Annotated in this window: 56 protein-coding genes and 1 riboswitch (1 of these 57 running past the window's edge); of the genes, 53 read left to right on the top strand and 3 right to left on the bottom strand. The window is 47.4% G+C overall.

All coding sequences use genetic code 11. From position 1 onward, the window contains the following. Together D829_RS0123625 and rsmI are read left to right on the top strand one after the other, a co-directional pair. A protein-coding gene (locus tag D829_RS0123625; protein ID WP_017691385.1) for a tRNA1(Val) (adenine(37)-N6)-methyltransferase crosses the window boundary here: on the top strand, window positions 1-520 show its 3' portion. 260 nt of this gene lie to the left of the window's left edge; the window shows 520 of its 780 coding nt (coding positions 261-780); the start codon falls outside the window, past its left edge; it ends in the stop codon at window positions 518-520. Beyond that, complete coding sequence (gene rsmI / locus D829_RS0123620; RefSeq protein WP_017691384.1) at window positions 521-1408, top strand: 16S rRNA (cytidine(1402)-2'-O)-methyltransferase; 888 nt, start codon at window positions 521-523, stop codon at window positions 1406-1408. Window positions 1409-1684: 276 nt separating this feature from the next. Here rsmI and D829_RS0123615 read toward each other — a convergent pair whose 3' ends face one another. After that, entirely contained in the window at window positions 1685-1939 is a 255-nt protein-coding gene (locus D829_RS0123615) for an AbrB/MazE/SpoVT family DNA-binding domain-containing protein (RefSeq protein ID WP_017691383.1), read from the bottom strand. Between the two features lie 317 nt (window positions 1940-2256). Here D829_RS0123615 and D829_RS0123610 point away from each other — a divergent pair, with 317 nt between their 5' ends. The 13 genes from D829_RS0123610 (at window position 2257) to D829_RS0123550 (ending at window position 15209) form a co-directional block, all read left to right on the top strand. Further along, window positions 2257-3534: an HD domain-containing protein gene (locus tag D829_RS0123610; protein ID WP_017691382.1), complete on the top strand. Its 1278-nt coding sequence runs from the start codon at window positions 2257-2259 to the stop codon at window positions 3532-3534. A 333-nt stretch (window positions 3535-3867) separates the two neighbouring features. After that, window positions 3868-4638 (top strand): TatD family hydrolase, encoded by a 771-nt coding sequence (locus D829_RS0123605; protein ID WP_017691381.1) that lies wholly within the window; start codon window positions 3868-3870, stop codon window positions 4636-4638. A 240-nt stretch (window positions 4639-4878) separates the two neighbouring features. Next, a riboswitch (cyclic di-AMP (ydaO/yuaA leader) is annotated at window positions 4879-5132 on the top strand. A gap of 271 nt (window positions 5133-5403) precedes the next feature. Next, complete coding sequence (locus D829_RS0123600; RefSeq protein WP_017691380.1) at window positions 5404-6588, top strand: 3D domain-containing protein; 1185 nt, start codon at window positions 5404-5406, stop codon at window positions 6586-6588. A 155-nt stretch (window positions 6589-6743) separates the two neighbouring features. Next, a complete protein-coding gene (rnmV, locus tag D829_RS0123595) occupies window positions 6744-7289 on the top strand; it encodes a ribonuclease M5 (RefSeq protein ID WP_017691379.1) in 546 nt (181 codons plus the stop codon). A gap of 13 nt (window positions 7290-7302) precedes the next feature. Beyond that, window positions 7303-8196: a 16S rRNA (adenine(1518)-N(6)/adenine(1519)-N(6))-dimethyltransferase RsmA gene (gene rsmA / locus D829_RS0123590; protein ID WP_026081374.1), complete on the top strand. Its 894-nt coding sequence runs from the start codon at window positions 7303-7305 to the stop codon at window positions 8194-8196. Between the two features lie 59 nt (window positions 8197-8255). Beyond that, complete coding sequence (yabG, locus tag D829_RS0123585; RefSeq protein ID WP_017691377.1) at window positions 8256-9152, top strand: sporulation peptidase YabG; 897 nt, start codon at window positions 8256-8258, stop codon at window positions 9150-9152. 152 nt (window positions 9153-9304) lie between these two features. Then, a complete protein-coding gene (locus tag D829_RS0123580; protein WP_017691376.1) occupies window positions 9305-9580 on the top strand; it encodes a Veg family protein in 276 nt (91 codons plus the stop codon). Between the two features lie 250 nt (window positions 9581-9830). Further along, window positions 9831-10007 carry a small, acid-soluble spore protein, alpha/beta type gene (locus D829_RS0123575; protein WP_017691375.1) on the top strand — a complete coding sequence of 59 codons (177 nt, stop codon included), beginning with the start codon at window positions 9831-9833 and terminating at the stop codon, window positions 10005-10007. A 149-nt stretch (window positions 10008-10156) separates the two neighbouring features. Continuing rightward, complete coding sequence (gene ispE, locus D829_RS0123570) at window positions 10157-11011, top strand: 4-(cytidine 5'-diphospho)-2-C-methyl-D-erythritol kinase (protein ID WP_026081373.1); 855 nt, start codon at window positions 10157-10159, stop codon at window positions 11009-11011. 97 nt (window positions 11012-11108) lie between these two features. Next, entirely contained in the window at window positions 11109-11936 is an 828-nt protein-coding gene (purR, locus tag D829_RS0123565) for a pur operon repressor (RefSeq protein ID WP_017691373.1), read from the top strand. 188 nt (window positions 11937-12124) lie between these two features. Beyond that, window positions 12125-12409, top strand: coding sequence for a septation regulator SpoVG (gene spoVG, locus D829_RS0123560; protein ID WP_017691372.1), 285 nt, complete (start codon window positions 12125-12127; stop codon window positions 12407-12409). Window positions 12410-12754: 345 nt separating this feature from the next. After that, the gene (glmU, locus tag D829_RS0123555; RefSeq protein ID WP_017691371.1) at window positions 12755-14155 is read left to right on the top strand and encodes a bifunctional UDP-N-acetylglucosamine diphosphorylase/glucosamine-1-phosphate N-acetyltransferase GlmU; all 1401 of its coding nucleotides are present in this window, start codon (window positions 12755-12757) and stop codon (window positions 14153-14155) included. A 100-nt stretch (window positions 14156-14255) separates the two neighbouring features. After that, a complete protein-coding gene (locus tag D829_RS0123550) occupies window positions 14256-15209 on the top strand; it encodes a ribose-phosphate diphosphokinase (protein WP_017691370.1) in 954 nt (317 codons plus the stop codon). 105 nt (window positions 15210-15314) lie between these two features. Here the strand turns inward: D829_RS0123550 and D829_RS33065 are convergent, their stop codons facing one another. Next, a complete protein-coding gene (locus D829_RS33065; protein WP_076216763.1) occupies window positions 15315-15515 on the bottom strand; it encodes a hypothetical protein in 201 nt (66 codons plus the stop codon). 139 nt (window positions 15516-15654) lie between these two features. Between D829_RS33065 and pth the strand changes: the two genes are divergently transcribed. The 37 genes from pth to D829_RS0123365 all read left to right on the top strand — a co-directional run bounded on the left by pth (window position 15655) and on the right by D829_RS0123365 (window position 55980). After that, on the top strand, window positions 15655-16215 hold the full coding sequence (gene pth / locus D829_RS0123545; protein ID WP_017691369.1) for an aminoacyl-tRNA hydrolase: 561 nt from the start codon (window positions 15655-15657) through the stop codon (window positions 16213-16215). A gap of 99 nt (window positions 16216-16314) precedes the next feature. After that, complete coding sequence (locus D829_RS0123540) at window positions 16315-16545, top strand: anti-sigma-F factor Fin family protein (RefSeq protein ID WP_017691368.1); 231 nt, start codon at window positions 16315-16317, stop codon at window positions 16543-16545. A 272-nt stretch (window positions 16546-16817) separates the two neighbouring features. After that, window positions 16818-20345, top strand: coding sequence for a transcription-repair coupling factor (gene mfd / locus D829_RS0123535; RefSeq protein WP_017691367.1), 3528 nt, complete (start codon window positions 16818-16820; stop codon window positions 20343-20345). Then, window positions 20329-21477, top strand: a complete 1149-nt coding sequence (locus D829_RS0123530; RefSeq protein WP_017691366.1) for a peptidylprolyl isomerase — start codon at window positions 20329-20331, stop codon at window positions 21475-21477. Before mfd ends, D829_RS0123530 begins: the two co-directional genes overlap by 17 nt. Window positions 21478-21807: 330 nt before the next feature. Continuing rightward, window positions 21808-22350: a stage V sporulation protein T gene (gene spoVT, locus D829_RS0123525; protein ID WP_017691365.1), complete on the top strand. Its 543-nt coding sequence runs from the start codon at window positions 21808-21810 to the stop codon at window positions 22348-22350. A gap of 166 nt (window positions 22351-22516) precedes the next feature. Continuing rightward, the gene (locus tag D829_RS0123520) at window positions 22517-24265 is read left to right on the top strand and encodes a polysaccharide biosynthesis protein (RefSeq protein WP_017691364.1); all 1749 of its coding nucleotides are present in this window, start codon (window positions 22517-22519) and stop codon (window positions 24263-24265) included. 149 nt (window positions 24266-24414) lie between these two features. Then, a complete protein-coding gene (gene mazG / locus D829_RS0123515) occupies window positions 24415-25908 on the top strand; it encodes a nucleoside triphosphate pyrophosphohydrolase (RefSeq protein ID WP_017691363.1) in 1494 nt (497 codons plus the stop codon). Between the two features lie 307 nt (window positions 25909-26215). Continuing rightward, window positions 26216-26488 carry an HU family DNA-binding protein gene (locus tag D829_RS0123510; RefSeq protein WP_017691362.1) on the top strand — a complete coding sequence of 91 codons (273 nt, stop codon included), beginning with the start codon at window positions 26216-26218 and terminating at the stop codon, window positions 26486-26488. Further along, window positions 26488-26766: an RNA-binding S4 domain-containing protein gene (locus tag D829_RS0123505; RefSeq protein WP_017691361.1), complete on the top strand. Its 279-nt coding sequence runs from the start codon at window positions 26488-26490 to the stop codon at window positions 26764-26766. The genes D829_RS0123510 and D829_RS0123505 overlap by 1 nt, the downstream gene beginning before the upstream one ends. A 172-nt stretch (window positions 26767-26938) precedes the next feature. Continuing rightward, window positions 26939-27223, top strand: coding sequence for a sporulation protein YabP (gene yabP / locus D829_RS0123500; RefSeq protein WP_017691360.1), 285 nt, complete (start codon window positions 26939-26941; stop codon window positions 27221-27223). Further along, entirely contained in the window at window positions 27220-27789 is a 570-nt protein-coding gene (gene yabQ / locus D829_RS0123495) for a spore cortex biosynthesis protein YabQ (protein WP_017691359.1), read from the top strand. Before yabP ends, yabQ begins: the two co-directional genes overlap by 4 nt. 11 nt (window positions 27790-27800) lie before the next feature. Further along, complete coding sequence (locus D829_RS0123490) at window positions 27801-28136, top strand: septum formation initiator family protein (protein ID WP_017691358.1); 336 nt, start codon at window positions 27801-27803, stop codon at window positions 28134-28136. Window positions 28137-28334: 198 nt separating this feature from the next. Beyond that, window positions 28335-28865: a S1 domain-containing RNA-binding protein gene (locus tag D829_RS0123485; RefSeq protein ID WP_017691357.1), complete on the top strand. Its 531-nt coding sequence runs from the start codon at window positions 28335-28337 to the stop codon at window positions 28863-28865. A gap of 474 nt (window positions 28866-29339) precedes the next feature. After that, window positions 29340-31847 carry a stage II sporulation protein E gene (gene spoIIE, locus D829_RS0123480; RefSeq protein ID WP_017691356.1) on the top strand — a complete coding sequence of 836 codons (2508 nt, stop codon included), beginning with the start codon at window positions 29340-29342 and terminating at the stop codon, window positions 31845-31847. Between the two features lie 85 nt (window positions 31848-31932). Continuing rightward, complete coding sequence (locus tag D829_RS0123475; RefSeq protein ID WP_017691355.1) at window positions 31933-32685, top strand: VWA domain-containing protein; 753 nt, start codon at window positions 31933-31935, stop codon at window positions 32683-32685. Then, a complete protein-coding gene (locus D829_RS0123470; protein ID WP_017691354.1) occupies window positions 32669-33616 on the top strand; it encodes a protein kinase in 948 nt (315 codons plus the stop codon). The genes D829_RS0123475 and D829_RS0123470 overlap by 17 nt, the downstream gene beginning before the upstream one ends. Window positions 33617-33660: 44 nt before the next feature. Next, window positions 33661-35100 (top strand): tRNA lysidine(34) synthetase TilS, encoded by a 1440-nt coding sequence (tilS, locus tag D829_RS0123465; protein ID WP_017691353.1) that lies wholly within the window; start codon window positions 33661-33663, stop codon window positions 35098-35100. A gap of 52 nt (window positions 35101-35152) precedes the next feature. Then, the gene (gene hpt / locus D829_RS0123460) at window positions 35153-35692 is read left to right on the top strand and encodes a hypoxanthine phosphoribosyltransferase (RefSeq protein WP_017691352.1); all 540 of its coding nucleotides are present in this window, start codon (window positions 35153-35155) and stop codon (window positions 35690-35692) included. A 100-nt stretch (window positions 35693-35792) separates the two neighbouring features. Beyond that, window positions 35793-37838, top strand: coding sequence for an ATP-dependent zinc metalloprotease FtsH (gene ftsH / locus D829_RS0123455; RefSeq protein ID WP_017691351.1), 2046 nt, complete (start codon window positions 35793-35795; stop codon window positions 37836-37838). 299 nt (window positions 37839-38137) lie between these two features. Further along, entirely contained in the window at window positions 38138-39076 is a 939-nt protein-coding gene (gene nadA / locus D829_RS0123450; RefSeq protein ID WP_017691350.1) for a quinolinate synthase NadA, read from the top strand. A gap of 35 nt (window positions 39077-39111) precedes the next feature. Next, entirely contained in the window at window positions 39112-40752 is a 1641-nt protein-coding gene (nadB, locus tag D829_RS0123445; protein ID WP_017691349.1) for an L-aspartate oxidase, read from the top strand. Beyond that, complete coding sequence (nadC, locus tag D829_RS0123440) at window positions 40749-41615, top strand: carboxylating nicotinate-nucleotide diphosphorylase (protein ID WP_017691348.1); 867 nt, start codon at window positions 40749-40751, stop codon at window positions 41613-41615. The genes nadB and nadC overlap by 4 nt, the downstream gene beginning before the upstream one ends. Window positions 41616-41621: 6 nt before the next feature. Continuing rightward, window positions 41622-42392: a type III pantothenate kinase gene (locus D829_RS0123435; RefSeq protein WP_026081372.1), complete on the top strand. Its 771-nt coding sequence runs from the start codon at window positions 41622-41624 to the stop codon at window positions 42390-42392. 103 nt (window positions 42393-42495) lie between these two features. Beyond that, a complete protein-coding gene (gene hslO / locus D829_RS0123430) occupies window positions 42496-43386 on the top strand; it encodes an Hsp33 family molecular chaperone HslO (protein ID WP_017691346.1) in 891 nt (296 codons plus the stop codon). A gap of 23 nt (window positions 43387-43409) precedes the next feature. Beyond that, window positions 43410-44360, top strand: a complete 951-nt coding sequence (locus D829_RS0123425) for a peptidyl-prolyl cis-trans isomerase (RefSeq protein ID WP_017691345.1) — start codon at window positions 43410-43412, stop codon at window positions 44358-44360. Window positions 44361-44706: 346 nt separating this feature from the next. Beyond that, window positions 44707-45645 carry a cysteine synthase A gene (gene cysK, locus D829_RS0123420; RefSeq protein ID WP_017691344.1) on the top strand — a complete coding sequence of 313 codons (939 nt, stop codon included), beginning with the start codon at window positions 44707-44709 and terminating at the stop codon, window positions 45643-45645. Window positions 45646-45785: 140 nt separating this feature from the next. Further along, window positions 45786-47399, top strand: a complete 1614-nt coding sequence (locus D829_RS0123415) for an anthranilate synthase component I family protein (protein WP_017691343.1) — start codon at window positions 45786-45788, stop codon at window positions 47397-47399. A 50-nt stretch (window positions 47400-47449) separates the two neighbouring features. Next, window positions 47450-48025 carry an aminodeoxychorismate/anthranilate synthase component II gene (gene pabA, locus D829_RS0123410; RefSeq protein WP_017691342.1) on the top strand — a complete coding sequence of 192 codons (576 nt, stop codon included), beginning with the start codon at window positions 47450-47452 and terminating at the stop codon, window positions 48023-48025. 1 nt (window position 48026) lies between these two features. Then, entirely contained in the window at window positions 48027-48911 is an 885-nt protein-coding gene (locus tag D829_RS0123405) for an aminotransferase class IV (protein WP_017691341.1), read from the top strand. After that, window positions 48908-49771, top strand: a complete 864-nt coding sequence (gene folP, locus D829_RS0123400) for a dihydropteroate synthase (RefSeq protein ID WP_017691340.1) — start codon at window positions 48908-48910, stop codon at window positions 49769-49771. Before D829_RS0123405 ends, folP begins: the two co-directional genes overlap by 4 nt. 117 nt (window positions 49772-49888) lie before the next feature. Then, complete coding sequence (gene folB / locus D829_RS0123395; RefSeq protein WP_017691339.1) at window positions 49889-50251, top strand: dihydroneopterin aldolase; 363 nt, start codon at window positions 49889-49891, stop codon at window positions 50249-50251. Window positions 50252-50260: 9 nt separating this feature from the next. Continuing rightward, window positions 50261-50809: a 2-amino-4-hydroxy-6-hydroxymethyldihydropteridine diphosphokinase gene (gene folK, locus D829_RS0123390; protein WP_017691338.1), complete on the top strand. Its 549-nt coding sequence runs from the start codon at window positions 50261-50263 to the stop codon at window positions 50807-50809. Further along, the gene (locus D829_RS0123385) at window positions 50761-50964 is read left to right on the top strand and encodes a helix-turn-helix transcriptional regulator (protein WP_026081371.1); all 204 of its coding nucleotides are present in this window, start codon (window positions 50761-50763) and stop codon (window positions 50962-50964) included. The genes folK and D829_RS0123385 overlap by 49 nt, the downstream gene beginning before the upstream one ends. Window positions 50965-51059: 95 nt before the next feature. Continuing rightward, entirely contained in the window at window positions 51060-52079 is a 1020-nt protein-coding gene (dusB, locus tag D829_RS0123380; RefSeq protein ID WP_017691336.1) for a tRNA dihydrouridine synthase DusB, read from the top strand. Between the two features lie 251 nt (window positions 52080-52330). Then, complete coding sequence (gene greA / locus D829_RS0123375; RefSeq protein ID WP_017691335.1) at window positions 52331-52810, top strand: transcription elongation factor GreA; 480 nt, start codon at window positions 52331-52333, stop codon at window positions 52808-52810. Window positions 52811-52926: 116 nt separating this feature from the next. Then, a complete protein-coding gene (lysS, locus tag D829_RS0123370) occupies window positions 52927-54438 on the top strand; it encodes a lysine--tRNA ligase (protein WP_017691334.1) in 1512 nt (503 codons plus the stop codon). 204 nt (window positions 54439-54642) lie between these two features. Next, a complete protein-coding gene (locus D829_RS0123365) occupies window positions 54643-55980 on the top strand; it encodes a TrkH family potassium uptake protein (RefSeq protein ID WP_017691333.1) in 1338 nt (445 codons plus the stop codon). An 84-nt stretch (window positions 55981-56064) separates the two neighbouring features. Here D829_RS0123365 and D829_RS0123360 read toward each other — a convergent pair whose 3' ends face one another. Beyond that, window positions 56065-56655, bottom strand: a complete 591-nt coding sequence (locus tag D829_RS0123360; RefSeq protein ID WP_026081370.1) for a TetR/AcrR family transcriptional regulator — start codon at window positions 56653-56655, stop codon at window positions 56065-56067. A gap of 85 nt (window positions 56656-56740) precedes the next feature. Between D829_RS0123360 and D829_RS0123355 the strand changes: the two genes are divergently transcribed. After that, entirely contained in the window at window positions 56741-57292 is a 552-nt protein-coding gene (locus tag D829_RS0123355; RefSeq protein ID WP_017691331.1) for a hypothetical protein, read from the top strand. Window positions 57293-57671 lie beyond the last annotated feature (379 nt).

Below are 57671 nucleotides of genomic sequence, written 5' to 3'. Positions count from 1 at the left end.
GCGTCGCAGTGTGCAATTAAATGCGTTGGATGAGTCGATTATGATTCGTGAAGGTGATTTGCGAGAACTGGTGAAAGAAACAGGACATGCTGTATACGATGCAATAACGGTTAATCCCCCATACATGCCCCTGAATGGCAGTGATCTCAAGATGAACACACATCAGGCCATGGCACGTCATGAGATCGGATGTACCCTGGAAGAAGTGATACAAGCTTGCAGTCGACTTGTACGTAATGGCGGCAAAGTATCAATGGTTCATCGTCCACAGCGCCTTGCAGAGATTATCTCGCTCATGCGCGAATATAAGCTGGAACCAAAACGGATTCGGATGGTACATCCCCGTGCTCATCTGGAAGCCAACATGGTGTTAATTGAAGGAATGAAAGATGGTAAACCCGAAGTTAGGATGCTTCCTCCACTCATTGTCTACAATGAAGAGGGGAAATACTGCGAAGAGATTATGGATATTTACTATGGTCAGCAACATGCTGAGCGTACTACGAAAGGAGGGCTTTAGATGACTTTGCATATTCAGAAAAGCTATGCGGAGCAGCCTGAAGGATCAGGCAAGCTCTATCTGGTTGGAACACCCATTGGTAATCTCGAGGATATGACCTTCCGTGCCATCAAGACATTGCAGAGTTGTGACATCATTGCAGCAGAAGATACACGCCAGACCCGAAAGCTGCTTACCCATTTTGAAATTACACCTTCGATGCTGTTTAGTTATCATGAGCATAATAAGGGGGCGAGTGGACCTGAACTGATACGCTATATAATAGAAGGAAAAAATTTGGCACTCGTCAGCGATGCCGGTTTGCCAGCCATTTCGGACCCTGGTTCTGACCTTGTACAGCTTGCACTGGAAGCCGGAATAACGGTCATTCCCATCCCGGGGCCCAACGCTGCGTTGTCTGCTCTGATCGTGTCCGGATTACCGACGGAGCGTTTTACATTCGGCGGTTTTTTGCCGCGGGAGAAAAAGGACATGCGAAAAGTGCTGGAGGCTTTTGACGAATCCAACGGGACTTTGTTATTTTATGAATCGCCTCACCGTATCCGGAAAACATTAGTCCACCTTGAAGAAATTCTGGGTGATCGCTCGATTGTCCTGGCTCGTGAATTAACCAAGCGTCATGAGGAATTCGCAAGGGGCACTGTGAGGGAATGCATAGACTGGCTTGAAGAACATCCGCCTCTTGGCGAGTACTGCTTGTTGGTAGAAGGCATTAAGGCAGAGGAGCGTAAGGCTGAGCGCGAAGCATGGTGGCAGCTCATGTCACTCGCGGATCATGTCAGCCATTATGAGGGTGAAGGACATAACCGCAAAGATGCAATGAAAAAAACGGCTACCGATCGCGGTCTGACGAAGCGGGATGTATATAATGCGTTAATTGAGCAGTAATCTAACCAAATATTTTCTGAAATGGGGAACATAACCTGAAAAGAAGCTTATATTCAACCTTAGGGGAATATTAAAAAGAGCAGAGTGGCTCAAAAAGATTCCAAACAAAATTTATCGTTCTCTCCCCGCTTGCGTGTGACAGAATCATTTTGGGTAATGGAACCCATAACTAGGCAAAAAAATACCTTCCGCGGTGGGGTTCACACCGGGAAGGTCATTAAGGAATATTAAAAAGGTTAGAGATAACAATTTAGATAAGTCCAGTATACCTGTTTTTTATTTTGCTACAGGTGCAGGGATTTCGGAAATACATTCGTTACAAACAATTTTACCTTTGAAGTAAGTAACGTTCTCTGCATTACCACAGAAGATACAAGCAGGCTCGTATTTTTTCAACATGATGCGCTCGCCGTCAACATAGATTTCCAGAGCATCTTTTTCACCAATACCGAGCGTACGGCGCAATTCAATTGGAATAACTACCCGTCCCAGTTCGTCCACTTTTCTTACAATACCTGTTGATTTCATCATTATAATCAGTGCTCCTCTCAGCTAACTATCTTTGTCATTATTCGACATTATTTTATGTTTTATGATACTCATCATACCAACGATTCCCAAATCAGTCAACCTTAAAATTAGCTTAAAATTAAGGATGTTTTTCACAAGGTTAATGGTGGTAAGGGATTGGAAGCCGTTTTTCGCATTTAAACCTCAATGTCAGCTTTGTCGATTTGGAAAACGACAAAACTACTTCATTCGACAAAGTTCGTCATATGGTGTCGAATATTAGGTGAATCGCAGAGCTCAAAGCGTTAATATAAAAGAAATTAAAGGAGTGAGTCGACATGGAACAACGTTTAACGGAAGAGAAAGTATTCAAAGATCCGGTACATAATTATATCCACGTGCAAGATCCGGTTATATGGCAGTTAATTAACACCCCGGAATTTCAGCGTTTACGCCGGATTCGTCAACTAGGTACTTCTTACCTTACCTTTCACGGAGCAGAGCATAGTCGGTTCTCACATTCACTAGGTGTTTATGAGATTACACGCAAGATCATCTCTCAGTTTGAAAGAAGTCATTATTCGGATTGGCCGAAGGAAGAAAAGATTGTAGCTCTGTGCGCAGCTCTGCTTCATGATCTCGGGCATGGGCCATTCTCTCACTCCATCGAGGAAGCTTTTGGCATGAATCACGAAGATTGGACTTGTCGCATTATCACAGGTGATACCGAAGTAGGGGCGATCTTAAGACGGTATGCTCCTGATTTTCCTGAGAAAGTAGCGTCTGTCATTCAAAAAACGTATGAAAAGCCGATTGTGGTGAACTTGGTGACCAGTCCGCTTGATGCAGACCGAATGGATTATTTGCTCAGGGATGCCTATTTTACAGGTGTAAATTACGGCACGATTGACCTTGATCGTATCCTTCGGATGCTGCGTCCTTATCATGGGCGGATTGTAGTCAAGGAGTCAGGCATGCATGCTGTGGAGGATTACCTGATGTCTCGGTATCAGATGTATTGGCAGATTTACTTCCATCCGGTAACTCGTAGTTCTGAAATTATATTGCGGCAAATATTCAAGCGAGCGAAAACACTCATACAGCATGGTTTTCAATTCCGCTTCATGATTGATCCACTCCCTCAATTATTTGAAGGAGAATTATCCGTAGATGAATATTTGCAGTTGGATGAAGCATTAATTCAGACGGCATTTACGCAGTGGCGCAAGGAGGACGATACTGTTCTGAGTGAGTTATGCGAACGTTTTATGGATCGCAAGTTATATAAGTATGTAGAGCTTGAACAGGTCGACTTGACAATGATGGAAGAGATTCGGGAAGCTTTTGTACAAGCTGGCCTCGATCCCGAATATGATCTTGAAATTGATTTTCCTTCGGATAATCCGTATGATGTGTTTCGTCCGGATGAATCTACAGATAAGCAGATTCTTCTTCTGGATCGACAGGACAATTTACGTGAGTTGTCAGAAGTATCTGACATTGTCCGTTCCATCAGCGGGCTTCACCGAGGGAAACATCATTTGTATTACCCGCAAAACAAGGTGGATGCGATTATTCACGAATTACCGTCACATATACGCCCCTATTTCTTGTAATCGTGTGGGTATAATCCGATGAAGAATTTCGATATCAAAACACTTTCTAAAAGAGCTATTTTCCATGATACAGTAATCTGCTTTAATGGGGAGTATATGTAGATCGACATAATTTTGTAAATGCAAGCAGGCAGAATGAGTATAATCAGCAATATATAGATCAGAATATCCGTATATCTTCTATATATTGTAGTTGTGAAGAAACAAAAGTAATGATGTAATACACAGATTACCCAAAATGTTTTATGTATGAGTCATTGAATTATTGAATTTTACAAATTGAATTTTGAAAAAGAAGATAGTCGTTATTTCGACATGAAGGGAGATACAGACATGATGCTGTTCGACACACATACACATCTGGATGCACCACAATTCGACGAGGACCGCGAGGAAATGATTCAGCGTGCTGTGGACGCGGGGATTGGTCGCATGATCAACATTGGCTTTAACCGGGAGACAATTCCAACCACAATGAAACTCGCCGAAACGTATGACTTTATATATGCAGCTGTAGGGTGGCATCCGGTAGATGCGATCACAATGCAGGAGGGCGATTTGGAGTGGATTGCATCTTTATGCAAGCATGAAAAAGTAGTTGCGATCGGTGAGATTGGATTGGATTATCACTGGGATACTTCACCAAAAGAAATACAGCATCGCGTATTACGACAACAAATTGCTTTGGCTCGTGAAGTGAACATGCCGATTGTCATCCATAATCGTGATGCACATGAGGATATCATAAGAATTTTGCGTGAAGAGAAAGCGGGTGAAGTTGGTGGTGTGATGCACTCGTTCTCGGGCAGCTGGGAAACAGCGAAAAGTTGTCTCGATATGGGCTTCCATCTCTCCTTCGGAGGACCGATCACATTCAAAAATGCAAAGCAGCCCAAAGAGGTGCTGGAGAAGGTTCCTATGGACCGGTTTTTCATTGAAACAGATGCACCATATTTGACACCTCACCCTTATCGTGGGAAGCGAAATGAGACAGCGCATGTACGTCTGGTTGCAGAGGCAGCAGCGGAAATTAAAGGCATTTCGTTGGAGGAAATTGCTGCAATAACAACCAAAAATGCCATGGAACGATTTGGAATTCGTTAAAAAAACGAGCAAATGAGGTGAAAAAGGCAGGTAAGCGGAGTTAATTTACCCTTTGATCCGAATAAATCAAGAATATTACAATATTTTAACCAAATATTCAGAGAAACGCACTTGATCAACGCTTTACAACATGCATCAAAACAGGATATCATCTTTTCAGTGAATGGTGTGCGGAAAATTGGACAGATGTTCGGGGGATGAACAAAGGGACACTTTCCGATGAAACAACATTACTTTCATGAATCAGTCTCGCTGAGTCTCCGTTAACGGAGAGCGGGGGAACCAATAGGGCTTAAACATCGGTGTATTTGGCCGATGTGCAACGTTCGCTTACCCAAAAGCAGCGAAGGGAACTGCGAAGCCGTATTTGATTTCTTCTTTGGGTCTCGGGGTGAATTCAAGGGCGTCCGCCATGAGCGGGTGACCTAAGATAGGGCGGCTCTCTTTCGCCCGAACCCGACAGCTAACCTCGCAAGCGGAAAAAGAGAGGCAACCTCGTGCATGAATTTCCGATATTCAAAATCATTCGGAAGCCACGAAAGAGTTCCTCTTACACTCTTTCTTTGGCTTTTTTGTTTTTGAATAAAAGAAATATTGTCATCATACGGTAGGTATTCAGGAGGATGACATCATGTTGCGAAGAGGGATTCATGGTGCAGAACCGGTCATATGGTCTGATCTGTGTTCTGTAGAAAATTTGGTATAGTCACGTCAAAGACATCATGCATTACTTTAGACGGCGAGGCTATGAAGGAGGACGGAGAAGTGGGCACATTCCAACCAGAAGAGACCCATGAGTCACGATCATCCAGTAAGTCTTTCGCGTTGCGGTGGAAGCATGAGAACATGCGTCAGATGGCATTGATCGCGATTTTCTCAATTGCGCTTACAATCATGATCTTGTTAGTCGTTTACGGTCAGGCCGGGAAACAAATTTCACTGGTTATTGATGGCAAAGCTCAGGTGGTAGAGACTCGTACAGGAATGCTTCAGGAAATGCTGGAGGAGCAGTCAATCACAGTCAGCCCTCACGATAAGGTATCCATGTCCATGAACGGGGCGATTACAGATGGAGACCGAATCGTTATTGAGCGGGCCGTTCCAGTTAACATTACGGCAGACGGAAACACCAAGACTCTGTATACAACCGATTCATCGGTACAAGATGCAATTCAAAAATCAGGTATTCAAGTTGCAAGTAATGATAAGGTGTATCCAGCGCTCGGAACTGCAGTCAAAGCGGATATGAAAATCCGTGTAGTGCGGGTAACAAAGCGTACAGTGAATGTAGAACAACCGATTGCTTACAAAGTGATCAAAACAGCTAACCCAAGCTTGTACAAAGGGGATAACCGTGTCGTTGTGAACGGCAAAGAAGGTACACTTGTACAGCATATTGAAAAGGTATTTCAGGATGGAGAAATGGTCTCCAAAAAAATGGTCGGCAAATCCGTCGCGAATAATCGTGTAGATAAAGTGATCGCTGTCGGTACCAAAGCAAAACCGGTCGTAAAAGAACCTGAGGTTCAGACCGTATCGGCTCAAACTTCAACAACCAAAACGGCAACAACAACGAACTCGAAGAAAACCTCTGCCTCGGGCAGCAAAGTGATTACCGTATCCGGGACTTCTTTTAAATACTCCAAAGTACTTAAAAATGTATCCATGACTGCCTACTCTTCCGAAGAGCCTGGCATTGGTACTAAAACAGCTTCCGGTACTCGTGTAACGGAAGGGCGCACCATTGCGGTTGATCCCAAAGTCATTCCAATTGGCTGGTGGGTATATATCGAAGGTCTGGGATTCCGTCGTGCGGAAGATACAGGCGGTGCCATTAAAGGTAACAAAATTGATGTATATTATGACAGTGTGAAGCATGCCCTGAATTTTGGACGTAAGAAAGGCAAGACGGTCTACGTGATCGGTCCGGTGAAGCCGGAAGCGAACTAAAATCGTTTTACTTTGAAATGGGAATGCTATAAAATAGTTGCATGAATGATTCATGCGGAATATGCGGCGGAGGAGTCTGAATTCAGTCTCCCCCGCCGTTTGGCAGAGAAGAGGATATTCCTCTTCTTTTTGCGTTAGAAAGGAAGAAATGGAACATGATAAAAGAAGTCATTGTGGTGGAAGGCCGTGACGATACGGTAGCTATCCGTCGGGCCGTGGAAGCCGATACAATAGAAACAGGTGGATCAGCAATCAACCAACGCATTCTGAAGCGGATTGCGCTTGCTCAGGAGAGACGGGGAGTCATTGTACTGACAGATCCGGATCATGCTGGCGAACGCATTCGTAAAATTATTGCGAACAAGGTGCCTGGCTGCAAGCATGCCTTCATTCCGGAAGCCGATGCAACGCGCAAAGGGGACATTGGGGTGGAGAATGCCTCACCAGAGGCGATCCGCCATGCTCTGGCGCGCGTACATACTTCATACGAAGGTGCTCCGAGCCTGATCGATTGGGAGGACCTGATCGCGGCAGGACTTATCGTGCATCCGCAGGCTGCTGCACGTCGCATGGAGATGGGCAATCTGCTGGGCATCGGTTATTGTAACGGTAAGCAGTTCCACAAACGTCTCAGTGTATTTCAGATTACACGGGAAGAGTTCTCTACAGCATTAGCGCAAATTGAACGTGAAGGATTGTGAGCATATGAAGAACATGGAAGAGACGATTGAAATTGCAACGCCCAAGCGTACGAAAGAGATTATTCAAAGACACGGATTCTCATTTAAGAAAAGTCTGGGTCAGAACTTTCTGATCGATCAAAATATACTGAACAAAATTGTTAATGCAGCCGACCTGGACGAGTCAAAGGGCGCACTGGAGATCGGGCCGGGTATTGGGGCCCTTACGGAGCGACTGGCTCGGGTAGCCGGCCCTGTCACAGCCGTAGAGATTGATCAGCGCTTGATCCCAATCCTGGGCGAAGTGATGCAGCCTTATTCGAATGTACGTGTTCATCATGGGGATGTGCTGAAGCTTGATCTGGCTGAGTTGTTTAATACGGATTTTGCATCCGTGGACAAAGTCAGTGTCGTGGCTAACCTGCCTTATTATGTAACGACTCCAATCATGATGAAACTGCTGGAAGAGAAGCTGCCGGTAGACAGCATTGTTGTCATGATCCAAAAAGAAGTGGCTGAACGCATGGCTGCTGCACCGGGATCAAAAGACTACGGCAGTCTGAGCATCGCAGTTCAGTACTACAGTATGCCGGAGCTTGTGTGTATTGTGCCTCCTACCGTCTTCATTCCGCAACCTAATGTGGAATCAGCTGTTATTAAGCTGAAGGTGCGTGAGCAACCGCCGGTGGATATTCCTGATGAAGCACACTACTTCGAAGTGGTACAGGCTTCTTTTGCCCAGCGGAGAAAAACAATCTCGAACAACTTGAAGGCACGCTTCTTCACAAAGGAGAACCGGGAACAGGCAGACATTCTGCTGGAGCAGGCAGGTATTCAACCGTCCCGACGCGGAGAGACGTTAAGTCTGCAGGAGTATGCTACACTCAGCACCGTAATGTGGGAAGCAGGGGTACGTGCAGCGCTGTAAAATTTGAATGAACCAAACCGGGTCTCTGCCCATACGATGGGGTAGAGGTGATTACGTTGATGAATATCGGAGACTTGGTCGTTCGGAAGTCATACGGCGGCGATGTGACTTTTCGGGTGGAAGGCCTCCAGTTGGATGCTGCGGTCATTAAAGGGACTGAGTTCCGGCTGATTGCCGATTCCCCGGTGGACGATTTGATACAGGTTCCCTACGAACCACAAAGCGCCAAGACCAGACAGGCGCATATTAAAGCACATCAGACCCTGTCCCGTCTGCAGCAGAATCGTATGGAACAGGCTGAGCGGAATCGTGAAGGTCTGGTACAGGATTGGTCTGCTCAGCAGGAACCGGCTTATTTTGAAATGCCTGGAAAGGTGCTTCATCTGGATGGAGATCCGAACTATTTGAAAAAAAGTATGGATCTCTATGAGCAACTTCGTGTGCCCGCAGAGGGACAATATGTCCATGAATCGGCAATGGCGGATACCTTATACCGATTATTACCCAAAGTACGTCCGGATATCGTAGTCATTACGGGTCATGATGGGGTGCTAAAGACACGTCAGCCCTATGACTTATATAGTCTTGGTAGCTACAAGAACTCGCAAAATTTTGTGTCGGCCATTCAGGTGGCCAGACAATATGAACGCCATCTGGACGCACTCACTATTGTGGCAGGGGCCTGTCAGTCCCATTTTGAGGCACTGCTGCGCGCTGGAGCGAACTTTGCCAGTTCTCCAGGCCGAATTCTAATTCATGCACTTGATCCGGTCTATGTGGCAGCCAAGGCCTCCTTTACCTCTGTGCGGGATACGGTCAACATGAGTGATGTTCTGCACAATACCATCAGTGGTAGCCAGGGTGTGGGTGGTGTCGAGACACGGGGGAGTTACCGGGTAGGTCTGCCTGGGCTGAATGATTTATCTACGCTAAAAGTGAACCCGTCGGCAGTCTGATGTAGGCCATTTAAAGTCCCAATTTGGGGCTTTTTTTGTTTGAAAAAAATTCATTGACAACAACTTTTTGATGCTGATATAATAATTAGTTTTGATTTGACAATGACTGTAAAATCCGGTATAATGGACAAGAAAAGAGGTGGTCGTCGACAATGGCTAAAAACACGCTGTTGGATATCAAACGCAATCTCGATGCACATATTGGTCAGAAAATTATGTTGCGGGCTAATGGTGGCCGCCGTAAGACCATTGAGCGTACGGGTGTATTGGAAGAAACGTACCCTTCTGTTTTTATTGTTAAGCTTGATGAGGAGCAAGAAACCTTCAAGCGAGTATCTTATAGTTATGCGGATATACTTACGGAGTCGGTGGAAGTCATGGTTTATGACCCGGGCAGCCAGACGCATAGCTCCTATATGGAGACGTAAGTATCGATTTACAGGCGATTCGCCCCACAAGGCGGATCGCTTTTTTGTTTTTTTTAAACACCAATTCTCCCTCTAACGTAACCCATACATACTCAGGAATGAGCGAGGAATGGTCGCGGCATACTATATGGACAGGTGAAGGGACAGTTTCTTAAGCAATGCAGGAAACTGAATATGGCCTGATGACAAGATGTCCAAAACGTGAACGAACTCATCACATTACGAAGGATACTTTGGAGGAGGATGGTTCATGAGTCGCAGAAGAAGAAGTGTCATGTCAGAGGATCTGAAGAATGAGCTCGCGAAAGATCTGGGCTTCTATGATACGGTGCAACAGGAAGGCTGGGGTGGAATTAAAGCCAAGGATGCAGGAAACATGGTAAAACGTGCAATTCAACTTGCTGAACAGGCTGCGCGCAAATCTTAATCTGTTTCAAGCAGACTGAAAAGCGGGGAAATCCGTCAGGAACAACCCCGCTTTTTCCCCTTAGATGCGGAATACAAATGACTTGACAGCCCCATTTTGATATAATATGTTAAGTTGTCTTAGGGAAAAGGTGAGGACGGGTGAACGCCTTGAAAATTTACGAAAAAGCGCCTGCTAAAATTAATTTGATGCTGGACGTTTTACATAAAAGAAGCGATGGATTCCATGAAGTTGAAATGATCATGACCATGGTCGATCTGGCTGATCGACTGGAAATGTCGGAGCTGCCGCGAGATACTATTTTCATCTCCAGTCAGGCGGGTTATATCCCGCTGGACGAGAAGAATCTGGCTTTTCAGGCAGCCAGACTCATTAAGGAGCGCTATAACGTGCGTACTGGCGTTCATATACATCTGGATAAAAAGATTCCAGTTGCAGCCGGACTTGCCGGGGGCAGCAGTGATGCAGCAGCAGCGCTGCGTGGGTTGAACCGTCTGTGGCGGTTGAATATACCGGATCACGAACTGCAGGAGCTTGGAGCTGAACTAGGTTCGGATGTTCCATTCTGTATCACAGGAGGGACTGCACTCGCTACAGGCCGTGGTGAGAAGTTAACTCCCATTCCTAATCCGCCGCAATGCTGGGTAATTCTGGCCAAGCCTCCGATTAATGTGTCTACAGCCGATGTGTACGGAAGGTTCCGCAGTGACAAGATTGTTCGTCATCCGAGTGCAGCTAAAATGGAGCAGGCTATTCGCAATCAATCATTTACGGAAGTCTGTGACCAGATGGGCAATGTGCTTGAAGATGTAACGTTGAAGCTGTATCCGGAAGTTCAGCATCTGAAGGATGCCATGATTCGATTGGGTGCAGACGGCGTGTTAATGTCCGGTAGCGGTCCAACGGTATTTGGGCTGGTCTCCAAAGAATCCAAGGTTGCCCGGATATACAATGGTCTGCGTGGGTTCTGTAAAGAAGTGTACGCTGTACGTATGTTAACGTAAAATTCGCTTTTATAATGTACAAACACGTATAAAGGTGGTATATTCTTAAATAATTATTCGGATTTGGATGTTTCCGTGATCGTGAGGATGGATCTCTGTGAAGAAGTTAAAACGAAGCGCAAGGCTGGTTGAAATGACGCAATACTTATTGTCCAGACCGCATACGGTTATTCCGTTGACCACATTTGCCGAACGTTATGGAGCCGCAAAGTCTTCAATTAGTGAAGATTTGGCGATTATCAAAGAAGTGTTCGAAGAAGGTGGGTCAGGAGAACTGCATACACTGGCTGGAGCAGCCGGGGGAGTAAGATGGATTCCGAAGGTATCCCGAGAACTGGCACTGGCATTTGCGGAGCGGCTCTCGACCCAGCTCGCGCAACCTGATCGGATCTTGCCTGGAGAATACCTGTACATGTCCGACTTGCTTGGTCAGCCCGCATTGATGAATGAAGCCGGCAAGATTTTTGCAACGGCCTTTGGCAATATGAATATTGATGTAGTTATGACGGTAGAAACCAAAGGAATTCCACTGGCTTATGCGACCGGAGCCCAGCTCAACCTGCCTGTCGTGCTCGTACGCAGGGACCATCAGGCTACAGAAGGATCGGCCGTAAGTATCAATTATGTATCCGGGTCCCATAAAAGTCTACATACCATGTCCCTGTCTCGTAGGGCGATGCGTGAGCATTCCAGAGTACTTATTGTGGATGACTTCATGAAGGCCGGGGGTACGGTGCAAGGAATGATCGATCTTTTGGCCGAGTTTAATGCTACAGTTGCCGGGGTAGGGGTACTGGTGGAATCTGGTTCTGTAGATTCAGAAGAACGCCTGTTAACAGATTACGTATCTCTGGCGAAACTGACAGCGGTTGATGCCAAGAGCAGACAGATTTCCGTCAAGCCTGGCAACTATTTTGACCTGTAGAAAGATGACGAATGTTATGTCGTTAAAAGGTCTTTTCCATCGACCTGGCATGAACGTTGTCGAATTGTGTATTAAATAAAAAAATTCCTGAAATTAGGAAATTTTTGTGGTTATAAAAAGAAGGAGTTCGTATATGCCGTGTGGAATTATACACCAAGTTCTGATGGAAAAAGGTGGTGAACACACACATGCAAATTACGGATGTCAGACTCCGCCGTGTTAACTCGGAGGGGAGAATGAAGGCTATCGCATCCATTACCATCGATAACGAATTCGTCGTTCATGACATTCGTGTCATTGATGGTAACAACGGAATGTTTGTTGCTATGCCGAGCAAACGTACTCCTGATGGAGAGTTCCGTGATATCGCCCACCCGATCTCTTCCGGTACGCGTGAGAAGATTCAGGCAGCAGTTTTGACTGAATACGATCGTGCGGCAACTGAGGAAGAAGTCATTGAAGAAGGTGCCTGAGAACATTATTGGGGTTCGAAGGAAAAGAGAGCCATGTCTTATGGCTCTCTTTTCTTTTTGACCGGAATAAGATATATTCAGTATTGAGTTTATTAGCAGAGAACAAAAGCGCATCGTGCGCTTGGTGGCAGGGCGGCATCTTAGGAATCATTGGGATTCGGTTAAGCTCGCAGGTACACGGCGTATACATATAGGTCACGATTCGTTGGTGTCCGCGTTGTTACGTGTGATTACAGAGACAGCAGGCGATGAACAGGACCGGCTTAAAGCCGGCTGAACGATACTCATTGGATATAGATCAGCAGTGCATTTCAATGGGATTTTCAGAACAGGAGGTCGTTAATTTTGAAACGAATGGCAATCGTTCTTGCCGCAGGGCAAGGAAAACGAATGAAATCAAAATTGTACAAAGTACTGCATCCCGTATGCGGTAAACCTATGGTTGGACATGTGCTGGATGCAGCACTCAGCGCAGGCGTTGAACGCAGTGTGGTTGTAGTCGGTCATGGTGCCGAAGCGGTGCAGTCATTTTTGGGTTCCAGAGCGGAGTATGCACTTCAGGCGGAACAACTGGGTACAGGTCATGCAGTGAAGCAGGTTAAATCTTTGCTTGGCGGAGAGACAGGTTCTACAATTGTGGTCTGTGGAGACACACCGCTTGTGACCAGTGAGACGTTGGAAGGTCTGATGAAGCTGCATGAGAGTAGCGGAGCAGCAGCGACAGTTCTTACGGCTCAGCTGGACAATCCCAAAGGTTATGGCCGAGTGATTCGTGGAGAAGATGGATCTGTACAACGGATTGTGGAACAAAAGGATTGCACGGAGCAGGAAGATGCTGTGAATGAGATTAACACAGGCACATACTGTTTCGATAATGCAAAATTGTTCGCTGCTCTGGAAAAAGTGACGAACCAGAATGCTCAGGGAGAGTATTATCTCACAGACGTAGTTGGCATTTTCCGCAATGATGGAGAAGTGGTTGAAGCTTACATGTCGGATGACATCGCAGAATCCATCGGGGTTAACGACCGACTCGCACTTTCGCAAGCCGAAGCCTTCATGCGTGAACGTCTGGCAGTACGCCATATGTTGAACGGTGTCACAATCATTGATCCGTCATCGACATATATCGGAGCGGATGTTACGATTGGAGCAGATACAGTATTGTACCCGGGGACGATCCTCAAAGGCACAACTTCCATTGGTGAAGCATGTCATATTGGTCCTCAGGCAGATGTGGAAGACAGCGTTATTCAGGACGGAGTTACGATTAAACATTCGGTAGTATCCAATGCCGAGGTTGGTTCTGATGCAACGGTAGGTCCATTTGCTAATTTGCGTCCAGGGACCAAACTGGGTCGCAACGTAAAAATTGGTGACTTTGTTGAAGTGAAAAATGCTACAATTGATGAAGGTTCCAAAGTATCTCATCTCAGCTATATTGGGGATGCCAAAGTAGGGAAAAACGTAAATGTTGGATGCGGGGCAATAACTGTCAATTATGATGGTTATAATAAAGCTGTGACAACGATTGAAGATGATGCTTTTGTAGGCAGCAACGTCAATCTGATTGCACCGATTACGGTAGGAAAAGGCGCTTATGTGGTTGCTGGCTCCACCGTTACCCATTCCGTTCCCGAGAATGATCTGGCCATTGCTCGTCCACGTCAGGAGAATAAACCTGGTTATGCAGAGAAGATTCGCGGACGTGCCAAAGCCAAGAAACAAAATGCCAAACCCCAATAAGGGGTTTTGATAACAAGATTGCCTCCCGAAGACAGGGAGGTGCCGACATGTCGCAGACGCTTATTGATTCCAATGAACCAGCACGGAGGGTTTTTATTTTATGACTTATTTTGATTCGAAATTAAAAATATTTACTTGCAATTCTAACCCCAAGCTTGCCCATCAAATTGCTGATTATATCGGGATCCCTATGGGTGAATCTCACACAACCAGCTTTAGTGATGGCGAGATTCAAGTGAAACTCTCCGAGAGTGTTCGGGGTTGTCACGTTTATATCGTGCAGTCCACTTGCTTGCCGGTTAATGATAACCTGATGGAAATGCTCGTTATGATTGATGCACTCAAACGGGCATCTGCCAAGACGATTAACGTCGTTATTCCTTACTATGGCTATGCAAGACAGGATCGCAAGGCACGTTCACGTGACCCAATTACTGCGAAACTGGTTGCCAACCTGATCGAAAAAGCGGGTGCAACCCGTGTTATCGCGATGGACTTGCATGCAATGCAGATTCAGGGATTCTTCGACATTCCAGTCGACCATTTGCTTGGCGTGCCAATTCTGGCTCAATATTTCCGGTCGAAACAGATCGAAAATCCGGTTGTTGTGTCGCCTGACCACGGTGGCGTAGTGCGCGCACGTAAACTGGCTGATTTCCTGAATGCACCCCTGGCGATTATCGATAAACGTCGTCCTGAGCCGAATGTGAGCGAAGTGATGAACATTATCGGTAACATCGAGGGTAAAACAGCTATCCTGATCGATGACATTATTGACACGGCGGGAACGATTGTACTGGGAGCGAATGCTCTGATGGAAGGCGGCGTAAAAGAAGTATACGCGTGCTGTACTCACCCGGTATTGTCCGGACCTGCGATGGAACGTTTGGAGAATGCACCATTGAAGGAAGTCATCGTAACGGATACCATTCCAATTACGCATGCTAATCCGACAAGCAAACTCAAAGTGTTGTCTGTAGCCCCTTTGCTCGGAGAAGCGATTATCCGGGTTCATGAGGAATTGTCAATCAGCAAGCTGTTTGAAATTGAATAAGGATGTCTGCATAAAGTAGTAGAGGGGTTACGTTTTCCGGTTCAATGGAAAATGTAACCCCTGTCGGCGTGCCGTTTTATTAAAAGTGAAACAGACGCTGGTCAGCTAATACCCTGGGCGAGAGATAAATCGGAAACGACGCCGATGAAAAAGCGTGTTGGCAATTTCGACGAATTGATTATCGAAACGTGTGATTAGACCAATCTCAATATGGGTGTCGCGGTCGTATACCTGTACAGGTACGTGATATTCGAGATGATAGATAAAATCGCTATGTTGAGTCAGTTGTCCATTGTCTTCGCGCAAAACCCGCTCACCTTCCTGGGTCGATAAAATATGAACTGTGAACACTACAGTAAATCGATCTTTACTTTCCTGATATTATATGAAATATAACATTCGAAGTCTATGCCTCACCTCAGGCTAATCCGAAGGAGGGAATAAGATGAAGTGGATTGTCGGACTTGGAAATCCAGGCTCGAACTATGCCAAAACTCGTCATAATATCGGTTTTATGGCACTGGATCGGTTGGCTGATCGTCATAGTATCTCCATTACACAGAGTAAATGTAAGGCGCTGATTGGAGAAGGCAATATTGGCGGTGTGAAAACTGTACTGATCAAACCAATGACCTATATGAACTTGTCTGGTGAATCGGTTCGAGCATATATGGATTTTTATAAAGTTAGTCTTGAAGATCTGATTGTTGTGTACGACGACATGGATACAGAGATTGGCAAAGTCAGATTGCGTTACCAAGGTAGTGCAGGCGGACATAATGGAATCAAGTCCATTATTCAGCATACCGGTACACAGCAGTTTAACCGCGTACGCATGGGAATATCCCGACCTGAACCAGGACATGCCATTGTTGATTATGTACTGTCGACATTTATGAAGAAAGAAAAAGAAGCCCTGGATCAAACCATTGAGCAAACATGTGATGCCCTGGAGCATAGCTTGACTCATACGTTCGAACAAACAATGGCGAAGTTTAACGGTTAATTCTGTAAGACATATTGGTAAAATGATCATAAAAAGACGGGTTCGATTCAGCCATACTGGACATACTGGATGTATAAACCATGTTCAGGAGGCATAAACATGTCAGTGAATTACGTATGTCGGCATTGCCGTACCTTTATTGGACGAATCGATTCTGCCCGGATAACGGAAGTAGAGCTCGGCTTTCATTTCTTGACCCCCGACGAGCGGAGGGATATAATAGCGTATAATTCCGGTGGTGACATTACCGTTCGGATTACATGTGATTACTGCAAGGAAGCCCTGGAGCACAATCCGGAGCTTAGCCTGCTCGCGAGTCCGCTTCAGTAGACATCGCCCGTACAGGATCGAATGACAGTTGAGGGCGGTTGCGTAATAACGCTCCACCTTTTATAGCCTTGGCAGCCTGCTGAGGCTTCTTTTCAGTTGGTATGAAAGCCATCGCTATCTCGAAATCAGGCTCAGCCACATCAACAGATGTGGCAATGTTGCGAGTAATCCGATATGATGAAACAGGAGAAAAAGGAATTTGTATCCATTTTAATAGTGATGCTACGCGTATGCGTGAGATAATCAAGTAAGTTATAAGAGAGGTGCCCCTTTTGTTACAAGCACTTATACAGGCTTTTTCCAAAGATCCAGACTTCGGGTCCATTACAGCCGGAATCAAGTCCGGCATGAAGGAACAATTGGTTTCGGGTTTATCCGGCTCGGCGCGTCAGATTATGCTGGCTGCTCTGCATCAGGAAATGAACCGACCATTGCTAGTAGTAACACATAATATGTTTTCAGCTCAAAAAATTGCAGAAGATTTACAGGAAGCGCTTTCACCTGATCAGGTGTTGATCTATCCTGCCAACGAACTTGTCGCTGCGGAAGCTGCTGTTTCCAGCCCGGAAACATTGGGTCAGCGTATTGATGTGTTGGTCCGCTGCGCCCAGGGATTCAGGGGCGTTGTTGTTATTCCTTTTTCCGGGGTAAGACGTTATGTTCCGCTTCCGGAAGTGATGGCCGATGCTCGAATTTTGATTAAACAGGGCAACACACTTCAACTGGACTCCTTCCTGCTGGAGATGGTAAAGCTCGGATATGAGCGTGTGGAACGCGTGGAATCTCGTGGTGAGATGAGTGTACGCGGAGGTATCATCGACTTCTATCCGGTTACTTCATCGATCGCATATCGGGTGGAGTTATTTGATGATGAGATCGACTCCATTCGGACATTTGACCCCGTGGATCAGCGTTCGATTGAACGGATTGAAGAAATTACGGTTTTACCATGCAAGGAGTTAATTGCAGATCGTGAACGTATGGAAAAGGCTGCCGATGCGGCTGCTCTTTTGCTGGAGCAACAGTTGGAGAAAATGACGGACCGGCAGGCGAAGCTGCGTCTTCGTGAAGAAATTCACCGGGAGATCGAGCTTTTGAGAGAGCACGTGTATTTCTCCGAAATGTATAAATATATTTCTCCGCTCTATCCGGAGAACAAAACGATCTACGACTATATGCCGGAAGATACCCTGCTCATTCTTGATGAGCCTGCCAGACTATCGGAGACATCGAAACAGCTTGACCGTGATGAATCGGAGTGGAATCTGCATTTGATGCAAAACGGAAAAACACTTCCGGATCTTCCATTATCCGCAGATGGTGATGAACTCTTGTATGAGCGTCCATTCCAGACGCTGTTTATGTCGATCTTTTTGCGCCAGGTTCCACACACCCAACCACAGAACATTCTGAACTTCATCAGTCGTGGCATGCAGGATTTCCATGGACAGATGAACGTACTGAAGGCAGAGATGGAGCGCTGGCAGAAGGCCGGAGTTCAAGTGCTCATGCTGGCGAACGGTGAGGAGCGACTCGAGCGGATGCGCCGGGTACTGATGGACTATGATATTCCAGAGCCAGAGATGATGATCGGTAATTTGCAAACGGGATTTGAAATGCCGTCCATTCATTTGGCTGTCGTGACCGAGGGCGAGATGTTCTCGCAAAAACAGCGTAAAGTACGCAAACCGATTCGGAATGTAGATAATGCTGAACGGATCAAATCCTATAGCGAGCTAAAAGTGGGCGATTATGTCGTTCACCAGAACCACGGGATTGGTAAGTACTTGGGGATTGGCACCCTCGAGGTTGGCGGTATTCACAAGGACTACATGCATATTCTCTATGCGGGTGGAGACAAACTGTCTGTACCTATTGAGCAGATCGATCTGATTCAGAAATATGTTGGTTCCGAAGAGAAAGAACCGAAAATATACAAGCTGGGCGGCAATGAGTGGATACGGGTTAAAAATAAAGTCCGCACATCCGTACAGGATATTGCTGATGATCTGATTAAGCTGTATGCAGAGCGTCAGACTTCCAAAGGGTTTGGATTCGACAAGGATTCTGCGGAGCAGCAGGAGTTTGAGGACATGTTCCCTTACGATGAGACACGTGATCAGGTGCGTGCGATTGAAGAAATCAAAAAGGACATGGAACAAAACCGTCCAATGGATCGTTTATTGTGTGGGGATGTTGGTTACGGCAAAACCGAGGTGGCTATTCGGGCTGCATTTAAAGCAGCTATTGAAGGCAAACAGGTGGCTGTACTCGTGCCAACAACCATTTTGGCACAGCAGCATTTTGAGACGTTCCGTGAGCGCTTCTCCGGTTATCCGTTCAACATTCATGTGCTTAGCCGGTTCCGCTCCCGTAAAGAGCAGAATGAAACAGCCAAAGGCATCAAGACAGGCACAGTGGATATTGTCATCGGGACGCATCGATTGCTGTCGCAGGATCTGGTGTTCAAGGACCTGGGACTGCTCATTGTTGATGAAGAACAGCGCTTCGGTGTAACCCATAAGGAAAAACTGAAGAAGCTGAAAACCAATGTGGACGTGCTGACACTGACGGCAACGCCGATTCCGCGTACGCTTCATATGTCCATGCTGGGTGTGCGTGATCTGTCCGTTATCGAGACTCCACCAGAGAATCGTTTCCCGGTGCAGACCTATGTGGTTGAACACAGCCAGGCGCTTGTACGTGAAGCCATTGAGCGTGAGCTTGCCCGTGGTGGGCAAGTGTATTACCTCTACAACCGTGTTCAGGGAATTCAGGAGATGGCTGCCGAAATTTCTGAACTTGTGCCTGAAGCCAAAGTTGGTGTGGGACATGGTCAGATGTCGGAAACAGAGCTGGAGAAAACGATTCTGGACTTCTTGGATGGTGAATATGACGTGCTTGTGAGCACAAGTATCATCGAGACCGGGGTAGATATTCCGAACGTAAATACACTGATCGTACATGATGCGGATAAAATGGGACTTTCCCAGCTGTATCAGCTGCGCGGACGTGTAGGTCGTTCCAACCGTATTGCGTATGCCTATTTTACGTACCAACGGGATAAAGTGCTTACTGAAGTTGCTGAGAAACGTTTGCAATCAATCAAAGAATTTACCGAACTGGGTTCAGGATTCAAAATCGCCATGCGTGACTTGTCGATTCGTGGTGCGGGAAATCTGCTAGGAGCGGAGCAGCATGGTTTCATCGCTTCCGTCGGGTTTGATCTGTATTCCCAGATGCTTGCAGAGGAGATCAACAAACGCAAAGTTACGATGCTTGGCGAAGAGCCGGTACCTTCAGACCAGTGGAACACAACCCTGGATCTCAGTATCGATGCCTACTTGCCGTCCGATTATATCTATGACAGTATTCAGAAGATTGAGATCTACAAAAAAGTGGCGGTCATTGCATCTTTCGACGATGCGATGGAGTTGGAAGACGAATTGGTTGACCGATTCGGTGATCTTCCGGAAGCCGTCATTAACTTGCTGGCTGTTGCGCGGATGAAAGTATACGGTAAAATCTATGGTATTGAGTCCATTTCCCAACGTGGTGAGGACATTACCGTGAAGTTCTATGAAGGGCGTGAACATGCCTTTGAACTCTCGAAAATCGCGCACATTGGAAATCAGTTCGAAAGACGTGTACAATTTGAACAAGGACCCCATATGCTAATTCACGCTAAAGGCAAGGGGCTTGGGGATAAGCAACTGATGGAGCTGGTAGAGAAAATTCTGGAGTCCATGAAAACTGCTTTTAAATCAAAGGGGGAACTAAAGGATGTTACCAAAGTATAAAAAAGTAGGAAAAGTACTGTCTGTGAGCATGGTCGCAGTACTATCCTTATCACTGCTTGCTGCTTGTGGCAAAAAGGAAGAAGCAAAAACACCTGAATCGACGGATACAAGTGCTGTAGTCGCTACGTATGATGGTGGTACTATTACAGCCAATGAATTCGACATGGAGCAACGTGTCATGAAATTCCTCTATCCGGAGTATGCACAAATGATGGATATGGACGATTTCAAGGAGTATTTGGTGAAACAGGAAGTTGCTTATGAATATCTGAGTGGCAAAGCAACTGAAGAAGCCAAAACAGCAGGTACCAAAGCAGCAACTGAGCAATTCGATAAAATGAAAGCTTCTGTTCAGGCAGATCAATGGACAGAAATGCTCAAAGCTCAGAATCTGACTGATCAGAACATCAAGGATTATATGACTCGGATCATGACAGTAATCAAAGATAAAGAAACAGGCGTTACGGACGATGCAATCAAGGCTGAGTTTGAGAAAAACAAAGATCAGTTCACAACGGCTTCCGTTCGTCACGTGCTGATTAACTTCACAGATCCAAAAACGCAAAAAGAGCGTAAAAAAGAAGATGCACTTAAAATTGCAAAAGAAGTAAAAACCAAGTTGGATGGCGGAGCTGATTTTGCTGAAATTGCAAAAAAATATTCAGAAGATCCAGGTTCTGCTGAAAAGGGTGGACTGTATGAAAATACACCGGTATCCACTTGGGTAGATGCATTCAAGGAAGCTGCAAAAACGTTGCCACTGAACAAAATCAGTGATCCGGTTGAGACGGAGTACGGTTACCACATCATGAAAGTGGAAGCTCGTACTGAAGCGGACTTCACCAAATTGACGGCTGAGCAAAAAGAAAGCCTGAAGAGCCAATTGGCAGCTGCTGAGATCGATACGTTCATGCAAAATGAATTGGACAAAATCGTAAAAGAAGTTAAACTGCCAAAAACAGAAAAAGCTGAAGAAGGTACGACTGAAGGTACTACGGGTACAGGAACTGAAGGAGAGAAAACAACCGAACCAAAAACGGATGACTCCAAAGGTACGGATACCAAGACTGACCAAGGTACGACTGGAACAGACAAAGATGCAACTACAGATGAAGGTACAAGCAGCAAGTAAGCTGGTAAAATTGCTGTGTTAGCATACGTTCAGGGTTAAATTCGCCCGAATGAATGCCTTGTGCTACGTAAATATGGACAACCATACAGAGAAGCAAGGGGAGGACTTAGGACCTCCTTCTTGCTTCTTCTTTTATATATTCAAGTCGTATGGGTACATGGTCGCCTTCTTCGAAAGTTACACAACTATATTCTCCGAAGCATGTATAAGGAAATGGGAACAGATGAATACTATGGTCAAGATATCACACTAAACGTTCTGGGACTTTCCTCTACCCATTAAGGAACAGTAGTTGAAAAATCTTCTCGAGAAAGTGGGGCAACATGTGAAATGAAAGCTACTGGTATTGTCCGCCGTATAGATGACCTTGGTCGTGTGGTCATTCCAAAAGAAATCCGCCGTACGTTACGTATTCGTGAAGGCGATCCACTGGAGATTTTCGTGGACCGTGATGGAGAAGTTATCCTAAAAAAATATTCGCCTATCAGCGAGCTTGGTGATTTTGCCAAAGAATATGGAGAATCGCTGTATGAGAGTACAGGTCACGTAACGATGATCTCCGACCGGGATACCATTATCACGGTGGCAGGAGGCTCGAAGAAAGAGTATCTGGACAAGCAGGTAGGTCAACTGTTGGAGAGTTGTATGGAAAACAGAAAGACCATTCTGGAAACAAACAATGGTTCTTATGAACTTAGCAAAGATCATGACGAGACGTTATCCTCTTTTGTTATTGCGCCGATTATTTCAGGTGGTGACCCCATCGGAACGGTTATCCTGTTCAATAAGGATGAATCGGTGAAGATGTCTCAGATGGAAGTGAAGATGTCTGAGACGGCTGCTGGTTTCCTTGGCAAGCAAATGGAACAATAGACCGCAGATCAACTCCTGGTGCCCTGTCTTGGGCATACGGGAGTTTTTGCATTTTAAGGGACAACGAAGTTAATCCGGATGATTGTGATGGGGGAGGGTTAGTCTATGTGCCTTCAGGCAGTTATAATAGCAAGGTATGCTTAAAAGGATTACGCAGGAGGGAATTATGAAACAGCCGTCTACAGGCTCAAGGCTGCTACAGGGTGCATTTATACTTGGGCTTGCCGCCATTATCTCTAAAATCATTGGTGCTTTTCAGAAGATTCCGCTGCAGAATCTGGGGGGAGACGGTGTATTTGGCATCTACAATACGGTGTATCCGTTATATATGCTCATTGTTACGCTTGCTGCTGCAGGACTGCCGCTGGCCGTATCCAAATTCGTAGCAGAGCAGAATGCACTTGGAAGACCGGACGAGAGCAGAAGGATTATCCGATTATCTTCTGTGCTGCTCGGGGGAATTGGAATTATAATGGCGCTCTTGATGTATGCAGGTGCGCCGCTGATCGCTGACATGATTGGCAACCGCCATGTGGTTCCATCGATTCGTGCAGCTTCATGGGCGTTGTTGTTCGTACCGGTGATGACAGGGCTGCGTGGATATTTTCAGGGGTTACAGCAGATGGTCCCAACAGCGGTATCACAAGTGGTGGAGCAGACGATACGTGTCACCGTCATGATTGTTCTGCTTCTGTGGTTGATGAGACGGGACGCTTCGCTTGAGACTATTGCTGCTGGTGCCATGATGGGCTCCGTTGCTGGTGGAATGGTTGGGCTGTTAACCATGTTAGGGTACATGGTCCGTCATCGGCGGAAAGTCAGGGAAGTGGTCACCGAACAATTGGATTCGGAATGGAGCAGTAATGGCGGAGAGGTTGGATCAGACAGGCATGAGCGTCAGGAGCATAGGCCGGTTACGCCGCAGAAGAAAACGGTGAGTGCTATTAATCCCGCTCTGGGAGAACGGTCACGATCCAATGGGGAGTGGATCAGGACGCTGCTCATGTATGCCATTCCCGTCTGTCTCGGGTCACTGGCCGTACCGCTGATGAATCTGGTGGATACCTTCACCGTGCCCCGGTTGCTGCGGGGAGAAGGACTGGACGAGCTCCAGTCGATGGTTTCCTTCGGCATCTACAACCGTGGATTGCCGCTGGTTCAACTGGTGACGATGCTGGCCACGTCACTATCTGTGCTGTTTATTCCGGCGATGGCGGAAGCCCGGTTAAAGGGCGGGCCAGAAGCCGTCCGGCAGCAAGCAGGCCTCGCGCTGCGCTGGTTCTGGTTGATCGGACTGGCGGCATCCGCGGGTCTCGCGGTGCTGGCGGAGCCGATTAACCGCATGCTGTACGGAGATGCCGCAGGCACCGAAGCACTGCGGTACATGGCGCTGACGGCTGCGGGCAGCACCGTCAGCATTATTGCGGCGGCGCTGCTGCAAGGCCTCGGCGCCGTGCGCGCACCCGCGTTCAGCATGCTGGCCGCCGCAGGCGTCAAGGCGCTGCTGAACGTCATGCTTGTGCCGACGCTGGGCATCAGCGGCGCGGCCCTTGCGGGCGCAGTCGCCTATATGCTGGCGGCTGGCCTGAATGTGGCGCTGCTGGCGCGACTTGTCGCCCTGCGCCCTGCCCCTGGCGCCGTCCTGGCGAAGCCGGCGCTGGTGATCGCCGCCATGAGTCTGGCGGCGGTAGGCACGGCCTGGGCCGCCGAAGCAGTGCTCGGCGGCATGGGTGTCGCGGCCGACCGCAGGCTGGCCGCGATGGGCGTGAGCCTGCTGGGCATTGCCGCAGGCTCGGCCGTGTTCTTGCTGGCGGCGGCCCAGACAGGGCTACTGACCGCCGCGGAGCTGGCGGCTGTGCCCAAGTTGGGGCCTCGCCTTGCCAAGCTGCTGCGCAGACTGCGTGTGCTACGCTAGCTTCATGCTCACGGTGCTTCTACACCCAGTACCACCAATATGCAATTATAGGATATCGAATGATTCTGGTATAATACGTGTAATTAGTCCTGTTCAGGCACGATGAATCAGTGAGCCTGGACAGGATAGTCCGGATGGAGGTTTACGTAATGAGTGCAGCTTTAACCGTAGTGGGTCTTGGATCTGGAGATGCAGACCAACTGACCGTAGGTATTATCAAAAAAATGAAACATGCAGCTACGCTGTATGTACGTACCCTGGATCATCCCGTAATGAATGATCTGAAGCAAGAGGGACTGGAGATGACATCATTTGATGCTATCTATGAGGCGAAGTCCTCCTTCCCCGAAGTATATGATGAGATCGCGAACCAACTGATAGAAGCCGCTCGCAAGGGTGAGGCTGGAACTGAGATTGTGTATGCCGTACCCGGTCATCCGATGGTAGCAGAGGCAAGTGTACGCCTGCTCAAAGAACGTTGTCCGCAGATGGGTATTTCACTGCGTGTCATGGGCGGGGAGAGCTTTCTGGATGAAGCCTTTATACGGCTTGGATTCGATCCAATCGAAGGGTTTCAACTCCTGGATGCCAGCAGCCTGAACACGGAATTGGTACAACCACAGCTACATACATTGATTGGACAAGTCTACGATGTGTTCACTGCTTCGGATGTGAAGCTATGCCTGATGGAGGTTTACCCGGATGATTATCCGGTATTTGTTGGTCACGCGTTGGGTGTACAGGGCCAGGAGGTCATTCACAAAATTCCGCTACACGAACTGGACCGGATCGAAGGGTACGGCAATCTGTCACTGATCTATGTACCGAAGAACACCGATGATGCCCTGCGTCGTCGTTCCTTTGCGCGTTTGCATGAGATCGTCAATATTCTTCGTAGTCCGGGCGGCTGTCCATGGGATCAGGAGCAGACACATCAAACCATTCGCAAAAACCTGATTGAAGAGACCTATGAGGTCATTGAGACGATCGATGAGGATGACCCCGACCATATGAAAGAAGAGCTGGGTGATCTGCTGCTGCAGATTTTATTGCACTCCCAGATGGAAGAAGAAGTGGGCACATTTAATGTGTATGATGTCATCGAAGGTTTGAATGACAAGCTGATCTTCCGCCATCCACATGTTTTTGGCGATAATCAGGCAGAAGATGCGAATGAAGCTCTTCAGAATTGGGAACAGATGAAGGCAGAGGAGAAGAAGCGCAAAGGACAGGATCAGCAGAAGGTTTCCGTGCTGGATGGTATACCGCGTGACTTGCCTGCATTGATGAAGGGATACAAGTTACAGAAGAAAGCAGCCAAAGTAGGCTTTGACTGGGATGATGTTGAAGGTGTGTTTGCCAAGATCGAGGAAGAACTGGCCGAGTTGAAAGAAGCGGTGCAACAAGGTCAGTCTGCGGAAGAACGGAAGCTCGAACTGGGTGATTTATTATTCGCAGCTGCCAACGTTGCAAGATTCATCGATACGGACCCGGAAGAGGCGCTTGCTGCGACCAACCGCAAGTTTGTCGGGCGATTCCAGTATATCGAAGAGCGTCTTCGCGAACAGGGAAGAACACCAGCAGATAGCAATGTAGAAGAGATGGAGCAATACTGGCAGGATGCGAAGAAGGCAGGATTATAACGGGTTCAATTTTCTAGGAAATACCGATAAACCTTATTCCATCATGTTATGCAGTGTGTTATGATATACGAACATGTGTTCATCTGTACTGACTGGGATAGGTGTTTAGCGACGGATGGTTTCGGGTACTGGTCTTAGACTGTTGCCTGCGGACCATCGACAAAAAGCTAAAAAAAGTCGCGGACCAAGGCAGGATTTCAGATGCCAAGCCAGAATACATGTGTAGTGACCTAACGCGAACCAGCGGCAATCGATGTATTGTCAGGAATCGCAGATACTTTTTTTTCAATTTGGGAGGCTTTTAAAAATGAACAAAACAGATCTGATTAACAACATTTCAACCAAAAGTGGTTTGACTAAAAAAGACGTTGAGTCCGTATTGAACGGCTTTTTGGGAGAAATTACAGATGCACTTGCCAGCGGAGACAAAGTACAATTGATCGGCTTTGGCACTTTTGAGACCCGCAAACGTTCCGGTCGTACCGGACGTAACCCACAAACAGGGAATGAAATCGTGATTCCTGAGTCCACTGTTCCTGCATTCAAAGCAGGCAACAAACTTAAAGAAGCCGTAAAATAATGCGTCTTGATAAATTCCTGAAGGTCTCCCGGCTAATCAAACGCCGCACTGTGGCCAAGGACGTCTCTGAACAGGGACGTGTTCTGGTGAACGGACGTGAAGCAAAGCCCAGCGCCGCTGTCAAAGTGGGCGATGAGCTGACGGTTCAGTTCGGTCAGAAACTGGTCACCGTGAGGGTGGAACGAATTGCCGAGAGTACCAAGAAGGATGAGGCGAGCAGCCTCTACACCTTGGTGAAGGAAGAGCCGATCGCCAAGGATAACGGGATGAACTGGTAACAGTACATCTGGTATTGAATATTCATTCAATGCAAGTTGAATCGAAACGTCCTCCTGTAACAGGGAAGGGCGTTTTTGTTTTTACTGGATGCCGGGTTATTTGTTCAACAACGCTGGTTCTATTCCAACCTCCACATCCATAAGCTAGGTGTAAGAAGGAGGGGTACATGCCATGGTTGAGCACGGTAAGGCCAAACAGCATCATCTGAGCATGCAGAATCGGAAACTGCTGGATCTGACGGGTGTCTCCAACGTGGAGAGCTTCGACAGTGAGGAATTTTTGCTGCAGACTGAACTTGGGCATCTGACCATCCGGGGGCACAATTTACATATCAAAAACCTGAGCCTGGAGGAAGGTCTGTTAACCATTGAAGGCACAGTCAGTTCGCTCCAATATCTGGACCCCGGTTCCCAGTCCAAAAACGGTAAAGGCCTGTTTGGCAAGATGTTCCGATGAGTCCGGATACTCAATGGATCACATTGATGTGGATGCTTACTTCGGGGGTCGTGATGGGGATGGCCTACGACAGTTACCGGGTACTGTCCGGACAGCTGCGGTTTCCGAGGTGGAGTATTCACACACTCGATCTGTTGTACTGGGTTGCTTCCGCGCTGTTCGTTTTTCGGATGCTATACGCCGGAAACCACGGACAGTTGCGGTTTTATGTCTTTTTGGGGCTGATTATAGGGGTTTGCTTCTATTTTTGGCTTTTAAGTGTTACTACCCAGCGTTTTGTGGTAATGTTAATTAAACTCGCAAGAACGCTGATTCATTGGTGTGGACATATCCTTAACATCCTGATCGTTATGCCGGCTAAAGGAATTTATAAGTTAATTCGCGTATTATTCGGTTTTGTAATTGCGATACTATTATTCCTGGGCAGGCTGGTGCTGCAATGTTTGGTACCTTTCGGCAAGTTGTTCCGCTGGATGTTTAGGCCGCTCCTGAAACATTGGGTAACGCCACGCTTCATGATCCGTGTGGGTACAAGAATTGCAGCGATGTGGAAACGCTGGTTTTAAGGAGGTCCGTAATGGGTAAAACACCTGTGGGCAGATCAAAGGCTCCAACTAACCAAGGAAAATCTGCCGGTGCAAAAAGGCGCCTCATGCTTTGGATGACGTTTATGATTGTATTTGTAATATGGGCAGGATATACATTCCTTGTGCAGACTGCACAAATTTCGGACAAGAGTTCTCATCTGGCCACTCAGCAAGCTTCAAAGGAAGATACGTTGAAGAAGCTGGAACAGTTGAAGTACGAGGTCAGCCGGTTGAATGACCCTGAATACATAGGACAGCTGGCACGGAAAAAAGGATATTATCTTCCTGAGGAAACGCCGATCCAGGTTGAAGAGTCAGGGAACTGATGGAATTCGGTCCATTACCGAGCTAGATTTGTTATCCGTGTGTCTGAAGTCGTTAAACCGGAAAAAATAGGCTCTCTGATGGGGTAGTGTTCAGTTGACCTTGGTTTACGGCATAATGTATAATTACATTAGCGCAGCATTGATTTTGGCATTCAAAAAATCGGGTTGTATATTTTTAAGGGAGGATCATTTTATTCTATGGCAATTGAAGTGGGCACCAAGTTAGAGGGCAAGGTGACAGGAATCACGCATTTTGGAGCATTTGTGGATCTGTCAGGAGGTGTCACGGGTCTCGTTCACATCTCGGAAATCGCCGACAATTACGTCAAAGATGTCAACGACCACCTGAAGCTGAATGACCTCGTTACAGTGAAGGTTATCAACGTTGACAAGGATGGCAAGATCGGACTTTCCATTAAGCAAGCTGTTGACAAACCGGTTGAGCAACAAACACAATCCAGACCCCCGAGAGCTCCTAGACCGGAACGCAGTGGAGGAGATCGCGAACGATTCAGCGGCGGAGGCCCTAGTGGTGGCCAAGGTCGTGGTGGCGGCGGCGGTGGATTTAACCGTGGTGACCGCGGAGGCCGTTCTTTCAAGCCCGCAGCAGGCAAACCTTCATTTGAGGATAAAATGTCACGCTTCCTGAAAGATAGTGAAGAGCGGATCTCTTCGCTTAAGAAGAACACAGAAGGCAAACGCGGAGGCCGTGGAGCCAAGCGTGTGTAATCTGTCACAACCTGATCTAAACATATAAGTAAAGCCGTTAGCCCATGGGCTAACGGTTTTTTTTGCGTTTCTTTCACATATGAGCAGGTGAATAGCTTTTTTTGTAAGGTGAAGCTCCATATCCCCAGTTTTTCTGCACGGCAAAATGGAACCATAAGAACATTTGTCGTCTACCATTTTTTACCGACAGGTTTCCGTGGCATTCCACAGTTATCCTGCTCAAATGATGGCGAGACCAAACCATCTCCGGTTCAAAATCAGACATTCCGATTGTCGGAATCAAGTAGGAGAATGAATGAAACCACAATAAGGCCGGGGGTTTCGCTCCACCGCGCTAAGCTTGTTTCTTTTGTCGTAAACTTTTTGGACCCTGCTCACCTATTCTGACAAACTACGTCTTCTAATCTATCTATAATCAGAACCATCGAGAACGAAACACGAAAATTCAAATTAATCGAATGGGGTGCCTTGAGGATGATGGAAAAGTGGAATGTCATTCAATTTCCGGGAATGAAAGCAGGTAAAGGAGGTACGGAAGCTCGGGAGGAGCTGTCGGTACGTCTGAAACAATGGCTTGGCTCCCGCAAGGCTGTCCAGATGGTTGCTTCCCGAAAATGGGTACTGCTGCTCACGTTTATGGGATTTCTGCTCGGAAAGGCGATGATCCTGAATGAGTTATCTCCCTTTGCCATTGCTTACTTCGCCGTAATTGCTTTCATGCGCAGGGATTACATCATTCCAGTAGGCGCCGCGCTACTCGCAGGTAGTCTCTTTGCACCGTTTCCAGTACCACTCATTGTTGCATCGGAGATCGCCATCTTTTATCTGTTCTTCCGCGGGCTGGAGTCATATGATCGTGCTGAATTATCTTATGCACCGACGATGGTGTTTACCACTACATTTATGGTCAAATTATTCGCGGTCGTGATTGGACCATCCTTCAGCTGGTACGCCATGCTGATGCTCACGATGGATTCGATATTAAGCTTCGTGCTCACCCTTGTTTTTATACAAGCCATACCGATCTTCACCTATCGCAAAAAAAAGTTCAGCCTAAAGAACGAGGAGATCCTCTGCCTGATCATATTGCTCGCTTCCGTTATGACGGGAGCAGTAGGGTGGACCATTCAGTCTTTATCCGTCGAGCATATGCTCTCCCGTTATCTCATATTAATCTTTGCGCTGGTGGGCGGAGCCCCCCTCGGAGCCTCAGTTGGGGTCATTACGGGCTTGATTCTGAGTCTGGCTGACATGTCAGCAGTGTATCAGATGAGCCTGCTTGCTTTTGCCGGGATGCTGGCGGGTATGCTTCGAGAGGGAAAACGTGCGGCAGTCGCACTGGGCATGCTGCTTGGGTCATCCATTCTTTCGATATACCTGGGCGGACCGGGCGATGTGATGAACTCATTATGGGAGACATGTGCAGCTATCGTTCTGTTCATGTTGACACCTAAGGGCATGTTGACGGCGATATCCAAATATGTGCCGGGTACGCAGGATCACACGAAGTCCCAGCATGAGTATGCCAAACGGATACGAGATGTCACGGCAGAGCGGGTAACCCGGTTCTCGCAGGTATTCCGTCAACTGTCACGCAGTTTCGATCAGATGTCTGGTGCGGGGGAGCCGGTACAAAAAGAAGGTGGAATGGATCATTTCATGAATGCGGTTGCCGAGAGCACATGTGCGAGCTGCTTCAAGCGTGCACAATGCTGGGATGCGAAGTTTATTCAAACCTACAAATATATGACGGACGTGATGAGTGCCATTGAAGGGAACCCGGAGATTTCAGGCAAGCAGATTCCAGTGGAATGGAACAGAGTGTGTGCGAAACCGGAAGAGGTCCTTGAAGTCATGCGTGCCCAGTATGGACTGCATCAACATAACATGCAATGGAAGCGTCAAATTATTGATAGTCGGCAGCTGGTTGCGGAGCAATTGTCCGGTGTATCCCAGGTCATGGAGGATCTGGCCAAAGAAATTCAGCGGGAAAGTGAGGAGATGGTGCAACAGGAGGAGCAGATTCGTGATGCACTGGAGTCACTGGGCCTGTCCATTCATTCCATTGAGATTATCAATCTGGAAGCGGGCCATGTGGAGATTGAGATTGTACATGCGTATACACGGGGATTTGATGAGTGCCGGAAAATGATTGCTCCGCTGATCTCGGATGTATTGGACGAGCATATCGCCGTCTTGCATGAGACCATGACCGACCCTCGTCAGGGACTCGCGACTGTAACGTTTGGCTCGGCCAAAACCTTCGAGGTTACCACGGGTGTTGCTGCCGCCGCAAAAGGGGGAGATGTGATGTCAGGCGACAGTTTCAGTACAGTTGAGTTAGGCAACGGTACATTCGCGGTGGCGCTCAGTGATGGAATGGGCAATGGAGAACGAGCACGGATGGAGAGCAGCGCGGCGCTGAACATACTGGAACAGTTGCTACAGTCCGGCATGGACGAGAAACTGGCGATCAAATCCGTGAACTCCGTTCTGATGCTGCGCTCCCCTGAAGAGATGTATGCCACAGTGGATATGGCGCTGATCGATGAATATACGGCAGAGACAACATTTATGAAAATCGGATCGACGCCAAGTTTTATCAAACGAGGACAGGAGGTTATTCAAGTTTCCGCCAGTAATTTGCCGATCGGTATTATTAAGGATATTGAAGTGGATCTGGTGACGGTACAGCTGCAACCAGGTGATATTCTCATTATGATGACGGATGGCATCTATGATGCACCGGGGTATGCGGTGAACAAAGAGCTCTGGATGAAGCGCCTCATTCAAGAGATTGATACAGATGATCCACAGGAGTTGGCCGATTGTCTGCTTGAAAGTGTCATAAGATATCAGCAACATGAAATTTTGGATGATATGACCGTCGTTGTTGGAAAAGTAGAGCATTTCCGTCCTGAATGGGCCACACTTCGTGTGCCTGGCATCAACCGGATGGAGCGTCCGCGCACCGTCAGTTAATTGCATAATCTTCTGTTTGAAGTCTCTTCATTCTGGCAATGCTAGTCATAGAGTTGGAGAGTAACGAATAACGGAGGGATATCGGATGAAGCAAATCTTGTTGATCACCGACGGTTGTTCCAATGTAGGACCAAGTCCGGTGCTGGCAGCGGCCGAAGCGCAGGAAGAGGGGATTACGGTTAATGTGGTTGGTGTGATTGATTATGGAACCATTGGTGAGCTGGGCAGCCGGGAGATCGAGGATATTGCCAGAGCCGGAGGTGGAATCAGCCAAATTGTAGGTACACGGCAGCTTGCCCATACCATGCAGATGATGACAAGGAAAACGGTGGTTCAGACCATTCAGCAGGCGGTTAATAGAGAGTTAACACAAATTTTGGGAGAGAAGGAGGCCAAAACGGTAACGGATCTGGAGCCTGCACAACGCGCCCGGGTCGTGGAAGTGATGGATGATATGGCTGAAACTACAGCCTTACAGGTTATATTGTTAATAGACGTCAGTGCCAGCATGAAGCCCAAACTGGCTGCGGTAGAAGAAGGCATTCGCGATTTAATGTTGAGTTTGCAGGCGCGTATAGGTCAGAGCAAGCTTTCCGTATTTCATTTTCCGGGACGGCACAGTGGAGAAGATGTGGTAATGGATATTGACTGGACAACAGATCCAGGCCGTGTTCGGTCCCTGTTTGGACGTTTGCAGATGAAGGGTGCAACGCCGACAGGTCCTGCAATTCAGAAGGTGATTGATTTTTACCGTTATGGTACACTGGAGAAACAGCAGGAAATAGAAGGGAACTATCGCATTGAAAGAGAAGGGATGCTCGGTGACAACGTTGTCTGACGCCTCTTTCCCGCCAGGAACAGTGGTTACAGGGAAATGGAATCGCAGTCGTTACACGATTCGGAAGCTACTGGGCAAAGGAGCTAATGGCATCGTTTTTCTTGTCCAACGGGGTGAAAATGGCAAACACTACGCGCTAAAAATGGGATTTGATCCGGTTGATCTGCAATCGGAAGTCAATGTACTCAAATCTTTTCAACTACAGCGTAATCATGAGGCCCTTCGGCAGAGCGGCATTCCTTCCTATCTTAAAGATGTGGATGATTATGCCGTTCGCGGCCGGGATATTCCCTTTTATGTGATGCGTTACGTTAGAGGTGAGGCACTTCATCACTTCATTCGGCGTCAGGGGACAGACTGGACACTTCTGGTGGGACTTAGACTCTTGCAGAAGCTGGCACAATTACATCAGGCGGGATGGGTGTTTGGTGATCTCAAACCTCAGAATGTGTTAGTATCCGACTATGGGCAGGTGGAATTGATCGACTACGGCGGAGTTACGTCGATTGGTCGAAGCGTCAAACAGTTCACCGAATGGTATGATCGGGGCTTCTGGAATGCAGGCAGCCGTACGGCAGATGGTACCTATGATGTATTTGCATTTGCATTATTATTGATTCATGTACTTGAAGCAGACGCGCTCAAGGCACTGGCAGCCGAAGGATTACCGCAACTGCGAAGTGTGAATCAGCTCGTAGCGCTGGTGGAGCGCAGTGAACGACTGGGTCCTTTTCGCAACTGGACGATTCAGGCTTTACGAGGTCAGTTTCGTGATGCAGGCCATGCGGCACAAGGATGGAAGGAAATGATGGCGCGTCCCACGCCTCTTCGCCGTCGTTCCAAAAGTACAACACCGCGCTGGCTTAAGAACGCATTCGCTTTATCTGTGATATTACTTATTGGAGTGCTCATCTATGCACTACTTTTCTGATCTGTGAGAGTGCATATACATAACGCAAGGAATGAGGAACAGGTATGGAGGCTTTACGCTGGAGCATGCTGGTGAAGAACGTGCTGGATGCAGCGGAAGAGCATCAGTTATGGGTTCCCGGGGATCGGATTGTCGTCGCAGTATCGGGCGGGCCGGACTCGGTAGCTTTTTTGCATATCATGCACGAGATCAGCATGCGGCATGTCCCGCTTGAATTAATCTGTGCCCATGTACATCATGGCTTCCGGACTGAATCTGATGACGAAGCGGAGAAAATGATGGTACTGGCACAGCAACTTGGTATTACATTTGAATGGACCAAGGCCGATGTACCTTCATATATGGAGCTGACGGGTCAAGGACCACAGGAAGCGGCACGCAACAAGCGATATGCTTTTCTGCACGAAGTAGCTACCAAATATAATGCGGCAAGCATCGCTTTGGCACATCATGCGGATGATCAGGCGGAGACGGTCATGCTTCATTTGCTTCGTGGAACCGGCTTGTCGGGACTCTCAGGAATGAAGTTTAAAAGACGAGAAAAAAATGTGGAACTTATTCGTCCATGCCTTCGTATAAACAAGACAGACCTTGTAGAAGCTTGTAATACCCAGGGTTTTATGTATTTCAATGATGAGAGCAACGCCCTGCGTAAATATCGGCGTAATGCCATTCGCTTGGATGTGCTTCCTTTTTTGGGGCAGTATAATGGACAACTCACGCCGTCATTGAATCGGCTTGCCGAAATTGTGGGTGATGAAGACGATTTCATGGAGCAGAGTGCATATGACACATACAGGTGTCTAGTGCAGGTGAACGGCGGAAGGCAAACCTTTGAGGTGCCTTCCTTCTTGAAGTTACATGTCGCTTTACAACGAAGGTTGATTAAACTAATATTGAATTATCTGCCTTTGGACAGTGATTTTGTCGACTTTACCCGTATAGAAACCATTCGGCACAAGGTCATGGAGACCCATGTGACGACCTGGAGCCTGGATATAGGACAGACACTCGCCTGCACTCGGGAGTATAATCTGATTTCTTTTGGCATACGGACGGACGTACAGGATCAATCTTACGAGTATCGTCTTGCGCAATGGAGTGGAACTTATGAGCTTTCACTCACCCCAATTAACCGGTATATTCGGTTGATGACGGTGAGTCCCGAGGACTATCATGTACCGGAATCGGCGGATCAAGCCGCGTTTGATGCGGATCAACTGCTTATGCCGCTGGTTGTGCGTTCACGGTTACCTGGAGATACCATGAAAGTGATGGGATTAAACGGAAGCAAAAAGGTGAAAAATATTTTCATCGATGAGAAAATCCCCCCATCTGTCCGTCCACGTATTCCTGTGGTATGTGATGGAGCAGGTCATATTATCTGGTTACCAGGTGTTCGACGGTCCAATGTGGCTCCTGTCAGGGAGGGCACTTCCGCAATCCTGTACATGACTGTAGGCGATTCAGCGATTCAGGGGTAGTGGTTATGGTTCAGGTAAGGCTTTCATAGTATAACTTAGGAGGTTCGCACAGTTGCAGAACGACATTCAGGAAGTATTGATCAGTGAAGAAGAAATTCAGAGTAAAGTCAAGGAATTAGGCGCAACACTAAGTGCCGAATATGCAAATCGCAATCCTTTGGTCATTTGTGTGCTCAAGGGTGCGTTTATATTTATGGCTGATTTGGTTAAAAACATAACGGTACCTGTTGAAATGGATTTTATGGCGGTATCCAGTTACGGCGCTTCTACCAAGTCATCAGGTGTTGTCAAAATCATTAAGGATCTGGATGTATCCGTTGAAGGACGGGAAGTTCTGATTGTCGAAGATATTATCGACAGCGGACTTACACTCAGCTATCTGATTGAACTGCTAGAAAACCGCGGTGCCGAGTCGGTGCGTGTGGTTACGCTGTTCGACAAGCCTTCAGGCCGTAAAGTTGAGTTGGAAGCTCATTACACAGGCTTTGACATTCCTGACGCGTTCATCGTTGGTTACGGTTTGGATTTTGCGGAGAAGTACCGGAACCTGCCCTATATCGGGATTTTGAAGCCGGAAGTCTATAGTAGCTAATATCCTGCCCGACCCAAGCCTTGAGCTGTTCTTGGCTTCTGTTGAGAAGCCATGTCGGGCTATGTTAAAATAATTAAAGTGTCTCGAGAGGAGGTAGGGGATGAATCGGTTCATCCGGAATTCTGGTTTTTATTTGATTCTTTTTTTAGTTGTGGTGGGGATAGTCCAGTTCGTCAGCAATGGCGGCGAAGCCACCGATAATCCTAGATATGATCAGTTGCGTGCAGCGATCAAAGCCAACAATGTCTCTGAATTGACGGTTCAATTTAACGGTCAAACGTATCTCGTGACCGGTCAATACAAGAAGGCACCTGATGGCGCCAAATCAGAAAATTTCTCAACGTATATTCCTCCTACGGATGAGGCAATTAGTGAGCTTGTAGCTGCAAGTGAAACTAACAATTTCCAATATCATCAGGAGCCAATGAAAGGTGACAGCATCTGGTTGACGTTGCTGACTTCCTTTATTCCTTTGATCATTATGTTCCTGCTGTTCTTCTTCCTGTTTAATCAGGCTCAAGGCGGCGGCGGTAAAGTAATGAACTTTGGTAAAAGCCGTGCTCGTCTCTACAATGAAGAGAAGAAGCGGGTTACATTTGAAGATGTTGCGGGTGCTGACGAAGAGAAACAGGAACTTGTTGAGGTTGTTGACTTCCTCAAGGATCCTCGGAAATTCGCAGCAGTAGGTGCACGGATTCCTAAGGGCGTATTGCTCGTAGGGCCTCCAGGTACCGGTAAAACATTGCTCGCTCGTGCCGTAGCCGGTGAAGCGGGTGTACCATTCTTCACGATTTCAGGTTCCGACTTCGTGGAAATGTTTGTCGGTGTCGGCGCATCACGTGTACGTGATTTGTTTGAAAATGCGAAGAAAAATGCCCCATGTATCATCTTTATCGATGAGATTGATGCTGTAGGACGTCAGCGTGGTGCTGGTCTCGGTGGTGGTCACGATGAACGTGAACAGACACTCAACCAGTTGCTCGTTGAGATGGACGGATTCGGAGTTAACGAAGGCATCATCATCATAGCCGCAACGAACCGTGCAGATATTTTGGACCCTGCCTTGCTGCGTCCAGGACGTTTTGACCGTCAAATTACGGTTGATCGCCCTGATGTTAGAGGCCGTGAAGCCGTCCTGAAAGTACATTCCCGTAATAAACCACTGACCAACGATGTGAAGATGGATATTATCGCGAAACGTACAACAGGCTTCTCCGGTGCAGATTTGGAAAATCTCTTGAACGAAGCGGCGCTGATTGCAGCACGTCGTAACCGTAAAGATATTTCCATGAAAGAAGTCGACGAAGCGATTGACCGTGTTATTGTCGGTACGGAGAAGAAAAGCCGTGTCATCAGTGATCGCGAGAAACGCATTGTTGCTTATCATGAAGCAGGCCATACCATTGTAGGATACTTCCTGGAACATGCCGATATGGTACATAAAGTGACCATCATTCCGCGCGGACGTGCGGGTGGATATGTAATCATGTTACCTAAAGAAGACCGTATGCTGGTTACCAAAAGCGAGTTGCTTGATAAAGTAACCGGCCTTCTCGGAGGTCGTGTAGCTGAAGAATTGTTCATCGGAGAAATTGGTACTGGTGCATACAGTGACTTCCAGCAAGCGACAGGTATTGTTCGCAGTATGGTTATGGAATACGGTATGAGTGAGAAATTGGGACCTATGCAATTCGGAAGTTCACAAGGACAGGTATTCCTTGGTCGGGATATCGGTCATGAACAGAATTACTCGGATTCCATTGCTTACGAGATTGATCAGGAAATGCAACGCTTTATCAATGACTGTTATGAGAAGTGTAAGGACTTGCTTGTTAAACATTCAAAAGAGATGCACCTGATCGCTCAAACTTTGCTTGAGGTTGAGACTTTGGAAATGGATCAGATCAAGCAATTGATCGAAACAGGTTCTTTGACTCCAAAAGCAGAGAATGACAATGATGGTGAAGGCACACCAACTGAAGGCGGAGAGCCAATCATCGACACCATCGGTGATGTGCGTGTTCGTATTCAAGGTAAAGATGACACGCCTGAGCCACCAGCCGGAGATATTCCAAACGAAGCTCCGAATCTGGAAAAGGGTAATAACAATAACCCGGATGATGGCGGAACTAAGCCAACGTCTTAATGCACAATACATCTGGCTATGATAGCAGGTGAAATCAAGAGAGCCCTCGTGGCTCTCTTTTTTTGTCCATTATTTTAAAAGAGGATAGATAAAGATAAACGGGAGTTAGATGGCGAACCAGTTAGCAAACAGGTGGTTACAGCGCTGTTCCGGCCCTTTTTCATTTATTGACAGAGTCGTGAACGTTGTGTAAATTAGTTGTTAAACCGCTTGTGATTCGTTTCTCAAGCGAAGATAAAGACTTAGGTTAGCCCACGAAACAGCGCATGACGCTGTCCCGATAAAGGAGAGGATCACAGGTGGAAGCTCTGGCTTTAGAGCGCAAGGCTGAGATGAACCGCGAGCTGCGTGAGCGGCTTATGGAGTTGAAGAAGGAACGTAATGCCATTATTCTTGCCCATTATTATCAACGTGACGAAGTACAGGAGGTTGCTGACTTCCGTGGAGATTCGTTTCTGTTAGCCCAGAAGGCAGCACAAACAGATGCGGATGTGATCGTTTTCTGTGGTGTTCATTTTATGGGTGAAAGCGCTAAAATTTTAGCGCCAAATAAAACAGTTATTATCCCGGACGAACGTGCGGGCTGCCCGATGGCAGATATGGTGAATGTGGATGGACTACGCAAATTGAAAGCACAGCACCCTAATGCCAAGGTAGTTACTTATATCAATTCCTCGGCTGAGATCAAAGCAGAGACTGACATCTGCTGTACTTCAGCGAATGCGGTACGGGTTATTCAATCGGTGGATTCCGACGAAATTATCTGGGTACCGGATAAAAACCTGGGACATTATGTGCAGCAGCATACAGACAAGAAAATGATTATCTGGGAAGGTTACTGCAACACGCATGATATGCTCACAGTCAAAGATGTGGTGGAGATGAGAGCCAAGCATCCAAATGCAGAGTTTGTTGTCCATCCTGAGTGTCGCCCTGAGGTTGTAGAAATGGGTGATTTTGTAGGCAGCACAACAGCTATTCTGGAGTATTGCAAAAATTCATCAGCGAAGGAATTTATCGTAGGGACCGAAGATGGTACCGGATATCAGCTTCGTCTGGATAGTCCGGATAAACAGTTCCACTTTGCTACCAAGTTCCTCGTATGTCCCAACATGAAAGTGAACAACTTGAAGAAACTGGTGAAATGCTTGGAAACGATGAAGCCGCAAATCTACGTGCCACCGGCCGTTGCCGACAAAGCCAGAGAATCACTAGAGCGCATGTTGTTGGTAAAGTAGGATGCGCTACTCTTGCTCCAAGACAGGTGAATAACATGATACCGCAATATTTAGTTGATTTTGATCTGTCTGCGCTACCCATGGTAGAGACGGATGTACTGGTTATAGGCTCAGGGATTGCTGGTTTGTTTACTGCCATTAAGGCAAGTGAACAACAACGTGTATTAATGATTACGAAGAAGTCATTACTTGAAAGCAACACCAGATATGCGCAGGGAGGCATCGCTGCGGTTATTGCTGAGGATGATTCACCTGCTTACCACTTGCAGGATACACTTGTAGCAGGAGCGGGCTTATGCCGCTCCGAAGCGGTAGAGGTATTGGTGAATGAGGGTCCGGACGGAGTGAAGGAACTGATTCGTTTGGGTACTTTATTTGATCTGGAGAACGGCGAGTTGGCGTTGACGCAGGAAGGTGCGCATAGCCACCGCCGTATTTTGCATGCCAACGGAGATGCAACGGGATATGAGATTGTACGTGCGCTTGCTGTTGAAGTGAATGAACATCCCGGGATTGAAGTATGGGATGAGCATTTTGTTGTTGACCTGATTACAGATCGAGATCGAGGGGAATGCATTGGCGCTCTGGTTCAGAAGGATGACGGATCCCAAGTGTTCGTGAAGGCACAGGCAACTGTTCTTTGCTCTGGTGGGGCAGGACAACTGTACCGATACACGACGAATCCGGATGTAGCTACTGCCGATGGTGTAGCCATGGCCTATCGGGCTGGGGCTATTGTTCGTGACATGGAATTTATCCAATTCCACCCCACCTCTCTTTGTTACCCGGGGGCCCCGCGTTTCCTTGTGTCAGAAGCCGTACGCGGCGAAGGGGCATATTTGCGCAATGTGAAGGGCGAGCGCTTCATGGATCGTTATCATGCCCAGCTTGAACTGGCCCCACGCGATATCGTGGCACGAGCGATTGTTAGTGAGATGGAGTCCACCAACAGTACCTTTGTGTACTTGGACATTACGCATGAACAGCCAGAGATGATCAAGCATCGGTTCCCTACCATATATGAGACTTGTATGCGTTATGGATTGGACATGACAACGGATTGGATTCCCGTTGCACCTGCTGCCCATTACATGATGGGTGGAGTGAAAACGGATCTTAGTGGAGAGAGCAGCATCTCCCGATTATTTGCTTGTGGCGAGGTGTCTTCTACAGGAGTGCATGGAGCTAACCGCCTGGCAAGCAATTCTTTATCAGAAGCGATTGTATTTGGGCGGAGAATTGTTGATCGTATTCAATTTCTCCTTCCGCTTGGTTTATTACAAGCAAGAGGGACTGCGCCTTCATCTGTGGACATGAATAACAAGATCAACAAGATCACGGAAGAGCAAAAGCCGGTATCCGAAAGACGCTTACGATTACAGAAAATGATGGTTCGTCAGGTAGGCTTGCGCCGGAATGGTGAGGACCTGCAGAATGCCATGGACAAGCTGCAACAGGAATTGCAATTTTTTGATCAGACACTCACTCATAAGGAAGAGCTGGAGTATGCCAACCTTCTGACCTGTGCCTGGTTAGTTACCAGCGGAGCATTACACCGCGAGGAGAGTCGGGGGGCTCACTATCGTGAGGATTTCCCGGCACGTGATGATATCGTGTGGCAGAAGCATAGCCTGCAGCAGCGAGAACAAGCGATTGTGGAGGAATTGATGTCATGATACTGAACGGATATAATGAAGGGCTTATCGAATCAATCAAAAACTGGCTTCGTGAAGATGTTGGTGCAGGTGACGTTACAACAAGTGTGACGATCCCAGCAGGCAACCAATCCAAGGCCATTATACACGCCAAAGACAATGGTATTATTGCAGGCATGACCGTAGCTGAACTTGTATTTCAGGTCGTTGATCCTGATCTTTTATTTACACCGAAGGTAACAGACGGAGACCAGGTTACCCATGGCACGATTTTGGCCGAGGTAGAGGGAAGTACACATTCACTGCTTACAGGGGAACGACTGGCACTTAACTTGCTGCAACGTATGTCCGGAATAGCTACGCGTACGCGTGCCTACGTGGATGTTCTGGATGGTCTTGAGACCAGGCTCGTGGATACACGTAAGACAACGCCGGGCCACCGATTACTTGAGAAATATGCAGTGCGTGTGGGTGGCGGAGCGAATCATCGATTTGGACTGTACGATGCCGTTATGATTAAGGATAACCACATCAAGGGTGCAGGCGGAATCACCGAGGCGGTACAGCGTGCGCGAACCGTTATTCCACATACGATGACGATTGAAGTGGAGACTGAAAATCTGGAGCAGGTGAGAGAAGCCTTGCAAGCCAGGGCAGATATCATTATGCTGGATAACATGCATCCAGAGCGGATGCGTGAAGCAGTTGAACTTATTCGTGAACGGGCTCCTCATGTGAAAGTTGAAGCATCCGGTAACGTGTCCCTTCAGACCATTCGTGGTATTGCAGAGAGTGGTGTGGATGTAATTTCGGTGGGCAGGTTAACCTATTCCTTTGAGAGCCTGGATATTAGTCTGGATTTAAATGAAAAGAAAGAGGGGTGAACCTCTTTGATTCTAGTTGTAGACGTGGGGAACAGCAATATGGTGCTCGGCGTATATCAAGGCCGGGAATTGCTGCACCACTTTCGTCTGAGTACATCACGTCAGTCAACAGTGGATGAATACGGCGTATTGATTTATAATTTATTTCATATGTCCGGCATCAGGGCAAGTGACATCGAAGGTGTCATCATCTCATCTGTGGTTCCGCCACTGGTGAATGTAATCGAAGCGATGTGTGAGAAGTATGTAGGCAAAAAAGCTTTGCTCGTTGGGCCTGGTATCAAAACTGGCTTGAATCTGCGATACGAGAACCCTCGTGAAGTGGGTGCAGATCGTATTGTTAATGCAGTGGCAGCCGTTGAGAAGTATGGCGGCCCTCTCGTCGTGGTCGATTTCGGTACTGCAACGACCTTTGACTGTATTGACGAGAAAGGCCACTATCTGGGGGGAGCTATTGTACCCGGCATCCAGATTGCCACTGAAGCGCTCTATGAGCGGGCATCCAAGTTGCCTCGTATAGAGCTGGAGAAACCTAAAAAGGTCATTGGCCGTAATACTATTCATGCCATGCAAGCGGGTATTATATTTGGCTATGCAGGCCAGGTAGATGGTATTGTAGAACGTATTCGCGAGGAGATGGGAGCGAAGCCCCGAGTTATCGCGACGGGTGGTCTCGCTACACTTATCGCAGAAGAAACCCGTAGTATAGAGGAAGTTGATCCGCTGCTTACGCTTGAAGGGCTGCGTATTATATATGAGCGGAACCGGGAAAGGTGAGCATAGAGACGGCATACAGCGGGCTGAGATTACAGCTTAAGTGTTGTGCCGTTTTTTCCGTGTTACGACTATTATGGCGATACGCCAAAGGAGGCTGAATGACTTGGAAAACAACAACAAGCATGACCGGTTAATTCGTGGTACAGCAATGAATGGAAAGGTAAGAGCCTTTGCTATCCAGACTACGGAATTGGTTGAGGAACTACGCAGAAGACACGACACGTTTCCCACGGCTACAGCTGCCATGGGGCGTACGGTTACAACAGCAGCCATTATGGGTGCAATGCTCAAAGGTAAAGAGAAGTTAACGGTACAAGTCAACGGTGATGGCCCTATTGGACAGATTGTAGCTGATGCCAATGCCAAAGGCGAAGTGCGGGGATATGTTTCTAATCCGCATGTACATCTGCCAAGCAATAGCGTGGGGAAACTGGACGTTGCAGGCGCGGTTGGAACGGAAGGTTTCATCAATATAACGAAGGATCTGGGACTGAAAGAACCATACCGTGGCAGTGTGCCTATTATTTCAGGAGAACTGGGCGAAGACTTCACGTACTACTTTGCTCAATCAGAGCAAACACCTTCTGCTGTAGGCGTTGGTGTGCTCGTTGATACGGATAATTCCGTTATCGTCGCAGGCGGATTCATTATGCAGCTGTTGCCGGGATTGACAGATCCAGAGATCACGGCGATCGAAAACGCCATTAGTACATTGCCGCCAGTGACGACGTTGCTGGAGCAGGGGCTTGAATTGGAAGAGTTGCTTCGCCGATTGTTGCCAGATGTACAAGTGATGGAAGGATTGGATATTCATTTTAGCTGTGAGTGTTCACGTGAGCGGGTAGAGAAGACGCTAATCAGCCTGGGCCAAACGGAGATGGAGCAATTAATTGAAGAAGAGGGCCGAGCTGAAGTGGTCTGCCAATTCTGTAATGAAGCCTATGACTTTAACAAAGAACAACTTGAGACCATCCTAGAGCAAGCCAAGAACTGATCTATGCGGGGACGGGATGCGGAATGACAAGACAGGAAAAAGGGTTGTGGACGGCTGTAATTGTCTTGACGCTCGGTATGCTGGTCATGGGTAGTGTGATGGCTATGCATGGTCTCAGACAGGGCAAAGACGAGGCAGATGCGTCTCATGATGCCAATACGGAAGAAGGAAGCACCGTAGCGACGATCAACGGAGAAGTCATCACGGACAAAGAGTGGACCGATGCGCTGAAACGACGTTACGGCAGTGAGTTATTACTCCAGATGTTAAACCGTAAAGCGGTATATGCCGAAGCAATTGAACGCAAGCTGATCGTCACTCCCCAAGAGATTGCAAGAGAACTTGTCGCCGCGATGGATGGGTACGATTCAGAGAAATCATATTTTGACGAAATGAAATCCCAGTTGGGCCTGTCAAAACAGGAACTTGAATTGGAAGCCGGCTACAGGCTGCTGCTTGAGAAAATCGCAACGATCGGTATACAGATCAAGGATGCCGATATTGAGCATTACTGGACTGAACACCGTGAGGATTACGTTTCCCCCGAGAAATATGACTTGTCCATCATCGTAGTGAAGGAAGAAGATGAAGCCGATTCCTTACTGGATGCGTTGGAGAAGGGGGAAGACTTTGAAGAAGCTGCTCGCAAGCAATCGACAGACAGCTTCTCTCGTGATGCTGGTGGGAGGCTGGGATGGATTGAGCGGAATGATCCATTCCAGTCAGAAGAAATCCTTCAACTCGCTGCCGGGCTGGATGTAGGCGATATTGCCGGTCCGGTTCGAGTAGAAGAAGGCTATGTTATTATCAGACTTAATGATAAAGAAGAACGCCAGGTGCAATCGGCCGAGGAAGTCCGTGAGGAGATTCGAATGCAACTGGCTCTGAGTCAGGCTGATCCGTTGCCGCAGGTGGAGCAAATGTTGCGTAACAAGTATGAAGCCGTGATCCTGTCCGAGATTCCGGCCTCCTGAATGAAATGGAAAAGATTGTCTGGTACTGCTGCATCTTGATAAAAATACGCTGTCTACGGTCCTAGGGCCCGAGGCATCGTATTTTTTTTGAGTACTCATATTGACAATAAGGGTTAACGTTGATAAGATGAAAATAATAAATACCTACTCGTTTACTCGGATATAAAAGATTTACTTATGAACAAAGAAACTTTCGGAAACTTCCGCCCTGTCTAGAGATCTTAGCAGTAAGGGATAGGATCAACAGGATTTCCGCAGTTCTTCTATAACATCCAGAGGCTATCGGCCGCACAGTATAAGGTAACAGGACTTAAGTATTATTCATCCCACTAAGGAGGGCATTCATATGGCTAAAGTAGTTAATAACGTAACAGAACTCATCGGAGGGACTCCGCTTGTTCGTCTGAACCGTATCGTACCTGAAGGCAGTGCTGAAGTATTCGTGAAACTGGAGTACCAGAATCCAGGTTCAAGCGTGAAAGATCGTATCGCAATTAGCATTGTGGAAGAAGCGGAAAAAGAAGGCAAGCTGAAACCAGGTGATACCATTATCGAAGCAACAAGTGGTAACACGGGAATCGGACTCGCGATGGTGGCTGCAGCCAAAGGCTACAAGTCCGTTATCGTAATGCCTGAGACGATGAGCTTGGAGCGTCGTAACTTGCTTCGTGCGTATGGTGCTGAGCTTGTGCTTACACCGGGAGCTGAAGGTATGAATGGTGCTGTTAAAAAAGCCGAAGAACTGCTGAAAGAAAACCCATCCTATTTCATGGCTGAGCAATTTAAAAATAAAGCCAACGTGAAGATCCACCGTGAAACGACTGGCCCTGAGATTGTGGACGCGATCCAATCTGTGGGCGGTACGTTGGATGCTTTCATTGCCGGAATTGGTACAGGTGGAACAATTACAGGTACAGGCGAAGTGCTGAAAGAAGCTTTCCCTGGTATTAAAATTGTTGCAGTTGAGCCAGCAGCTTCGCCAATTCTGGCAGGTGGCAAACCAGGACCTCATAAGATTCAGGGGATTGGTGCCAACTTTATCCCTGAGATTCTGGATCAGGAAATCTATGATGAGATCATTCACATTGAGAATGATGATGCATTCGAGACGGCTCGTCAGGTAGCGAAGGAAGAGGGCATTCTGTCCGGTATTTCCTCCGGTGCAGCGATCCGTGCAGGTCTTCAGGTTGCGAAACAGTTGGGTGAAGGCAAGCGCGTTGTCGTAATCGTGCCAAGTAACGGCGAACGTTACCTCAGCACACCGCTTTACAACTTCGAAGGCTAAGCCTACAAATGACAAAACCAATCCTCCTTGCCCGTATGACGGGTATGGAGGATTTTTGGCGTAATGCTTTTAAAAGGAGCGGCGCTTTAGTATACTATCAGACAATAGAACTAGCGACAGATGGAGGGCGGCACACCGCAATGACACACCTGATGACAACATACGCCGACTGGACGGAGTGGGCTGAACAAGGCTGGACCATGATGCCCTATATCACGAAGTCGGATGAGGGACCGTATCATGGCGGTTTACCGTTATCGTGGGAGGCAGCCTGGCAGCAGGCGTCACCATACGCAATTGTGCTGGAGAATGGCAAAGGCGGGAGATATACATTTCTGGGGCTAGACCCCGTATCCGTAATTTCCGGTAAGGGTCAAGAAGCGGTTATTCGTGATGTACCGGAAGGAACCACCTTGACGGACAGCGGCAAGCCGCTTGATGTATTGAAAAGATGGACTGCCCCGTATAGTGCACCCAAGGTTGATGGGGCTCCAGATTTTGGAGGTGGATATGCAGGTTATCTCAGCTATGATGTAGCGAGATCGTTGGAGAAGCTTCCAGTCTTGGCTGAAGATAACCCGGCTCTGCCGGATTATTGGTGGATGCGTTTTGAAGAAATATGGGCGTACGACCATCAGCAACAGGCACTTTTCTGCATGGTTCATCTGGCTATAGAGCCTAATCAGAACGACACCGATATCCGTGGTCTATATGCAGTGGCCGAAGCACGAGCGACAGCGATGCAGCAACGATGGCTTCATATTATGGGGGCTGCACAGGCCGAGGAACAACAACAGGCACTGGAACGCCGCAACAAGCAGGTCAATCGTACACCGCAGCCTGAAGATGCGGAAAGGGAATCCGAAGGGTGGGCAACCTCCTTTCCACAGGAGGACTTTGAACAGGCTGTACGTACGGTACAGGAATATATCAGGCAGGGCGATGTGTTCCAGGTGAATCTGTCCTTGAGACAGGAAAAGCGGCTTCATTCGAGCGCTGAGCATATTTATGAATGGCTGCGCCTTGTGAATCCATCACCGTATATGGGTATGCTGCGTAGTCCTGACTTTCAACTGGTAAGCGGGTCTCCCGAACTTCTGGTCAAAGTGGAGAATGGCAAAGTCAGTGCACGTCCCATCGCAGGAACCCGAAGAAGGGGCCGTGATGCAGCAGAGGATAAAGCTATGGCGGATGAACTGCTCAGCAGTGAGAAGGAACGGGCGGAGCATATTATGCTCGTCGATCTGGAACGTAATGATATCGGACGGATTGCAGCCTACGGTTCGGTACATGTGCCTGAATTGATGACTATCGAGAAGTATTCCCATGTCATGCATCTCGTATCCCAGGTGGAAGGCAGGCTGGCAGAAGGGTTATCCGTATTTGATGTGATCGCTGCGACATTCCCAGGTGGAACGATTACAGGAGCGCCCAAAGTTCGCACCATGGAGATTATCGAGGAACTTGAGCCTGTGCGGCGTGGGCCTTATACGGGTTCCATCGGGTGGATGGATTACAGTGGGAATATGGAATTGAACATTGTCATTCGTACGCTTGCCATTAAGGATGGTGTCGGTTATGTACAGGCCGGTGCAGGTATTGTCATTGATTCCGATCCATATCGGGAATACAAGGAATGCCGCAACAAGGCAAGAGCGATGATGAGAGCTGTGAATTACAGCGAGGAAGCGGAAGCCAACAGAGCTGTTGAACAAGAACAAGTGGAGCGAACAGAAGCTGTTAAACTAAAATAAAACGAAGCAACCGTCACTTGCGTTGACGGAAGATGAGGAGGAGCAGGCATATGATACTGGTTATCGATAATTACGATTCCTTCACGTACAACCTGGTTCAATATCTGGGTGAACTGGGTGAGACGGTGGAAGTTCGCCGCAACGATGAGATTGATCTGGTAGGCATAGAGGCACTGGCACCTGATCATATTCTGATCTCTCCGGGCCCGTGTACACCGAATGAAGCGGGCATTAGCCTGGCAGTCATCGAGCATTTCAAGGGAAGCATTCCGATCTTTGGTGTTTGTCTGGGGCATCAGTCCATTGGACAAGCGTTTGGTGGCAATGTCATTCGTGCGGAGCGCATGATGCACGGCAAAACATCCGAGATGCACCACAATGGAACATCGGTATTTGCCGGATTGCCATCTCCATTTACAGCTACCCGTTATCACTCCCTAATTGTAGAGCGCAGTAGCCTGCCCGACTGCCTGGAGATTACAGCGGAGACAGCTGAAGGTGAAATTATGGGTCTGCGCCACAGAGAATATGCGATTGAAGGAGTTCAATTCCACCCGGAATCCATTATTACAGACCACGGACATCAGATGCTTCGCAACTTCCTGTCCCAACAGGTGAAGGTATAACATGCAATATGCCGCGATAAACGGAGAGTTGGTCAATATGGCGGCAGCCGTGGTTCCTGTAACGGATCACGGCTTTTTGTACGGACTTGGATTGTTCGAGACGTTTCGGACCTATCAGGGTGTCCCTTATCTTCTGGAACGGCATCTGGAGCGCATGGCCTCGGGGTGTAAGGAACTTGGCATTCCTTTTACAACGACCGCAGCAGAGGTGACAGATTGGATTGAACGTTTGATGCAGGCGAACGAACTTCAGGATGCGTACGTGCGATATACGGTATCCGCAGGTGAAGCACCTCTAGGTTTACCTTCTGGTGATTATTCGAAGCCAAATCATATTTTACTGGCAAAAGCATTACCTGAACCCACTCCCTCTTTATATGAGAGCGGCAAAATGCTCCAACGGTTGTCTACGCCACGCAACACACCCGAAGGTGAAGTCCGGTTCAAGTCACTGCATTACATGAACAGCATTCTGGCGAAACGGGAGCTGAACGGGTATGGGCAGTATGTTCAGGGTGCAGAAGGTCTACAATTAACCCGTGATGGGCATGTCGCTGAGGGTATTGTTAGCAATGTATTTTGGGTACGGGAAAATGTACTCTACACGCCAGCGCTCTCAACCGGCATTCTGCCTGGCATTACGAGAGCTATGGTACTTGAGATCGCCACGCAGCAAGGAATTCCTTGCGTAGAAACGTTAGCGGCTTGGCAGGACCTCCTGCAAGCAGATGAAATATTTCTAACAGGCTCGGTTGCCGAACTGGTTCCGGTTACGACTCTGCGGGATCAGGACGGTGCCGAAACGATAATCAGCAATGGACATATAGGCCCGGTTACAGCAGTCCTTCTGGGTATGTACCGGCAGAAAGCGGGGTATACTTCATGACACTTACACCTGTCATCTATGAACGGAACTATGCATGGGGGCCAGCTGAGTTGAAGCTGGGTGCAAGAACACAGATTATGGGCATTCTTAACGTCACGCCCGACTCGTTCTCGGATGGTGGACGTTATACCAACGTGGAGCGGGCGGTTGCGCATGCCAAGCAGATGATGGAGGATGGGGCGGACCTGATTGATATCGGCGGGGAATCCACCCGGCCAGGTTCAGATGTCGTGGGCGCCGATGAAGAGCTTAGCCGTATTATTCCGGTTATTGAAGCATTGCATCAGCAAGCCCCGCACATTCCGATATCGGTAGATACGTATAAAGCCGATGTTGCGCGTCAAGCTATTCTAGCCGGTGCCCATATTATTAATGATGTGTGGGGTGCCAAGGCAGATCCAGATATGGCCCGCACGGCAGCAGAGCTGGGGTGTCCCATCATTTTGATGCATAATCGGCAGGAGCGAAACTATACCGATTATCTGAGTGATGTCGTGAGCGATTTGCAGGAGAGTATACAGATTGCATTAACAGCCGGCGTGAAAGCAGATCAAATTATCCTGGACCCGGGTATCGGTTTTGTGAAGGGTCTCGGAGAAAATCTGAAGCTCATGTCATCGCTCGGTTTGCTCAATGAAATGGGGTATCCCATTCTGCTAGCCACCTCACGCAAAAGATTCATCCAGAACACCCTGAATGTCGGGGCGGATGATGCGCTGGAAGGAACGGCTGCGACTGTTGCATTTGGCATCGCCCAAGGCTGCCAGATGGTTCGGGTTCATGATGTGAAGCCGATTCGGCGGACGGCAGACATGTGTGATGCCATGTTATATGCTTCTCCGGGTCTACGGAGGAAATAATGCTGGCGGGTCCCTGGTGACCCGTCCAGTGGAAGTGCAACGTTTTTCAAAGGCGAAGCTAAGGGATAACTTAAAATAGATTAAAATTTCAATATATATAGAGGGCAGGCGGATCGTATGGATAGAATGGTATTGCATCGTATGGAGTATTACGGATATCATGGCGTTTTTGCAGAAGAACGGAAGCTGGGAGCGCGTTATTATATTGATCTGGAGATTGATATGGACCTGGGTGAGGCTGGACGTAACGATGATCTGACCAAAACGATTAATTATGCGGAGATCCATGAGCTGGTAAAACAGATTGTTGAGAATAAATCATTCCAGTTAATTGAAGCTTTGGGCGAACATATTGCATCTTCTTTACTAGACACTTATACTATTATCAATGCATTGACAGTCAAGGTGACGAAGCCACATCCGCCATTCGATATTCATTTTGAGGGCGTAACGGTAGAGCTTCGCCGCACAAGAAAGTGAGAACCGATCATGATTGCACATTCGACCTCTGAATCTTCAGAGGCTTATATTGCTTTAGGGGCCAATTTGGGTGACCGGGAACAGACGCTGTTTGAAGCATTGTCTTTGCTGGATGAACACCCTCATATATCCGTTCTGCGTTGTTCTGCACTATATGAGACGGAGCCTGTAGGATATGTAGATCAGCCTGCGTTTCTGAATATGGCAGTCGCCATACAGGTGATGCTGACACCGGAGCAGTTGCTCACGGAATTACTGGATATCGAGAACCGGCTTGGACGTGTTCGTGATATTCGTTGGGGACCGCGTACCGTTGATCTGGATCTGCTCTGGATGAACGGTGAGACGCGAGATACCGAATTGCTTCAATTGCCTCATCCCCGTATGGGAGAACGGGCTTTTGTGCTGGTCCCACTGTCGGATATCGTACCCGAGGGCGAGATTTCAGGTTTGTATACCTTTGTACACTCATCGTTGTCTGTACTGGATGGAAAGGATGGAATACAGCTTTGGAAAACATGCAATTGGCCAATCGAATCCGGGCATTCCGGAAGCTGAAAGGTTTAACACAACATGAACTTGCGGCCGAGACCGGCATCTCGCTGGCCATTCTGGGAACCATTGAACGGGGAAACCGTAAGGTATCACAGCAAGAGCTCGATCGAATTGCTGGTGTGCTGGCAATCAGTATCGAGGAGTTGCAGGGTAACTAGAGCCGTTTCGGTTTCGTCATGTTACAACAACCAAGACACCGATCGAACTTTATATCGTGATATATACAGAATTAAAAAGGAGTGGAACGACTACCGTGCTTAACATTGGTGGCATTGAAATGAAAAACCAGGTCGTACTTGCGCCGATGGCTGGCGTATGTAATCCGGCTTTTCGTTTGATCGCAAAAGAATTCGGAACAGGCCTCGTATGCGCGGAGATGGTGAGTGGCAAAGCCATTGTCCATGGCAACCAGCGTACACGTGAGATGTTGTTTGTAGATGAGCGTGAGAAACCGCTGAGCCTTCAGATTTTTGGGGGAGATCGGGATTCCCTCGTTGAAGCAGCCAAAATCGTGGACAAAGAAACCAATGCAGACATCATCGACATCAACATGGGATGTCCCGTGCCCAAAGTGACGAAATGCGATGCAGGTGCACGTTGGTTACTTGATCCGAACAAAATCTATGAAATGGTATCCGCTGTAGTAGATGCGGTTGAGAAGCCGGTGACGGTCAAGATGCGTATTGGCTGGGATAACGAGCATATCTTCGCGGTTGAGAATGCGCTCGCGGTTGAACGTGCGGGCGGACAGGCGGTAAGTGTACACGGCCGAACACGGGAGCAACTCTATACAGGCACAGCTGACTGGTCACACATCAAAGATGTAAAAGAGGCTGTCTCTATTCCAGTGATCGGCAATGGTGATGTCCATACACCAGAGGATGCACGCCGTATGCTGGATGAAACGGGTTGTGACGGAGTTATGATCGGTCGTGCTGCTCTGGGTAACCCATGGATGCTGTATCGTACCATTCAATACTTAAGCACGGGGGAGTTGCTTCCCGACCCGAATGGCGAAGAGAAGATCCGTGTTGCCATCCTGCATATGGATCGCCTGATCGCATTGAAGAATGAGACGGTTGCCGTACGCGAGATGCGTAAACATCTGGCTTGGTATTTGAAAGGTTTGAAAGGATCTGCTCGCATCAAGGACGTTATTATGGAAGGAACCAAGCGGGATGAGATGGTACATATTCTGGAGAACTTTGTGAGTCAGCTGAAACGCGAAGGTAATTTGGAGTCAGAACCGGTAATCGCCGGAAATGCATCTTAATTATAAACGCATCTGTAAAACGTTTACACCTATAGGGGACGTAACATTGACTTTTCAAGATCGTTCCCCTATACTTTCACAGTATAAATTCGCCATGTGCGTTAATAAGGCTATTGCATCAGGAGGAATATTCTATTTCTCTGGAGAACTTCATATAGTTTTGAATATGTATGCGGGCGGGGCTCTGTAAACAGCACTGGTTCCGTTGCCGTGAAATCAAATTTATTCCCATGACAGGAGAATCGGTTGAGATGAGCGATAAGGAAGTTATCCTTACACCAGAAGGACTCAAGAAGCTGGAAGAAGAATTGGAAATGCTAAAATCGGTTAAGCGCCGCGAAGTGGCTGAACGGATTAAGGTAGCCATCGGGTATGGAGATATCAGTGAAAACTCTGAATACGAAGACGCGAAGAATGAGCAAGCTTTCATTGAAGGACGTGTAATCACGTTGGAGAAATTGCTTCGTAACGCGCGGATTATTAACAGCGACGAGATCGATACCGATGCCGTAAGCGTGGGTGCAACCGTCACTGTAGAAGATCTGGAGTTTGGTGACATCACGGAATATACGATTGTAGGTACTGCGGAGGCAGACCCGCTTCAGAACAAGATATCGAATGAGAGCCCTGTAGGTAAAGCGATTCTCGGCAAGAAAAAAGATACAGTTGTTGATGTAAGTGTGCCTGCTGGCGTAATTCAATATAAAATTATGGACATTAAAAAGCTATAGCAACGAAGCAGTTGGGCACGGTAAACAAAAGCTTCCTTAGGGAAGCTTTTTCAACATTAGAGGAAAAACGTCCTCTCGCGATGCCTGCAATGTAAATAAGGAGATGAATACAGATCATGACGGATGAAGTCTTGAATCAGGAAACCGAACTTAGCGAGCTTTTACAAATTCGCCGTGACAAATTGGACGAGCTCCGCAAATTGGGAATCGACCCTTTTGGCCAAAAATACGTACGTACCGAAGAAGCCGGCTCCATTCTGAAGAAGTATGAAGAACTGACCAAGGAAGAGCTGGAAGAGAAGCACATCGAAGTCAGTATTGCCGGACGGATTATGGCGAAGCGGGGAATGGGTAAAGCAAGCTTCGCACATATTCAGGACCTGAGCGGCAGAATCCAGATCTATGTTCGTCAGGATAGCGTGCCTGAAGACAAGTATGCGGCATTTAGCCTGCTGGACCTTGGCGATATCGTTGGGGTAACGGGTGTGATCTTTAAGACCAAAACAGGTGAAACTTCTGTCAAAGTCAAAGATCTTGAAGTGCTGTCCAAATCGCTCTATCCGCTTCCGGATAAATTCCATGGTCTCACGGACGTTGAGCTGCGTTACCGCCAGCGTTATGTTGACCTGATTGTGAGCCCGGACGTACAACAGACCTTCATCTTACGTTCCAAAATCATTCAATCGATGCGCCGTTACCTGGATTCCCTTGGATATCTGGAAGTGGAAACACCTACGTTGCATACCATCGCAGGAGGAGCTGCAGCACGTCCGTTCATCACACATCACAATGCGCTGGATATGGAACTGTACATGCGGATTGCAATTGAACTTCACCTGAAACGTCTGATTGTTGGCGGACTGGAGAAGGTATATGAGATCGGCCGTGTATATCGGAACGAAGGTATGTCCACACGTCACAATCCGGAGTTCACAATGATTGAATTGTATGAGGCATATGCCGACTACAAGGATATTATGCAATTGACGGAGAACTTGGTTGCTCATATTGCACAGGAAGTACTGGGTACGCAAGTGATCCAGTATGGAGATTATGAAGTAGATCTTACGCCGCAGTGGCGCCGTGTTACGATGGTGGATGCAGTTAAGGAAGTTGTGGGTGTAGACTTCTCGGTGCACATGACGGATGAAGAAGCGCATAATTTGGCGAAAGAACATAAGGTTCCGGTTGAGAAACATATGACATTCGGTCATATTCTGAACGCGTTCTTTGAAGAGTTTGTGGAAGAGACGTTGATTCAACCGACATTCATTATGGGACATCCTCTTGAAATCTCACCACTGGCGAAGAAAAATGATGTAGATCCGCGCTTCACGGATCGCTTCGAATTGTTCATCGTTGGACGCGAGCATGCCAATGCCTTCACAGAGCTGAATGATCCAATCGATCAGCGTCAGCGCTTTGAAGCACAGATGCTGGAGAAAGAACATGGGAACGACGAAGCTCATGAGATGGATGACGACTTCATCCGTGCGCTCGAATATGGTATGCCACCAACAGGCGGATTGGGAATCGGGGTGGATCGTCTGATCATGCTGCTTACCAACTCCCCGTCGATTCGTGACGTACTGCTCTTCCCGCACATGCGTCCTCGTACGCAAGATTAAATAAGGAACGCCGTATACGTTCATAATAGAAGAGGAACCTGCCGTTCAGTTTCATGCTGGGGCAAGTTCCTCTTTAGGTTTACATAGACGCTAAAAATAAAGTTTGTCAGAAGGCCGTTGCTCACAGCACACCATTAGGGTAGCACTGCGTCTTGAAATTGTTAGATTAACCTGTTCGTATTTTTGTTAAAAGAGGTGCCCTTCATGAAGTTCAGGCTTCACTTTGCTAAATTCTTATCTCCTCCGTTAATTCTGGTCGGTGGTTTTCTGCTTATCATTGCGATGGGAACGATGCTTCTCATGTTGCCAATCTCCAACCAAAGCGGTATGCATTTGGCGTTTATTGATGCGCTCTTTACATCAACCTCTGCCGCTTGTGTGACTGGACTTGTCGTTGTGGATGTAGGGACGACCTTTAATTTGTTTGGTCAGATCGTCATTATGGTATTAATGCAGCTTGGTGGACTCGGCTTCATGACTATGGCTACTCTCTTTGCGCTAGTGTTGGGCAAACGAATCTCGCTCAAGGACAGGCTGTTGCTCAAAGAAGCCATTAATGCAGACAGTATGGAGGGTATCGTACGTATTATCCGCAAGGTGTTGATTTTCTCCTTTACCATTGAAGGGGTGGCTGCTGTCATACTAGCGCTGCGCTGGGCAACGGAGATGCCATTGGGTCAGGCTGTGTACTATGGAATATTTCATTCTGTTTCATTGTTTAACAATGGTGGCTTCGATTTGTTTGGCAACAGCTTCTTATACTACACCGGAGATTGGACAATCAATCTGACTGCTTCCATACTCGTTATCTCTGGTGGACTTGGCTTTGTCGTATTGAATGATCTGTTCGAATATCGCAAACGCCGCCGTCTATCTCTTCAGTCCAAACTGGTGCTGTCTGTATCCGGAGCGCTGATCGGTATAGGAGCGATTGTGTTGTTTGTTTTCGAATTCACCAATGGACATACACTGGCTTCACTCACCTGGAGCGAGAAGATCTATGCGTCCTTCTTCCAGTCTGTCTCTACACGTTCGTCGGGAACAAGCACAATTGATATCACGGAGATGAGGCAGGCTACCCAATTTTTCTTCATCCTGCTGATGTTTATCGGGGCATCCCCGGGATCGACCGGGGGCGGAATCAAGACGACTACATTCCTGATCATGATTGGTGCAGTGTATGCCATGATTCGGGGAAATAAGGATATTGTGTTTTTCCGCCAGCGTGTTCCGAAAGAACTGCTGATGAGGGCGTTGACCATTATTATGGTTTCTCTGATCATATTCATGATCGTGGTGATGCTTCTGCTTACGACAGAGGATGCGCCATTCCTTTCACTGATGTTTGAAGCTGCATCGGCTATTGGTACCGTGGGTCTTTCTGTGGGAGTGACTGATGAGTTGACCAATTGGGGAAAAATCATTATTACCTTTACCATGTTTGTAGGTCGGATTGGGCCATTAACCATCGCGTATGCTCTTCGTCCGCGCAAAGAGAAGAAACTGTATCGTCATCCGGAAGGCCGGATCATTATCGGATAAAAAGAAAAACCGTCAGACATTCAGAACTAACTCCTGTTATCGTAACGGGCTTAGTCACAACGAATGTGCTGCGGTTTTTTTGGTTTAACGACACAAGGAAGCAAGATGTAAGGTGAGAACATCGTCCATGAGCTTGGCATTCATCTGATCTGGTCTAAGCACGGTATGTATGCCTAAGCCATCCACGAGTGCATACAATCTCTCGATCTCCAGTTCTTTGTCCAGATCGGGTCTGGAGAGGTCGAGCTTTATCAGGTATTTGATAACAGAACCTACAGCTTGTCTGAGTTCATCATATACGGTATTAGCAAGTTTTTTGAGTGTAGGATCGGTTTTCGATCTGGCTGTAAAAGCGTACCACACCTCCATTTCAGCCAGTTTTTCTTCCGTGTTTGGTAAGAATTCGAGCAATAGGCATTTCATATTGTCCATGGGAGAGCCGGTAAAGGACATTTTTTGGACTCGATGAGACACCCGTTCAGATACCAGATTCATGGCATATAGTAGTAGTTCCGATTGAGTAGAAAAGTAGTGACGCATCGAACCGACCGAAACTCCAGCTTCTTCAGCAATATTCCGAACAGAGGCCTGTTCCATGCCGTCTCTTCGTATAATACGCCAAGCTGCCTCGGCCACGAGCACGCGCTGTTTATTATGATCAACAATTTTAGGCATAGGTGTATTATATCACTGTTGATTATTATAATACATACGTGCTAAATTAAATTTAATACAATTGTATCAAAAAAGGAGAGCTGAAATGATTGGTTATTTCATTATAGGTTGTGAGATTGCCTTTTGGGTGTTTGTGTTCGCGGGTCTGAGTGTCAGGTATATTCTTGGCATGAAGCGGTTAGGTACCGGTTTGTTAATGGCGACGCCGGTCATCGATCTGTTATTGCTGGTAGCTACAGTTATCGATCTACAGCGAGGAGCTACAGCAAGTATGATTCATGGTATAGCTGCGGTGTATATAGGAGCAAGCATTGCTTATGGTCACCAGATGATCGCTTGGGCGGATCGATATTTCCTATATTGGTTCAAGGGTGGAGAGAACCCTCGCAGTAACAAGTTATATGGTAGAGAACATGCGAGTCGTGAGCGTAGTGGATGGTTTAGACATCTATTGGCTTGGGCTATAGGAAGTGCTTTTCTATTCGCTATGATATGGTGGATTGGAGATCCTGAACGTACAGCTGTCTTCAATAATCTGATCAGAGTGTGGGGAATGATACTCGGAATCGATTTTCTGATAAGCTTTAGTTACAGTTTATGGCCAAGAAAGGTTCCTGCTAGGAATGTTAAACATTAAAGTGAAAATGGACGTGCGTATAAACTTGCTAAGTTGAGAGGATACCATATGTACGTCCGTATTAGATCAAACCTATTGTTAATATAGCTTCAAAAAAAGACTTGCATTCAAAATCTGTAGATGGTATATTCTAATTCCGGCCAAGAAAACACGGTTTACACGGTGCGGCAAGCAAATCAAATAAGCTTCGAAAGAAACTTGAAAAAAGAGCTTGCTAAGTTGGTTCGGATGTGATAAGATATAAAAGTTGCTGAAGAGAACGACGTTCGGTAACGAAATAAGTTTGATCTTTGAAAACTGAACAACGAGTGAGTAAACATTCTGCTTGCAGAATGAACGCGAAAGTTTGAAACAAGCCTTGGCTTGGATCAGCTAGAGC

The organism is Paenibacillus sp. PAMC 26794 (genome assembly GCF_000316035.1).
In the GTDB taxonomy this organism is placed as follows: Bacteria; Bacillota; Bacilli; order Paenibacillales; family Paenibacillaceae; genus Paenibacillus.
This window is presented reverse-complemented; position numbering and strand designations above follow the sequence as displayed.

What these genes read in the sequence shown, in the direction of transcription:
- D829_RS0123610 (WP_017691382.1), top strand. Translation starts at nt 2,257, where the DNA reads ATGGAACAACGTTTAACGGAAGAGAAAGTATTCAAAGATCCGGTACAT.
- D829_RS0123575 (WP_017691375.1), top strand. Translation starts at nt 9,831, where the DNA reads ATGAGTCGCAGAAGAAGAAGTGTCATGTCAGAGGATCTGAAGAATGAG.
- lysS (WP_017691334.1), top strand. Translation starts at nt 52,927, where the DNA reads ATGACGGATGAAGTCTTGAATCAGGAAACCGAACTTAGCGAGCTTTTA.
- folK (WP_017691338.1), top strand. Translation starts at nt 50,261, where the DNA reads ATGATTGCACATTCGACCTCTGAATCTTCAGAGGCTTATATTGCTTTA.
- D829_RS0123505 (WP_017691361.1), top strand. Translation starts at nt 26,488, where the DNA reads ATGCGTCTTGATAAATTCCTGAAGGTCTCCCGGCTAATCAAACGCCGC.
- D829_RS0123475 (WP_017691355.1), top strand. Translation starts at nt 31,933, where the DNA reads ATGAAGCAAATCTTGTTGATCACCGACGGTTGTTCCAATGTAGGACCA.
- spoIIE (WP_017691356.1), top strand. Translation starts at nt 29,340, where the DNA reads ATGATGGAAAAGTGGAATGTCATTCAATTTCCGGGAATGAAAGCAGGT.
- spoVG (WP_017691372.1), top strand. Translation starts at nt 12,125, where the DNA reads ATGCAAATTACGGATGTCAGACTCCGCCGTGTTAACTCGGAGGGGAGA.
- D829_RS0123425 (WP_017691345.1), top strand. Translation starts at nt 43,410, where the DNA reads ATGACAAGACAGGAAAAAGGGTTGTGGACGGCTGTAATTGTCTTGACG.
- rsmI (WP_017691384.1), top strand. Translation starts at nt 521, where the DNA reads ATGACTTTGCATATTCAGAAAAGCTATGCGGAGCAGCCTGAAGGATCA.
- cysK (WP_017691344.1), top strand. Translation starts at nt 44,707, where the DNA reads ATGGCTAAAGTAGTTAATAACGTAACAGAACTCATCGGAGGGACTCCG.
- ftsH (WP_017691351.1), top strand. Translation starts at nt 35,793, where the DNA reads ATGAATCGGTTCATCCGGAATTCTGGTTTTTATTTGATTCTTTTTTTA.
- D829_RS0123510 (WP_017691362.1), top strand. Translation starts at nt 26,216, where the DNA reads ATGAACAAAACAGATCTGATTAACAACATTTCAACCAAAAGTGGTTTG.
- pth (WP_017691369.1), top strand. Translation starts at nt 15,655, where the DNA reads ATGAAGTGGATTGTCGGACTTGGAAATCCAGGCTCGAACTATGCCAAA.
- D829_RS0123365 (WP_017691333.1), top strand. Translation starts at nt 54,643, where the DNA reads ATGAAGTTCAGGCTTCACTTTGCTAAATTCTTATCTCCTCCGTTAATT.
- yabQ (WP_017691359.1), top strand. Translation starts at nt 27,220, where the DNA reads ATGAGTCCGGATACTCAATGGATCACATTGATGTGGATGCTTACTTCG.
- nadB (WP_017691349.1), top strand. Translation starts at nt 39,112, where the DNA reads ATGATACCGCAATATTTAGTTGATTTTGATCTGTCTGCGCTACCCATG.
- greA (WP_017691335.1), top strand. Translation starts at nt 52,331, where the DNA reads ATGAGCGATAAGGAAGTTATCCTTACACCAGAAGGACTCAAGAAGCTG.
- D829_RS0123550 (WP_017691370.1), top strand. Translation starts at nt 14,256, where the DNA reads ATGACTTATTTTGATTCGAAATTAAAAATATTTACTTGCAATTCTAAC.
- folP (WP_017691340.1), top strand. Translation starts at nt 48,908, where the DNA reads ATGACACTTACACCTGTCATCTATGAACGGAACTATGCATGGGGGCCA.
- mazG (WP_017691363.1), top strand. Translation starts at nt 24,415, where the DNA reads ATGAGTGCAGCTTTAACCGTAGTGGGTCTTGGATCTGGAGATGCAGAC.
- nadC (WP_017691348.1), top strand. Translation starts at nt 40,749, where the DNA reads ATGATACTGAACGGATATAATGAAGGGCTTATCGAATCAATCAAAAAC.
- D829_RS0123415 (WP_017691343.1), top strand. Translation starts at nt 45,786, where the DNA reads ATGACACACCTGATGACAACATACGCCGACTGGACGGAGTGGGCTGAA.
- rnmV (WP_017691379.1), top strand. Translation starts at nt 6,744, where the DNA reads ATGATAAAAGAAGTCATTGTGGTGGAAGGCCGTGACGATACGGTAGCT.
- folB (WP_017691339.1), top strand. Translation starts at nt 49,889, where the DNA reads ATGGATAGAATGGTATTGCATCGTATGGAGTATTACGGATATCATGGC.
- D829_RS0123405 (WP_017691341.1), top strand. Translation starts at nt 48,027, where the DNA reads ATGCAATATGCCGCGATAAACGGAGAGTTGGTCAATATGGCGGCAGCC.
- D829_RS0123520 (WP_017691364.1), top strand. Translation starts at nt 22,517, where the DNA reads ATGAAACAGCCGTCTACAGGCTCAAGGCTGCTACAGGGTGCATTTATA.
- tilS (WP_017691353.1), top strand. Translation starts at nt 33,661, where the DNA reads ATGGAGGCTTTACGCTGGAGCATGCTGGTGAAGAACGTGCTGGATGCA.
- D829_RS0123530 (WP_017691366.1), top strand. Translation starts at nt 20,329, where the DNA reads ATGTTACCAAAGTATAAAAAAGTAGGAAAAGTACTGTCTGTGAGCATG.
- D829_RS0123490 (WP_017691358.1), top strand. Translation starts at nt 27,801, where the DNA reads ATGGGTAAAACACCTGTGGGCAGATCAAAGGCTCCAACTAACCAAGGA.
- D829_RS0123540 (WP_017691368.1), top strand. Translation starts at nt 16,315, where the DNA reads ATGTCAGTGAATTACGTATGTCGGCATTGCCGTACCTTTATTGGACGA.
- D829_RS0123615 (WP_017691383.1), bottom strand. Translation starts at nt 1,939, where the DNA reads ATGATGAAATCAACAGGTATTGTAAGAAAAGTGGACGAACTGGGACGG.
- yabG (WP_017691377.1), top strand. Translation starts at nt 8,256, where the DNA reads ATGAATATCGGAGACTTGGTCGTTCGGAAGTCATACGGCGGCGATGTG.
- spoVT (WP_017691365.1), top strand. Translation starts at nt 21,808, where the DNA reads ATGAAAGCTACTGGTATTGTCCGCCGTATAGATGACCTTGGTCGTGTG.
- yabP (WP_017691360.1), top strand. Translation starts at nt 26,939, where the DNA reads ATGGTTGAGCACGGTAAGGCCAAACAGCATCATCTGAGCATGCAGAAT.
- D829_RS0123360 (WP_026081370.1), bottom strand. Translation starts at nt 56,655, where the DNA reads ATGCCTAAAATTGTTGATCATAATAAACAGCGCGTGCTCGTGGCCGAG.
- D829_RS0123605 (WP_017691381.1), top strand. Translation starts at nt 3,868, where the DNA reads ATGATGCTGTTCGACACACATACACATCTGGATGCACCACAATTCGAC.
- pabA (WP_017691342.1), top strand. Translation starts at nt 47,450, where the DNA reads ATGATACTGGTTATCGATAATTACGATTCCTTCACGTACAACCTGGTT.
- D829_RS0123485 (WP_017691357.1), top strand. Translation starts at nt 28,335, where the DNA reads ATGGCAATTGAAGTGGGCACCAAGTTAGAGGGCAAGGTGACAGGAATC.
- D829_RS0123580 (WP_017691376.1), top strand. Translation starts at nt 9,305, where the DNA reads ATGGCTAAAAACACGCTGTTGGATATCAAACGCAATCTCGATGCACAT.
- rsmA (WP_026081374.1), top strand. Translation starts at nt 7,303, where the DNA reads ATGGAAGAGACGATTGAAATTGCAACGCCCAAGCGTACGAAAGAGATT.
- D829_RS0123355 (WP_017691331.1), top strand. Translation starts at nt 56,741, where the DNA reads ATGATTGGTTATTTCATTATAGGTTGTGAGATTGCCTTTTGGGTGTTT.